Origin of the sequence: Anoxybacillus sp. UARK-01 (assembly GCF_002075365.1) — a bacterium.
GTDB classification, from domain to species: domain Bacteria; phylum Bacillota; class Bacilli; order Bacillales; family Anoxybacillaceae; genus Anoxybacteroides; species Anoxybacteroides rupiense.
In genome coordinates this window covers 1-57671 of record NZ_NASY01000057.1, presented here as the reverse complement: position 1 = coordinate 57671, position 57671 = coordinate 1, and the positions used below count along the sequence as shown (strand labels likewise).

Annotated in this window: 54 protein-coding genes, 2 pseudogenes and 4 riboswitches (1 of these 60 running past the window's edge); of the genes and pseudogenes, 17 read left to right on the top strand and 39 right to left on the bottom strand. The window is 42.5% G+C overall.

Annotated features, from left to right (window positions below):
* Together B6A27_RS17990 and B6A27_RS17985 are read right to left on the bottom strand one after the other, a co-directional pair.
* Positions 1–1237, bottom strand: partial view of an ATP-binding protein gene (locus B6A27_RS17990; protein WP_139788170.1) — the 5' portion only. Its footprint begins 41 nt before the window's first position; the window shows 1237 of its 1278 coding nt (coding positions 1–1237); the start codon lies at positions 1235–1237; its stop codon lies off the left edge, out of view.
* Between the two features lie 96 nt (positions 1238–1333).
* A complete protein-coding gene (locus B6A27_RS17985) occupies positions 1334–1579 on the bottom strand; it encodes a YueH family protein (RefSeq protein WP_066146982.1) in 246 nt (81 codons plus the stop codon).
* A gap of 167 nt (positions 1580–1746) precedes the next feature.
* Here B6A27_RS17985 and B6A27_RS18910 point away from each other — a divergent pair, with 167 nt between their 5' ends.
* Positions 1747–1887 carry a hypothetical protein gene (locus B6A27_RS18910; RefSeq protein WP_172798643.1) on the top strand — a complete coding sequence of 47 codons (141 nt, stop codon included), beginning with the start codon at positions 1747–1749 and terminating at the stop codon, positions 1885–1887.
* A gap of 44 nt (positions 1888–1931) precedes the next feature.
* On the opposite strand, the gene B6A27_RS17980 is transcribed toward B6A27_RS18910, so the two are convergent.
* Positions 1932–2402 carry a hypothetical protein gene (locus tag B6A27_RS17980; RefSeq protein WP_080862857.1) on the bottom strand — a complete coding sequence of 157 codons (471 nt, stop codon included), beginning with the start codon at positions 2400–2402 and terminating at the stop codon, positions 1932–1934.
* A gap of 166 nt (positions 2403–2568) precedes the next feature.
* Between B6A27_RS17980 and B6A27_RS17975 the strand changes: the two genes are divergently transcribed.
* Positions 2569–2763: a hypothetical protein gene (locus B6A27_RS17975; RefSeq protein ID WP_044746695.1), complete on the top strand. Its 195-nt coding sequence runs from the start codon at positions 2569–2571 to the stop codon at positions 2761–2763.
* A gap of 36 nt (positions 2764–2799) precedes the next feature.
* On the opposite strand, the gene B6A27_RS17970 is transcribed toward B6A27_RS17975, so the two are convergent.
* On the bottom strand, positions 2800–3276 hold the full coding sequence (locus tag B6A27_RS17970; RefSeq protein ID WP_080862856.1) for a sigma-70 family RNA polymerase sigma factor: 477 nt from the start codon (positions 3274–3276) through the stop codon (positions 2800–2802).
* Between the two features lie 615 nt (positions 3277–3891).
* Here B6A27_RS17970 and B6A27_RS17965 point away from each other — a divergent pair.
* Entirely contained in the window at positions 3892–4479 is a 588-nt protein-coding gene (locus tag B6A27_RS17965; RefSeq protein ID WP_080862855.1) for a cell wall hydrolase, read from the top strand.
* 103 nt (positions 4480–4582) lie between these two features.
* Entirely contained in the window at positions 4583–4762 is a 180-nt protein-coding gene (locus B6A27_RS17960; protein ID WP_044746698.1) for a YkvS family protein, read from the top strand.
* A gap of 27 nt (positions 4763–4789) precedes the next feature.
* On the opposite strand, the gene B6A27_RS17955 is transcribed toward B6A27_RS17960, so the two are convergent.
* The 9 genes and pseudogenes from B6A27_RS17955 to B6A27_RS17915 all read right to left on the bottom strand — a co-directional run bounded on the left by B6A27_RS17955 (position 4790) and on the right by B6A27_RS17915 (position 12710).
* Positions 4790–5449, bottom strand: a complete 660-nt coding sequence (locus B6A27_RS17955; RefSeq protein WP_139788169.1) for an oxidoreductase — start codon at positions 5447–5449, stop codon at positions 4790–4792.
* A 377-nt stretch (positions 5450–5826) separates the two neighbouring features.
* A pseudogene (queF, locus tag B6A27_RS17950) lies at positions 5827–6156 on the bottom strand (preQ(1) synthase); the annotation flags it as partial.
* A 597-nt stretch (positions 6157–6753) separates the two neighbouring features.
* Positions 6754–6921: pseudogene (locus B6A27_RS17945) on the bottom strand (preQ(1) synthase); the annotation flags it as partial.
* Positions 6922–6946: 25 nt separating this feature from the next.
* On the bottom strand, positions 6947–7678 hold the full coding sequence (gene queE / locus B6A27_RS17940) for a 7-carboxy-7-deazaguanine synthase QueE (protein ID WP_080862854.1): 732 nt from the start codon (positions 7676–7678) through the stop codon (positions 6947–6949).
* A complete protein-coding gene (gene queD / locus B6A27_RS17935; RefSeq protein WP_080862853.1) occupies positions 7678–8115 on the bottom strand; it encodes a 6-carboxytetrahydropterin synthase QueD in 438 nt (145 codons plus the stop codon). Before queD ends, queE begins: the two co-directional genes overlap by 1 nt.
* Entirely contained in the window at positions 8112–8777 is a 666-nt protein-coding gene (gene queC, locus B6A27_RS17930) for a 7-cyano-7-deazaguanine synthase QueC (protein ID WP_080862862.1), read from the bottom strand. The genes queD and queC overlap by 4 nt, the downstream gene beginning before the upstream one ends.
* Positions 8778–8855: 78 nt before the next feature.
* A riboswitch (PreQ1 riboswitch) is annotated at positions 8856–8900 on the bottom strand.
* A gap of 68 nt (positions 8901–8968) precedes the next feature.
* Positions 8969–10078, bottom strand: a complete 1110-nt coding sequence (locus tag B6A27_RS17925) for a GerAB/ArcD/ProY family transporter (RefSeq protein ID WP_080862852.1) — start codon at positions 10076–10078, stop codon at positions 8969–8971.
* Between the two features lie 23 nt (positions 10079–10101).
* A complete protein-coding gene (locus B6A27_RS17920; RefSeq protein WP_080862851.1) occupies positions 10102–11181 on the bottom strand; it encodes a Ger(x)C family spore germination protein in 1080 nt (359 codons plus the stop codon).
* Positions 11182–11195: 14 nt separating this feature from the next.
* Positions 11196–12710 carry a spore germination protein gene (locus tag B6A27_RS17915; RefSeq protein ID WP_066146968.1) on the bottom strand — a complete coding sequence of 505 codons (1515 nt, stop codon included), beginning with the start codon at positions 12708–12710 and terminating at the stop codon, positions 11196–11198.
* Between the two features lie 152 nt (positions 12711–12862).
* On the opposite strand from B6A27_RS17915, the gene B6A27_RS17910 reads away from it, so the two are divergent.
* The gene (locus tag B6A27_RS17910; RefSeq protein ID WP_080862850.1) at positions 12863–14479 is read left to right on the top strand and encodes a methyl-accepting chemotaxis protein; all 1617 of its coding nucleotides are present in this window, start codon (positions 12863–12865) and stop codon (positions 14477–14479) included.
* Between the two features lie 154 nt (positions 14480–14633).
* Here the strand turns inward: B6A27_RS17910 and B6A27_RS17905 are convergent, their stop codons facing one another.
* Together B6A27_RS17905 and B6A27_RS17900 are read right to left on the bottom strand one after the other, a co-directional pair.
* Positions 14634–15662 (bottom strand): YkvI family membrane protein, encoded by a 1029-nt coding sequence (locus B6A27_RS17905; RefSeq protein WP_080862849.1) that lies wholly within the window; start codon positions 15660–15662, stop codon positions 14634–14636.
* Positions 15663–15988: 326 nt separating this feature from the next.
* Positions 15989–16723, bottom strand: a complete 735-nt coding sequence (locus B6A27_RS17900; protein ID WP_080862848.1) for a FixH family protein — start codon at positions 16721–16723, stop codon at positions 15989–15991.
* Between the two features lie 202 nt (positions 16724–16925).
* Here B6A27_RS17900 and B6A27_RS17895 point away from each other — a divergent pair, with 202 nt between their 5' ends.
* Entirely contained in the window at positions 16926–19070 is a 2145-nt protein-coding gene (locus tag B6A27_RS17895; protein WP_080862847.1) for an ATP-dependent Clp protease ATP-binding subunit, read from the top strand.
* A gap of 422 nt (positions 19071–19492) precedes the next feature.
* On the opposite strand, the gene B6A27_RS17890 is transcribed toward B6A27_RS17895, so the two are convergent.
* The 4 genes from B6A27_RS17890 to B6A27_RS17875 all read right to left on the bottom strand — a co-directional run bounded on the left by B6A27_RS17890 (position 19493) and on the right by B6A27_RS17875 (position 24101).
* Positions 19493–20152 carry a TetR/AcrR family transcriptional regulator gene (locus B6A27_RS17890; RefSeq protein WP_080862846.1) on the bottom strand — a complete coding sequence of 220 codons (660 nt, stop codon included), beginning with the start codon at positions 20150–20152 and terminating at the stop codon, positions 19493–19495.
* 13 nt (positions 20153–20165) lie between these two features.
* Positions 20166–21194, bottom strand: a complete 1029-nt coding sequence (locus B6A27_RS17885) for an ABC transporter permease (RefSeq protein WP_080862845.1) — start codon at positions 21192–21194, stop codon at positions 20166–20168.
* Positions 21191–21919 carry an ABC transporter ATP-binding protein gene (locus B6A27_RS17880; RefSeq protein ID WP_080862844.1) on the bottom strand — a complete coding sequence of 243 codons (729 nt, stop codon included), beginning with the start codon at positions 21917–21919 and terminating at the stop codon, positions 21191–21193. Before B6A27_RS17880 ends, B6A27_RS17885 begins: the two co-directional genes overlap by 4 nt.
* A 487-nt stretch (positions 21920–22406) precedes the next feature.
* Positions 22407–24101 carry a M3 family oligoendopeptidase gene (locus tag B6A27_RS17875; RefSeq protein WP_080862861.1) on the bottom strand — a complete coding sequence of 565 codons (1695 nt, stop codon included), beginning with the start codon at positions 24099–24101 and terminating at the stop codon, positions 22407–22409.
* A 160-nt stretch (positions 24102–24261) separates the two neighbouring features.
* Positions 24262–24445, top strand: a riboswitch (Lysine riboswitch).
* A gap of 94 nt (positions 24446–24539) precedes the next feature.
* On the opposite strand from B6A27_RS17875, the gene B6A27_RS17870 reads away from it, so the two are divergent.
* Entirely contained in the window at positions 24540–25967 is a 1428-nt protein-coding gene (locus tag B6A27_RS17870; protein WP_080862860.1) for an amino acid permease, read from the top strand.
* A gap of 142 nt (positions 25968–26109) precedes the next feature.
* Here B6A27_RS17870 and B6A27_RS17865 read toward each other — a convergent pair whose 3' ends face one another.
* From B6A27_RS17865 to B6A27_RS17840, 6 genes are all read right to left on the bottom strand, one after another.
* Positions 26110–26553 carry a MarR family winged helix-turn-helix transcriptional regulator gene (locus B6A27_RS17865; RefSeq protein WP_066146946.1) on the bottom strand — a complete coding sequence of 148 codons (444 nt, stop codon included), beginning with the start codon at positions 26551–26553 and terminating at the stop codon, positions 26110–26112.
* 203 nt (positions 26554–26756) lie between these two features.
* A complete protein-coding gene (locus tag B6A27_RS17860; RefSeq protein ID WP_080862843.1) occupies positions 26757–27299 on the bottom strand; it encodes a 1,2-dihydroxy-3-keto-5-methylthiopentene dioxygenase in 543 nt (180 codons plus the stop codon).
* Positions 27300–27328: 29 nt separating this feature from the next.
* Positions 27329–27961, bottom strand: a complete 633-nt coding sequence (locus B6A27_RS17855; protein ID WP_080862842.1) for a methylthioribulose 1-phosphate dehydratase — start codon at positions 27959–27961, stop codon at positions 27329–27331.
* Positions 27958–28617, bottom strand: coding sequence for a 2-hydroxy-3-keto-5-methylthiopentenyl-1-phosphate phosphatase (locus tag B6A27_RS17850; protein WP_080862841.1), 660 nt, complete (start codon positions 28615–28617; stop codon positions 27958–27960). Before B6A27_RS17850 ends, B6A27_RS17855 begins: the two co-directional genes overlap by 4 nt.
* Positions 28618–28628: 11 nt before the next feature.
* On the bottom strand, positions 28629–29852 hold the full coding sequence (gene mtnW / locus B6A27_RS17845) for a 2,3-diketo-5-methylthiopentyl-1-phosphate enolase (protein ID WP_080862840.1): 1224 nt from the start codon (positions 29850–29852) through the stop codon (positions 28629–28631).
* A 62-nt stretch (positions 29853–29914) separates the two neighbouring features.
* Positions 29915–30022: riboswitch (SAM riboswitch) on the bottom strand.
* An 81-nt stretch (positions 30023–30103) separates the two neighbouring features.
* Positions 30104–31294, bottom strand: a complete 1191-nt coding sequence (locus B6A27_RS17840; RefSeq protein WP_066146936.1) for a pyridoxal phosphate-dependent aminotransferase — start codon at positions 31292–31294, stop codon at positions 30104–30106.
* A gap of 95 nt (positions 31295–31389) precedes the next feature.
* Here B6A27_RS17840 and B6A27_RS17835 point away from each other — a divergent pair, with 95 nt between their 5' ends.
* The 7 genes from B6A27_RS17835 to B6A27_RS17805 all read left to right on the top strand — a co-directional run bounded on the left by B6A27_RS17835 (position 31390) and on the right by B6A27_RS17805 (position 38954).
* Complete coding sequence (locus B6A27_RS17835) at positions 31390–32205, top strand: carbon-nitrogen family hydrolase (protein WP_080862839.1); 816 nt, start codon at positions 31390–31392, stop codon at positions 32203–32205.
* 89 nt (positions 32206–32294) lie between these two features.
* A riboswitch (SAM riboswitch) is annotated at positions 32295–32402 on the top strand.
* A gap of 91 nt (positions 32403–32493) precedes the next feature.
* Positions 32494–33687: an S-methyl-5-thioribose kinase gene (gene mtnK, locus B6A27_RS17830; RefSeq protein ID WP_066147682.1), complete on the top strand. Its 1194-nt coding sequence runs from the start codon at positions 32494–32496 to the stop codon at positions 33685–33687.
* Between the two features lie 17 nt (positions 33688–33704).
* Positions 33705–34766, top strand: a complete 1062-nt coding sequence (mtnA, locus tag B6A27_RS17825) for an S-methyl-5-thioribose-1-phosphate isomerase (RefSeq protein ID WP_080862838.1) — start codon at positions 33705–33707, stop codon at positions 34764–34766.
* Entirely contained in the window at positions 34763–35914 is a 1152-nt protein-coding gene (locus B6A27_RS17820; RefSeq protein ID WP_080862837.1) for a sugar ABC transporter substrate-binding protein, read from the top strand. Before mtnA ends, B6A27_RS17820 begins: the two co-directional genes overlap by 4 nt.
* Entirely contained in the window at positions 35911–37458 is a 1548-nt protein-coding gene (locus tag B6A27_RS17815) for a sugar ABC transporter ATP-binding protein (RefSeq protein ID WP_080862836.1), read from the top strand. The genes B6A27_RS17820 and B6A27_RS17815 overlap by 4 nt, the downstream gene beginning before the upstream one ends.
* On the top strand, positions 37406–38413 hold the full coding sequence (locus B6A27_RS17810) for an ABC transporter permease (protein WP_066146926.1): 1008 nt from the start codon (positions 37406–37408) through the stop codon (positions 38411–38413). The genes B6A27_RS17815 and B6A27_RS17810 overlap by 53 nt, the downstream gene beginning before the upstream one ends.
* A gap of 85 nt (positions 38414–38498) precedes the next feature.
* On the top strand, positions 38499–38954 hold the full coding sequence (locus B6A27_RS17805; RefSeq protein WP_066146924.1) for a chemotaxis protein CheX: 456 nt from the start codon (positions 38499–38501) through the stop codon (positions 38952–38954).
* 34 nt (positions 38955–38988) lie between these two features.
* Here the strand turns inward: B6A27_RS17805 and B6A27_RS17800 are convergent, their stop codons facing one another.
* On the bottom strand, positions 38989–39486 hold the full coding sequence (locus tag B6A27_RS17800; RefSeq protein ID WP_080862835.1) for a methylated-DNA--[protein]-cysteine S-methyltransferase: 498 nt from the start codon (positions 39484–39486) through the stop codon (positions 38989–38991).
* Complete coding sequence (locus B6A27_RS17795) at positions 39461–41698, bottom strand: PAS domain-containing sensor histidine kinase (RefSeq protein ID WP_139788172.1); 2238 nt, start codon at positions 41696–41698, stop codon at positions 39461–39463. Before B6A27_RS17795 ends, B6A27_RS17800 begins: the two co-directional genes overlap by 26 nt.
* Positions 41699–42043: 345 nt before the next feature.
* Here B6A27_RS17795 and B6A27_RS17790 point away from each other — a divergent pair, with 345 nt between their 5' ends.
* Complete coding sequence (locus B6A27_RS17790; protein WP_080862833.1) at positions 42044–43813, top strand: B12-binding domain-containing radical SAM protein; 1770 nt, start codon at positions 42044–42046, stop codon at positions 43811–43813.
* A gap of 10 nt (positions 43814–43823) precedes the next feature.
* Here the strand turns inward: B6A27_RS17790 and B6A27_RS18905 are convergent, their stop codons facing one another.
* Genes B6A27_RS18905 through B6A27_RS19285 form a run of 3 tightly spaced genes read right to left on the bottom strand, consistent with a single transcriptional unit; the run spans position 43824 to position 44261 of the window.
* Positions 43824–43961: a hypothetical protein gene (locus B6A27_RS18905; RefSeq protein WP_201722584.1), complete on the bottom strand. Its 138-nt coding sequence runs from the start codon at positions 43959–43961 to the stop codon at positions 43824–43826.
* Complete coding sequence (locus B6A27_RS18900) at positions 43958–44113, bottom strand: hypothetical protein (protein ID WP_197430996.1); 156 nt, start codon at positions 44111–44113, stop codon at positions 43958–43960. Before B6A27_RS18900 ends, B6A27_RS18905 begins: the two co-directional genes overlap by 4 nt.
* Before the next feature lie 13 nt (positions 44114–44126).
* Positions 44127–44261 carry a hypothetical protein gene (locus B6A27_RS19285; RefSeq protein ID WP_255357493.1) on the bottom strand — a complete coding sequence of 45 codons (135 nt, stop codon included), beginning with the start codon at positions 44259–44261 and terminating at the stop codon, positions 44127–44129.
* Positions 44262–44356: 95 nt separating this feature from the next.
* Here B6A27_RS19285 and B6A27_RS17785 point away from each other — a divergent pair, with 95 nt between their 5' ends.
* On the top strand, positions 44357–44701 hold the full coding sequence (locus B6A27_RS17785) for a DUF3905 domain-containing protein (protein ID WP_044746731.1): 345 nt from the start codon (positions 44357–44359) through the stop codon (positions 44699–44701).
* 272 nt (positions 44702–44973) lie between these two features.
* Here the strand turns inward: B6A27_RS17785 and B6A27_RS17780 are convergent, their stop codons facing one another.
* From B6A27_RS17780 to B6A27_RS17745, 7 genes are all read right to left on the bottom strand, one after another.
* The gene (locus B6A27_RS17780) at positions 44974–46110 is read right to left on the bottom strand and encodes a zinc-dependent alcohol dehydrogenase (RefSeq protein WP_080862859.1); all 1137 of its coding nucleotides are present in this window, start codon (positions 46108–46110) and stop codon (positions 44974–44976) included.
* A complete protein-coding gene (gene bcbE / locus B6A27_RS17775) occupies positions 46110–47372 on the bottom strand; it encodes a bacillibactin exporter BcbE (RefSeq protein ID WP_044746732.1) in 1263 nt (420 codons plus the stop codon). Before bcbE ends, B6A27_RS17780 begins: the two co-directional genes overlap by 1 nt.
* Positions 47373–48208: 836 nt before the next feature.
* Positions 48209–49036: a carbohydrate ABC transporter permease gene (locus B6A27_RS17765; protein WP_044746734.1), complete on the bottom strand. Its 828-nt coding sequence runs from the start codon at positions 49034–49036 to the stop codon at positions 48209–48211.
* Positions 49037–49050: 14 nt separating this feature from the next.
* A complete protein-coding gene (locus tag B6A27_RS17760) occupies positions 49051–49938 on the bottom strand; it encodes a carbohydrate ABC transporter permease (protein WP_231734591.1) in 888 nt (295 codons plus the stop codon).
* A gap of 124 nt (positions 49939–50062) precedes the next feature.
* Positions 50063–51334, bottom strand: a complete 1272-nt coding sequence (locus B6A27_RS17755) for an ABC transporter substrate-binding protein (RefSeq protein ID WP_066146910.1) — start codon at positions 51332–51334, stop codon at positions 50063–50065.
* A gap of 60 nt (positions 51335–51394) precedes the next feature.
* The gene (locus B6A27_RS17750; RefSeq protein ID WP_080862832.1) at positions 51395–53497 is read right to left on the bottom strand and encodes an amylo-alpha-1,6-glucosidase; all 2103 of its coding nucleotides are present in this window, start codon (positions 53495–53497) and stop codon (positions 51395–51397) included.
* Positions 53498–53652: 155 nt separating this feature from the next.
* On the bottom strand, positions 53653–54669 hold the full coding sequence (locus B6A27_RS17745; protein WP_066147676.1) for a LacI family DNA-binding transcriptional regulator: 1017 nt from the start codon (positions 54667–54669) through the stop codon (positions 53653–53655).
* A 305-nt stretch (positions 54670–54974) separates the two neighbouring features.
* On the opposite strand from B6A27_RS17745, the gene B6A27_RS17740 reads away from it, so the two are divergent.
* The gene (locus B6A27_RS17740; protein ID WP_080862831.1) at positions 54975–55181 is read left to right on the top strand and encodes an alpha/beta-type small acid-soluble spore protein; all 207 of its coding nucleotides are present in this window, start codon (positions 54975–54977) and stop codon (positions 55179–55181) included.
* 245 nt (positions 55182–55426) lie between these two features.
* On the opposite strand, the gene B6A27_RS17735 is transcribed toward B6A27_RS17740, so the two are convergent.
* Positions 55427–55933, bottom strand: a complete 507-nt coding sequence (locus tag B6A27_RS17735) for a ferritin (RefSeq protein WP_044746739.1) — start codon at positions 55931–55933, stop codon at positions 55427–55429.
* 121 nt (positions 55934–56054) lie between these two features.
* Positions 56055–57470, bottom strand: a complete 1416-nt coding sequence (gene bcaP, locus B6A27_RS17730; protein ID WP_080862830.1) for a branched-chain amino acid transporter BcaP — start codon at positions 57468–57470, stop codon at positions 56055–56057.
* Positions 57471–57671 lie beyond the last annotated feature (201 nt).

Genomic DNA, 57671 nt, shown 5'->3' with positions numbered 1-57671 from the left:
GCAAATGGACCGTCGTTCCTTTTCCAAGTTCGCTCTCGATTCGCAGCGTTCCTTTGTGCTCTTGAACGATTTTCATGCTTGTTGTCAAGCCAAGTCCCATTCCTTTTTCCTTTAATGTAAAAAATGGTTCGCCGATTTTTTTCAGACGATCTTTCGCAATGCCCACACCCGTATCAGCAATGGTGACGTGTACATTCTCGCCTTCTTCCTGTATATGCAAACGCAGCCTTCCTCCTTGAGGCATTGCTTCAATTGCATTTTTCACAATATTAATTAAAACTTGAATCATTTGGTTTTTATCACCGTGAATTTGTGCATGCGGTGCTGTATTTTCGATGGAAATATCCACATTGTTTAACACCGCTTCATGGCTAATTAAATGAATAACGTAACCGGTCGCGTCGCTCAGCAAAAAGGGCTTATAGCAGTGGCTTTGCGGCTTTGCAAGCACAAGCAACTCGCTTACAATTTGATCGATTCTCTCAAGTTCATTAAGTACAATTTCTATATACCATTCATTCGTTTTCTTCGCCTCTTTCATCATCTGCATAAACCCTTTGATAGAAGTGAGCGGATTGCGAATTTCATGGGCGATTCCCGCCGCCAATTCGCCAACAACCGATAGCTTTTCTTTTTTCAGCAATAACGTTTCTGCTAATTTTTGCTGTGTAATATCACGCCCGATCGTCAGTAACCCTTTCCGTTCTCCATTTTCGTGAAAGAGCGGCACTTTAATGACATCAAAAGTCTTAAATTCCCCATTTGTGGTCATGAACGACTCTTCCGTCCTCGTCATCATTCCCTTTTTCCATGTTTCTTCATCCGTCTGCGCACAATATCGAAACGTTTCTTTAAAAAATGGCACCATTTCGCCAAGATCAAGATCTGTTTTTCCTATATAATCCACATTTTCTAAATTATATAATTTTCTTCCAAAATCATTCACACGCAGCCAGCGGCCCTTACTGTCTTTAAAGCAAACAAAGTCAGGCATCGAATTAATCAATGTCGACAATTGCTGCTCTTCTTCTACTGTTTTCTTCAATTGTTCGGCCTTTTTAATCATTTGATGAAGAAATACGGCAGATAAAACGACGAAAAGCCCGCCTTTTCCAATATTCACGATCATTTGCATGGAGTGATCGAAACGAAGAAGCTGCATGAACAAGTCCGTTACAATAATCCAAACGATACTAAATATTAAATAAATAACCACGGCTTTTTGCTTTGTAAACACTTTTGCATCGAACCCCTAACTTATAATCATAACGTAAAAGCGGCGAAGCTATGAAGCTCCACCGCCCTGTCTGGTTCTGCGGTACAACTGTATTATTTACATTTCACGGACCCAATATAAAAGCTTGTCCACTAATGGTTCTGCTTGTGCTCCCTCCACTTTCTTCGAAAGCGATGAAAGCAGTTTACTTCGCAACAATTCTGTTTCCTCTTCATAGCGAATCAAAAACGACCATTCCATATGAGGAATCGCAACAACAATGTGCTCTTCTTTTTTATTTTCATAAATGTAAACATTGGTCGTTTCCCGTTCATTTAGTATATTGGCCTTCCTTATTTTCACGCTGCCACCTCTTCAACAGCTGTTGATGATATTTTTATTTTATCAAAATGTTTCCAAACGTTCAAATATAAAATTGCCGAACACGAAATATATAGAATTTTCAGAAATAGTTGACTAATACTATTAAAAATGTGAAAATAGAAAAAAGCAATAAGGAAGTGATCTGAATGGCAATTAGTAAAATTATCAAAAATGCACTTATGTCTTATATTACGGTGCTATTTATTCTCGCCTTGCTTCCTGCTTATTTAGTAACAAACGATATTAGCTTAATCAGTGGAATCATCGAATCCATGAACACACGATAAATAGTTAAAAGACCGCCACAATTGTGCAGCGGTCTTTTTTTGCTTTATCGATATGGATAGTATGGTGCTCCGCAGCAGCCTGAACTTGAAGGAAAGCCACCCATTGGTCCGGTCGTTCCCCCCATCGGATACGGCATTCCCATCATCGGCGCACTTTGCATGCCTGGCATTGGCTGCATATTAGGTATTGGCGCCGCATTCGGAGATACGACTGATCCCACTTCGACATGTCCAGGATTAACAAATGGATAAGATCCTCCCATCCATTGATCTGTTCCGCACCATGTCGGCATTGGTTGACAACCGCATGAAGGAATGTATGCATGTTCGACTGGCATCGGCATTTGGGATACAGGCATTACTTGTGTTGGAGGCATCGTTGGCAAAGCCGGCGCGTTATTGGTTGGCATCATCGGAAAAGCTGGCGCGTTATTATCATGACGAAATGCATCCTCGACATCATAATCATTATCATAAAAACCAGAATAATTCGCATATGGGTTCCAATTACTCATTTCTCTCTTCCTTCCTTTTATTCATTTAGTATGGGTACGTTCTATGATACATACCCATCATATTGTATGAATGAACAAGTAAAGGGTGTTTGCCTGAAAGGAAAATGGGTATTTACCCTACCAAAACCTCTCCAGCTGCGTTACAATATCCTTCGGAGGTGGAGGTATGGACGAAAAGCTTGCAGCAAAATTGCTGGATGATTTGCGAGATCGAAACATTTCCGAGCTGCTTGTCAAAAAAGAGGACTTTTTACTATTTCGCAAAATCCTTGTCAATCGCAGCGATTTTAAGCATTTCCGCGGCATTGCCCAGCATGGTGGAGACGTTATCTACCATTACCTAGAACATCCGCGTAGTTAATCGCCCTCCGGCTATGGATTACCGGAGGGCGACTGACTATTCCCATCGCTGCTTGCGCAATTTTTTAAGCGCCTCAACCCGCCACTGCTTAACCGTTCCAACTGTCACTCCTTCCTCTTCAGCAATTGCTTTTAATGATTTCCCTTCGATAATGTAACCAATCAGCCATTTTTTTTGCCGTTCTGTCAATGATTTGAGCGCCTGCTCCACTATTCCCTCCTTATAAATTGTTCGATCGTCAAACAGTATATGGATCAATCCATCCGTCAAGGCACATTCCCATTTTTTTCGATGGCACTGTCGACGCAAATGGGAAACCATGGCCCAATATACTTTTTTGTACACAAAGGATGAAAAGCTGCCCTTCTCCTTCTCAAATTGGCACGAAGCTTCCCATAACGCAATTAAGCCAATTTGATAATATTCATCCCATTCTTTTGTGACATGCAGTTTTTTTATCATACTAATAATCATTGGACGATATGTTTTTTCTAATTTTGCAAAGGACGACATCCTCTTCTACAAAACCCTTTCCCAAAAGCGCGCTTTCGTAAATTCCGCGGTACTATAACAATAAAAAGCTTCGTCCCTTTCGTCGAACCGATAAATTCGGAAAAAAGGAAACAAACCATATAGAAAATACCCGCATCAATGTAAGAAATCGAACATTTAGCTTGGCGTTGATCAGAAAATAAGGCATTTCTCCAAATTCATATGATGGCAGATGATGAACAGACGGTATTTGTCAAAACTCACAGACGGAAGGCAAGTCGGTAACTTGCCTCAGGCTAAAGCGTGACTGAGAACCGCACAACCGCCCCTTTTAGACAAACGAATTGATCGGTCGTCCGATCGTCATACCCGCCCACTAAAAAAGGAAAATGTTGATACATTCCATCCTCTTTATATCGCTACACGAGATTACACCACTAAATTGAAAAGGCGGAATGACGCACTCATTTCTATGCAGAGAGAACAGATCAACTGAACTTGACCGTGAAAATATTTCCAAAGTTGCTATTTCAGCTGTTATATCAACAAAAAACGGATGTTTCCAACATTTAGATAATGACCAGAATAAAAATCCTTGTTAGTCTAGTAGCGAGCGAACAACAAGGAGGTAATTTTATGAAAAAGCTTAAACATTTCACTTTAGCAGCTGCATGCTTTTCTGCATTGTTGTTTGCGAAAGATGCTCAGGCTCAAACCGTTTATACCGTTCAAACCGGGGATACTCTTTGGAAAATCTCAAAGCAACATAGTGTTTCACTTGTCCAGTTGAAAAATATAAATAAAAAACAAAACGACTGGCTGTTCCCAGGAGAAAGGCTGCTCATTCCTCCAACCATTTCAGCCAGCGACAAAGATTTATTAGCGCGCCTTGTCCATGCTGAAGCAAAAGGCGAACCATTCGCAGGAAAAGTAGCGGTAGCCACAGTCGTATTAAATCGAGTGGACCATCCTGATTTCCCGAATACCATTAAGGATGTCATTTATGAGCGCTCAGGCGGCTATTATGCATTTACTCCTGTACAAAACGGAACGATTCGTGAACCAGCAGATCGCGAATCCTACCTTGCCGTTGAAGAAGCCCTGGCTTTTCGCGGTTTAGGATCTGGATCCTTATTTTTCTATAATCCAAAAACGGCGAAAAGCAGTTGGCTACGCTCGAAACAAGTAACCGTTGTCATTGGCAATCACGTATTTGCCAAGTAAGATGGCCTAAGGCCATCTTTTTTCAAAATTAGGAACAAAGGGTCTTTACTTATAAAAGAAAATGAGGCAAACTATAACAAATACATGAAAAAGGAGAATGTATATGGTGCAAAAAGCAGAGATAGGCAATATTATCGAGTTTAAAAACGGCTTGCGCGGTATTGTCGAAAAGGTGAATGAAAACTCTGTCATCGTTGATTTAACATACATGGAAAACTATAAAGAATTAGACTTACAAGAACGGACGGTTGTAAACCATAAAAACTATAAAATCATCGAATAAAAAAGCCGGCCGCAGATGGCCGGTTTTTTACGAAATATGGGCGACTTGATCCGATTCATAAATATGCGTTCCTTTCGGGCAAGATCTTGCTGCCTGGAACATTGCCAAAGCCATTTTCTTGGCCTCAACGGGCTTGTATTTGCGCCATTTTCCAATAAACAGAAATGGCATGTGGCTTAAAAGCCACTCCGCTGCCTTTTCTGACAACCGAAATTCCTGACGATCGCCAAGCAGCAAAGACGGGCGAAAGATGTGCAATGATTGAATCGCGAGCCGTTGCAAAGCTTCTTCCGTTTCCCCTTTAACACGATTATAAAAAAACGGAGATTGCGGATCAGCGCCGACAGATGAAATAGTCAGAAAGCTCTTGACGTGGCATTTTTCCGCTAACGCCGCAGCCCGCAGCGTATATTCATAATCCACTTGAATAAAATTCTGCTTCGTTTTGGCTTTTTTCATCGTTGTTCCGAGACAACTAAACACATCATCCACACAAAAATAGCGTTCGTACTTCTCCAAGCTTTTAAAATCAATGACCACTTGTTCCAGCTTGTGATGCTCAATCGGTAATTCTCGACGCACTAGAATCGTCACATGCTGATAATCATCGGATTGGAGAAGCAGCATTAAAAGCTCGCTTCCGATTAACCCGCTCGCTCCGATTAATAGAGCCGTCCTGTCTCCCAAGACTAAACCCCCCAAATAAAAAAATCAATTGTCATTATATATAAGTTTCCGAAAAAAAACTACTACTTTTTTTAAAACCAACCTATAATTTGGTCTATAGCGATTGGAATGGAACAATCGACATAATGAAAAGCAAAAACGGTTTAAGTTGGGCAATGAATATTCGGGCGCCACGATCGCCAGCTATCCAAACGAGGATCAGGCCCATATTTGACATGTTGATTATCCAATGAAAACGAATGAACAGGACTGGGGCTCTCTCGTTTCTAGCATAGTTGACAAGCAAATAGTATGGCAAATGGATGCTGGCAGTACGCTCTTAGGCATTTCGCTGCGCAAAATAAAGCCTCCTCGTTTGGAGGCGAGGAGGCTTTCGCTTAGCGATTGTCTATTTTCTCTGGATACAAATCATGATTCATTAAGCGATACTCGGCCATTTTTTCATATTTTGTTCCGGGACGTCCCCAATTGCAGTACGGATCAATCGAAATGCCGCCGCGCGGCGTAAACTTTCCCCATACTTCAATATAACGTGGATCCATAGCTTCGATTAAATCATTCATAATAATGTTCACACAATCCTCATGGAAATCCCCATGGTTGCGAAAACTAAATAAATAAAGCTTCAACGACTTACTTTCCACACATTTTTTATCAGGGATATAACTAATGTAGATAGTGGCGAAGTCTGGTTGCCCAGTTTTCGGCAACTACTTAAAAAAGTAGGTGGACTATATCTTATTCTTATCCGACTGCGATATCCGATAAGAACCCTTGCGCTTCCACCGTGATCGTCAAACTCACGATGTACTCTACTCTCTTCCTTCATCACTACTCTTCAGTCGCTTCATGATGAAGTGATTTCGATAGTCTCTGCACCTTCCCTAAAAAGAATATGGTTTAACCCGTGGTGCTTGTTGAGCATAGCGCACAACTAACTATCTGGCTGCTTCAGCATTGTCCCCGTTGTGGATAGGTGATGCGTCAGTCACGCTTTGGCGTGACTGGGGCAAGTCACTAGCTTGCTTTCCTGCATGTCCATTTGCTTATCATTGATACAGCACAGGGACAACCAATCAATCGATGGGATCTGAAACCACGAGTAAGCATGGTTTGCTTTTTAGGGCTTGGCTCAGGATTGGAGAAACAGGGAGAAACTTCACATACAAGTGACGTTTTTTCATCAACTATAAAAGTCTTTTATCGGCTGATGATATTGCCTGCAAAATCGTTTTCCCCTATTCTCTTCCCCTGAATTCACAAGGTTTAATCGACAGTGTCACCACTGAAGTGTGCCCTCATTGACACAAGCTTGTAAATTCTGGGCAATTAAACTTCACAAAATAGTCGCGGTCTGGATGTTTGTTATCAAATACTTCTAATATTTCTGGACTATATTCAAATAAATATTTGGTTCCTTGATTGCCAAGGAGAGTGACACCTTGTAATTCTTCTTCTTTTCTTCCTGACATCATTCATGCTCCTTTCGTTTGTTCATTAAACTCCTCGCTTATTGCCCCAAAGAAGCGTATGCAGCTGCGGCAGCACGCGGACATCGTTCATTTCTGGATCATAAGCAACTCTTTCTACTAGCCATCGCAGCTGATTGAGCAATTTTGTGCGCAGCATCGCCTCGTCCATTCCTGCTACATCGTCGTTGCCCACTTGCAAATAAAAAGGAATGTGGCGATAACGCTGGTGCACATGTTTCGCATAAGCAAAATCCCGTTCATCAAAAACGACGACTTTTAAACTCATATGAACGGTACGCCCGTTGGCCGTTAGCTTATCCATTATTTCATCCAATATCGCAAAATTGGTTTCCATTCCTGAGCTTGGCGGTTTTGGCGATATCGTTAAATCATCGATTTCATAAAACCAATCTTGCCAACGGCTTCCTTGTGTTTCCAATGCTACACGGATCCCTTTTGCTTTTAATAGCCGAACGAGCCCGCCAAGCGATTTAAGTAAAGCGGGATTCCCTCCAGAAATCGTCACATGGCTAAAACAGTCACGCCCTATTTCTGCAAGCCTCTGCCAAATTTCTTCAGCTGTCATTTGTTGAATTTCTTCCTTTGCTGTTCCGTCCCATGTAAAAGCGGAATCACACCAGCGGCATGAATAATCGCAGCCAGCGGTTCGGACAAACATTGTCTTTTGGCCAATGACCATTCCTTCTCCTTGAATCGTTGGCCCAAAAATTTCAAGTACGGGAATCGTCTTTCCCATTATCGGTCACCCGCTTTCGGGCGGTACACAACATAGCTTGTCGGAGTCTCACGCACAAATACTTGCAAACATTTTGGCTTGTGAGGCAATGCATCCAAATAATCTTGTACCACTTCGTATATTTTTCGTGCGACAATTTCTGTCGTTGGGAAATGTTCACTATTTTTAGAATCGAACCAATCTTGATGATCATTTAAAAGCGTATGATCGAGCTTACCGTGAACAAGCTGTTTCAATTTTTGAAAATTCACTAAAAAGCCCGTCTCATCAAGTGCATCCCCAGCTACCGTAATGTTCACGACGTACGTGTGACCATGAATATGGGCACATTTTCCCGCCAGCTGATGCGGAATAAAATGAGCAGCAGCGATATGCATATCCTTATTAAGTTCATAACAATAATCATGAAATACTTGTGGATAAAGCTGATGCATCATCGCTGCTCCACCCCGGCTTTTGCTTGCAAATATTGCTCCAATCCTCTCCTGCGCAGCACACAAGCTGGACATTCTCCGCATCCATCAGCCATGATCCCGTTATAGCATGTGAGTGTTTTGGTTTGTACGAATTCCAACGCTCCTAATTCATCAGCAAGCTGCCATGTTTCTGCTTTATTAAGCCACATAAGCGGCGTATGAATAACAAATTGGTAATCCATCGCCAAATTTAATGTCACGTTAAGTGATTTGATAAAAACATCTCGGCAATCTGGATATCCGCTAAAATCCGTTTCACACACACCCGTTACTAAGTGACGCGCGCCTTTTTGTTTGGCGAGCACGGCCGCGAACGACAAAAATAATAAATTCCGGCCATCAACAAAAGTAGAGGGAAGCTCTCCTTCTTGATGTTCAATCGCCATATCGCTTCGCGTCAGCGCGTTCGGCGCCAATTGGTTCAACAAAGACATACTAAGCACCGTATGCTGGATACCAAGATCCCGTGCAATGTCAGAAGCGACTTCAATTTCCAGGCGATGTCGCTGACGATAATCAAAGGTAACCGCCTCTACTTCAGCAAACTGCCGTAAGGCCCAAAACAGGCAAGTTGTACTGTCTTGCCCCCCGCTAAATACAACGACAGCTTTTTCCTTCTTCATTTCGTTTCGCTCTCCTTTCTTTATTTCAAGAAGAAAGAGCATTCTAAAACAAAAAAGCCATACCCCCTAAGGATATAGCCTTCCCTAGTTTTTTATAGAGGGTTGTTCTAGAACCTCTCCCGCACCGATACGACATTCGGGCGGATTTCTTCTATCCATCATTTTTTCCTTTCATACTATACCACATTTCTTTATTTTTCACTAGCTTTAGATTTAAACAACTTGGCTATTGACACATAGATCCACAAAAATGGAATATAGGCCATCAACACATAAAAACCAGCGGTTGAGACTAAATTGCTAAATTGATCGATCTGAGCCCGCTTAGTGAAAAAAAACGAGGAAATAAATAGCAAAAGTAAAATAATCGGCAATGAGATGCGTTGCTTTAACGAAATAATTTGTTTTAATCCGCGTGTGACCGACCAAACAGCTAAGCAAATAATCGGAAAAATAACCATGACATAAGTTGAAATGACAATATACTCCATCCGTTCAATAAATGGAATTTCCGGGATTTTTGCTAGTGTCAATGTTGGCCATATAATATGCCGAATTTGCTCTTCATTATAAAAAACGATAGCAATACAAACCACTATTAAATAAAGAAAGGTGGTGAATGCGTTGCCCCATTGCGCCCATTTATGTGATTGAGGAGCATTTTTTACAAACGAATAATACATCAGGATCATTTCAAAGCCGAGATAATCAAGCGTCGACGCTTTGGCCCCCTTGATCACTTCAAGCACAGAATGGTCAAAGATCGGCAAAAAATTGCGATAATGAGCATATTCAAGCGGAAATACTAGCATAGGAACAATGATAAGAAGAGGGATCATAACTCCCCAAAAGCATAAGCCGACTACCACTCTGAATCCACCGGAAACCGTATAATACGTTAGCACTAAAATGATGAGACAGAACTGCCATGCTCCCATCAACGGAAATACCCACACCTGAATAATTTCCGTATAGATCCGCATCACAATTAAAGCGAACGAAAAAAAGTAAACGAGCAGGACTACATTTACCATATTTCCGATCCATTTGCCAAAGTATTGTACATTCACTTGAATGACATCTTTATTCTCCCCGGCCGATTTAAAAATTTTATAAATCATCCATATCAAAATATGAATGATCGTTCCAGCGATGATGACGCTCATCCATCCGTCATGTCCCGTCTCTTCATTGAGAAGATTGGGAAGGCTCAAAATTCCTACTCCTATTTGCGAGCAATGAATCGTAAAAAATACAAAAAACGGAGAAATATGAAAGCGTTCATGCTCTGTCTGCTGCATGACACTCCCCCTTTCCAATGCAATCACTCACCAATGCCTGTTTGAACAATGTCAACTTTTACATGCGGGCGAATTTGCAAGTGTCGATATTGCTTATAAAAGGCTTCTTCATCCCAATGTCTCGTCTTGCTCCGCACAAAATCACCAATTCCGAGCGGATCGACACCTTTCTTTTGGAAAAATGAAAGCAAATTCTTAATATCTTGGTTAAGCTTCTTTTCCATCTGCTCGCTCACTTTCTGGAAGGAACGCTGTCTAGAAAGGTCAAGCCACATTGGATAATCGCGAATAGAAGCACGAATGCGAAGATGAATATCGATCACTGGAGAGCTGCCTTTTTTCAGTGAATAATGACTATGGGCAAACAAATTTTCTAATAAAACTCGCCCCTTTTTTTCATTTTGTGAAATTGGCAGCTGATAAACACCATTTTTGGTTTCATCCAATAACAGCTTAACAAGAAACGATTTCCGTAAATCAATTCTCCCAACATAATGGCCATATTTGAATAAAGCCAGCCCCTCCAGCTTTACGGTATCTCCCTTTTTTTCTAAATAGGGCAAAAATGGATCGCGTCCTTTGCCGAAGTAATTGTATAAAAAAATGTGCAAATTCGTCTTCGGCAAATTCATTTCACGAATATTTTGTTCAATGAGATTGGATAAATAGAGCGTATCGCTCAATGTCGTTTCAGCGGTGATGCGCAGCAGTTCTTCCGCATCGCCTTTGGCGACCGCCAGCTGCAAATGACTCCCCACCTTGTTGTTCCTTGCTAAGCTATGAACGATTTCGGCAATGCCTTGCTTAGCAAACTGTTGTCCAAAAAGCACAAGCCGTATTTGCCCTTCTTCAATCGGCAAGGCTGATTTCGACGAAAGCCGCGGAATTAAATCATACGTCGTCGATGATTCCGTCGTTAAAATGTCCGGCTTCGTCATCGGTCCTTGCTTAAATGTCGGATAGATGGCTGTCCCTGTGTATTTGCCATTTTTCACATCATACCCCATCGCATGAATAATTTGAATTTGGTCAACGATGCGGGAGCTTTTACATCCAGAAAGCACTAAGAGAGCGACCAACATGAAATAGAGAGCTCGTTTCATCAGCATCTCCTCTTCTACTCATCAATATCTTTTTTCTTCTTCGCTTTTTTTGGATCATATCTCCATAATGTCAAAGGCCGTAAATAACTTGGACGTTTTACGGTCAAATGATAAGGAGAACGAATAAAGCTGTCTGCAAAATCTTTAACCCGAAACGGATATAGAGGAACGAGATAAGGACTTCCGAACGACTGTAGCTTGCCTAAATGAATCAGAAGCAAACAGGCGGCGAAAACAATGCCGATTCCTCCCCAGCAGGCAGCAAATAAAATAATCGGAAACCGAATAAACCGAATCGTATTCGACATTTTATAAATTGGCGTCGTGAACGAAGCAAGGGCGCCTAATGCGACGATAATCAGCAAAATATTACTTGTAAGCGCCGCTTCCACGGACGCCTGCCCAATGACAATACCGCCGACAATCCCCAGGGTCTGGGCTACTTTTGTAGGCAGGCGCGCCCCAGCTTCACGCAAAAGCTCAATCGTAATTTCCAGAAACAACACTTCTAATATCGGCGGAAAAGGAACGTTGGAACGAGAAAAAATAATCGGACCCAGCAGATCCTTCGGAAGCATTTCATAATGATAGGTTAAAACCGCCACATAAATGGGGGATGCCAAAATCGAAAACATGACTCCGATCATTCGAATCAAGCGAAAAAATGAACCAAGAAGCCACGGCAAATAATAATCTTCCGGAGAGGTAAAAAAATCAAATAACGTCGAAGGCCCTGTGATGACATATGGAGAGCCATCGGAAAAAATCGCAACCCTTCCTTCAATTAACGCATATACGATTTTGTCCACCCGTTCACTTGATACAAATGAAGGAAAAGGAGATGAAGAATTGTCTGATAATATTTGTTCAAATAGCGATGTGTCAAACATAATATCAAACTCGATTTCACTTACTCTCTGCACAACAGTCTGTAATGTTTGTTCATTAACAATTCCATCAATATAAGCAATAACGACTTTCGTTTGTGACATCGAACCGATCGTTAATTCCCGAAAGACAAGATGAGGAGTCACAATTTGGCGGCGCAATAAATGTAAATTAGTTCCAATATTCTCGACAAATCCTACTTTTGGACCGACCACGCTAAACTCATTTTCCGAATCATTATTTGGCCGTAATCCTAGATTTTCGCTGGCCAAATTAACAAGGGCGCAGTGGTCCGCGACTCCTTTCAGCTGAATCATCGCAAATCCCTTTAGCAGCTTTGCTTCAATCATCTCAACATCTGCCGTCACCTCGATTCGCTGTACAGGGATAATTTGCTGCAAGTCTTCGAGAGCAAGAGAAGCATAAGACGATAAATCCCGCTGCAACCGGCAAATCACCTGCTGTTGCAAGAGCTTTGGATCAATCAATGAATCAAAATAAGAAATGCAAAAATGATATCCGTTTGTCTGGAATTCAACCGTAGCAAAGTCGCTCGATTGCTTAAAAATTTGCAATAATTGCGGCAGCGTTTTTACTTGTTGCTGCTTACCGTTTTTAAACATAAATGAAAAAATAGACATGGTCATCCCCTCAAGCCTTCATTAATCAAACAAGCATTTATTTGCTAGTCTCCCTTGATTTTGTTGTTTTATGCATAGACATCCTTTTTCCTAGGTTGATAAATCTAAATTTTCAGTATATATTGAAAGAAATAAGAACGGAGGGGGACATAATGAATCGACTATTCAAAAAGAAAGAGGCACAAGATGCACTGAAAAAAGTTGTTCAAGTGTCTGAACAAATTCGGCAAAAAATAGACAAAGCCAAGCCTCTTGAACAGCAAATGGATCGCATTCGCTCATTTCTTGATGAACAGCTGCAGCATGATGAATATTTTGTTATCGTTGATGAAAGAGGCTATGCCATTGTCCACACGAATCGGCTGCGCGAAGGCCGAACGTTTTCTGATGAAGTTGGTCAAAAAGCTGCTCAAACAACCGAACCGCTTCTGCAAGCGTACAAGCGTGATACCGGTGAGCTGCTCATCGATGCAAGTTGCCCTCTATACATAGACAGCACAGGCAAGCGATTAAATTTGCGAATGGGCAGATTATCTTATCAGCCTACTTTGCAAATTCAATTAGCATGTCTATCGGCCATTCCGGCCACCATCAGCTTTTTTATCGCTCAACTGCTCTCTTTATCGCCATTATTCATTTGTAGCTTAACGATCGTAATCAGCCTTATTCTCCATACCTTCCTTTATCGAGCGATCATCAAAGAATGCCGCCACTGGTACTATGTCACTCGCACCGTTTCGTCAGGAAATCTTGACGCGCAAGTACAGACAGTTCAAAAACGAACGATATTTCATCAAATTGGGTATGAGCTTAACAAAATGATTCTAGGTATGCGCACGATTTTAGCAGAATTAGCCAAAGCTACCCAAACCGTAAGCAAAGTAGGCGAGCAGCAAACAAATGAAACGAGACGCCTTTCAGAGTCGTTTGACGAAATTGCCGCTGCGATGGAAACATTCCGCGAAGGGGCAAAGCAGCAAACCGCATCAGTAGAACATGCCAATCAATTTGTCACTAAAATGCTTGAAGAAGTATGGGATATGCAAAAAGAGTTTGAAAGCGTTGTTAACCATGCGAGAGAAGTAACGGAATCGATGCTCCAAGGAAGCCGCTTGCTTGAATTGACAAAAGAGCAAATGGATGGGATGCAGCATGATATGCAAGAGACGGCTTCGCTCATCTACTCCGCTTCTCAAGAAGCCAATCAAGCCGTGGGAATTGTTTCGGCCATTACAGCGATTGCCAAGCAAACAAATTTGCTTGCGCTAAATGCTTCGATTGAAGCATCAAGAGCTGGAGAAGCTGGAAAAGGATTTGCCATTGTCGCTCAAGAAGTCAGAAAGCTGGCGGAAAACACTAACACCTTTTCCGCACAAATTTTATCTTCGTTGCAAGAGATGAGGCATTTGCTGGATCGTGCAGTGGAAGCGGTTCAGCAAAACGGGCAAACCGCTGCCACCACTATGCATTCCTTTTTAAAAACAAATGAAGCGATGAAATCATTTTTGCAAGTTTTTTCACAAATGAATGACCTGCTGCTGCGTAGCCGAAATCATGTGGAGCAGATTACGAACCATGGTGATGAATTAAAACAAACGATCGAAGAAGTGCATAGCATTGCTAAAGATTTTACCAATATGGTTCATGAAACAACTTCAGGATTGGAACAGCAAACCATTGCCATTCATGAACTGGCCAAGGATGCCGCTGTTTTATCCACCTCTGTTCAACAGCTGCAACAAATCGTCACCCGCTTCCAGCATTCCTAGTTTATACTAACCGTTTGTCGAACGCTTCACGGCTAAAAACGCCCATTATCTGAGCTGAGCGAATCGCACAAATGCCCTATCTTTTTTAAAACCAAAAGGCTTGGCTGCACCGCCAAGCCTTTCATTTTTTTGAAAAGCAGATTTTTGCCGCATCCTATTTTGACGTCTGAGGAATTTTGCGAAACAAAAGCAAAACAAGAAACAAAAGACTGATATATCCAAACAAAGGATATAAGAATGAGAGCAAAGATCCGTAGCGAAATGAACTGATCGTATACAAAATCAAAAACAACATCGCCAAAAACAACGTCGAGGAGAATGCCTGAAACTGTCGCTGCAGCCCAAATACTCCACCAATGATGGACGTAAAAATCTCGCCATAAATAATGAATAAATACAACCAATAAAAATACGTAAAAAACGTGCGAACAATTTCAGCCATAGGAATTTCATAACGCAATACATGCGGAAAAGACAGCAAAACAAAGTGGCTGCTCAATAAAATGCTCGTTAGCAATATCCCGCCAAGCAACGCTCCCCACTTGACCACTCGATCGTCCTCTGCTTCAGAGGCGAGCGGAACAAGAACCGGCTGCGCCATCGCTAAATTAAAGGCCGCATAGGAAAGAGGCGAGAAAAAAGCACTCCAAGAGGAAGGAGAGGAGCTAGAAGGACCGCACCATTCTCCCCCAAGCAGTAATTTCCCTAAAAGCACAAAGCTAAATAGGATCATCATCGGAACAACGAACACATTCACGGCAAATAAGCCTTTTGCATCATAAAGCATCACGGCAAACACAAGAACGATCGTCGCCAGCATCCCTAGAGGCTTCGGCAATCCGAGCTGCTCCTCAAATAACGCTCCTGCTCCTGATAGCATCACAGAAGTCACGCCAACAATCATGATCGTCATAATGAACGTAACGAATGTGCTGGCCGTTTTGCCAAACAAATAATCATTCAATTGCTTGTACGAGGAAGCCCGGAGCGCTCTCGCCATCATCATCATCCGCATTCCTAGCCATGCAAACAGCCAACCGCTAATCAAAACTCCCATCGTTCCAATTTTTCCGTATTGTGTAAAAAAAGCAATAATCTCTTTTCCTGTCGCAAATCCCGCTCCAACGACAGTTCCTACGTATACAGCAGCAATCTGCCAAGCTGCCAGCCATCTTTTAATCATTTTCTTCCCCCTGTCTCTCTTTTCCCTAAAGCTTATCGTGGCAATCCATTATTTATTGAAAATACAAGCTCACGAGGCTGAGCACCGAGCTTTTCTCCCCTCTCCTCAATCAAAGCTTCGAGCCCAGCAATCCAGCCGTTAGCCATCGCCCTAAACGCTATCTCCATTTCGATTGCAGGCTGCTTATAAGCAATGGCAGAACAGTGTGGAATGAGCCGTGGATTTGGTTTGATCAGTTCGCTAATATGTTTGGTTATATATATGAAAAAAAGGACAAAGAAAGACGAAAAGAAAATAGAAAAAAGGAAGCCTTTGGGGCTTCCTTTCTATTGAACCATCACTTGCTTTACTTGATGTTCATGCAATTCGTTCGTTTCGACATGCACTTTAACTGAAAACGTTCCCTTTTCTTTAAATACCGTTTTCGCCTGGTACTTTCCACTGCCTTGTTCATTCGCATCGATAAACTCATGCTTCATCTGGTCCTTCCAGATTTCAAAACGAACTTTTGCCGCCGTAAGTGGCTGGCCATTATACGCAATATCGGCTACAATTGGTTCCTCCTTGTTGACTGTAAACATCTGTGGATGCAACGTTACAGCCACACCAGCAGCATCGTCATGGTGCGAATGGTCAGAACCGCTTTCTTCATGCTCCGATGCGGAACCAGCATTGTCACCTACAATCACATCTGTTTTGGGCATATTATGCATATTGCGAGCTGTAACATGGGCTACAACGGAATATGTCCCTGCGTCGGTAAATGTTTTTTCAATAGCGTATTTTCCATTTCCTTTGCTCTTGGCTGAAATCATTTCATGCTGGTCGTTTCCCTGCTTCCAAATTTCGAACTTCACCTCATCCGCGTCGTTCACTTTTTCCTTTCCATATGTAACAATACAAGCGATTTCTGTTTTTTTCTGAAGCTCAATTGGCGACTTCACATCTATTTTTACATCTAAAATGGCAGGTTCATCAGCCGATTGATCTTTCGTTTGGCCACATGCCGAAATCAATAACACCACCATCATGGCAAGCATCAAGCGAATATAAACTTTCATCTTCACGTTCCCCCTCTTTCTTCTCTCATTGTCCACTATATCACACCTCTTTCTAGCTACAAATCATTGTTCACATTTTTTTCAAAAACATTTCACCAATCGCACAAAAAATTTATAAAAACCTCTTGAAAGTCAAAAAAGGTCAAATTATAATAAAGTTAAAGTCAAATATAGTCAAAGTCAAAAAAGGAGGTTATGCCTCATGCTTTGCCAATTATGTCAGCAACATAAAGCAACCGTATTCGTTCAGATGCAAATTAATCATGAAAAAAAGCAGCTGCAGCTTTGTCATGAGTGCTATACAAAACAAAAACAAGAATTGACCATTCCAATGAATTTTGAATTCGGAACATTTCCATCCATTCCTCTAGATTCGTTCTTTTCAGGAAATCTGGCGGCCGATTCAGCATTCTCTTCTTCGGCAAATCCAATACTAATGACGCCATCACACAGAGGCGGCGGCTTTTTAGATCAATTTGGTCGCAATTTAACCCAGCTAGCAAAGGCCGGATTGATCGATCCAGTCATTGGCCGCGACCAAGAAATTGAACGAGTCATTGAAATTTTGAACCGGCGCAATAAAAACAATCCTGTGCTGATTGGAGAGCCGGGTGTCGGAAAAACAGCGATCGTCGAAGGATTAGCCTTAAAAATTGCGGAAGGACGCGTTCCAGAAAAACTGTTAAACAAAGAAGTATATTTGCTTGATGTCGCTTCTCTCGTAGCCAATACTGGCATTCGCGGACAATTTGAGGAGCGAATGAAGCAGCTCATTGCCGAATTGCAACGGCGAAAAAATATTATTCTTTTTATCGATGAGATTCATTTGCTAGTCGGAGCCGGCTCTGCTGAAGGCTCCATGGATGCAGGCAATATTCTGAAGCCGGCTCTTGCCCGCGGCGAACTTCAAGTTGTTGGAGCAACGACATTAAAAGAATATCGACAAATTGAAAAAGATGCTGCTCTTGAACGTCGCTTCCAGCCTGTTATTGTTCATGAGCCAACAGTGGACGAAGCCATCCATATTTTAAAAGGAATCCAAGAAAAATATGAACAATTCCATCGCGTAAAATATACGGATGAAGCGATTCAAGCGTGTGCAGCTTTATCGCACCGCTACATTCAAGACCGCTTTTTGCCGGATAAAGCCATTGATTTATTAGATGAGGCTGGCTCAAAAGCCAATTTACGCATTGCTGCAACAGATGAAAAAAATATTCAACAACGATTGGCCTTTTTAGCGAAGGAAAAAGAAAAAGCAGCGGCGGAAGAAAATTATGAACGCGCCGCTCAATTGCGGGCTGAAGAGCTCCGATTAGAAAAACAGCTGCAAAACCAGCAAGCTGATGAAACACCGATTGTTGATGTTGCTGATATTCAGCAATTAATCGAAGAAAAAACGGGCATCCCTGTCGGCAAGCTCCAAGCTGATGAAAAAACAAAAATGAAGCAGTTGGAAGAAAACTTAGCGAAAAAGATCATTGGACAAGAAGAAGCGGTGAAAAAAGTGGCTAAAGCGATCCGCCGCAGCCGGGCTGGACTAAAAGCGAAAAACCGGCCAATTGGCTCCTTCCTCTTCGTCGGCCCAACAGGAGTCGGTAAAACAGAACTGACAAAGACGCTGGCAGAGGAGCTATTTGGTTCAAAAGACGCCATGATTCGTTTAGATATGAGCGAATATATGGAAAAGCATTCTGTATCGAAATTAATCGGTTCACCTCCTGGCTACGTTGGACACGAAGAAGCGGGACAGCTAACAGAAAAGGTGCGCCGCAATCCTTATAGCATGATCTTGCTTGATGAAATTGAAAAAGCCCATCCTGATGTGCAACACATCTTTTTGCAAATCTTAGAGGACGGGCGTTTAACAGATAGCCAAGGCCGCACAGTTAGCTTCAAGGATACCGTTATTATTATGACAAGCAACGCCGGTGTTACCGATAAAAAAATTACAGTCGGCTTTGAAAAAGAAAATCGCGTTGGCCAAACAAGCATTCTCGACTCTCTAAGCGCGTACTTCAAACCGGAGTTTTTAAATCGCTTGGATGCCATTATTGAATTTAAAGCGCTGCAAAAAGAGCACATGCTACAAATTGTTGAGTTAATGCTTGCTGAGCTGCAAACAACCTTAAAAGATGAGGGCATTCAGCTTGAAGTATCGCAGGAAGCGAAGGAAAAGCTTGCTGAAATCGGCTACCATCCTTCATTCGGAGCTCGTCCGTTACGCCGGGCCATTCAAGAGCATATCGAAGATCAAGTGGCTGACTTACTTCTTGATCAGGATGAAGTGAAAAAAATTCAAATTACAGTTGAAAACGAGCGCATCGTCGCCCGATCAATAAATTAAAGAAGAGGCTGGCTCAAAAGATCACAAATATGATCTTTTATGAGACAGCCTCTTTCATATACCAACCTTTTATTCCTTTCCAGTGCGTTTAATTATGAACAAGCTTAAAAATTGAACGCTTTGGTTTTTTATCATCATTAATTGTTCATATCCATCCACCATTCCATTGGTCCAGCATAAATATCCATTATTCCCTAAAATATTCTAATGAATTTCATCTTTTTTCGTCGCCTTCCCCATTCTCTTATATCCACAAGTGTTGATGGTGCAGTATTTTTCACAAAAAATATAGGAATCCTCGTGGCGTTTGATCCGCTCTATTCACTTCATGGTCCTGTGCTGTACCCCGATGGCAAACGGGAACCTTTCCTTTGAGACAAGCAGGTAACCAAATGCACAGATAAAAGGTGATGCCAACACCATCAGCCTTCCTTCTTTAATCCATGCATAAGCATTTGGATGGTGCGCTCCATTTCCTGCTCATCATCCCATTGGAGGTTCGGTAGCAGGATGAAGCGAGTGAGCAAAAAGCCGACGATCGTTGTAATCGTCATCCGAATAATCGTATTCGTCGGCAAATCAGCAAGCTCTCCCTTCTGCTGAAAATGATCAATAACTCGCTTAAATTTCCCATAGATATTTTCCATAAATACCGTTTGAATTTGCTCTTTAATATCTGAATGAAATGCAGTTTCCTGCCAAAAAATCCGAATCATCGGCAAATATTTTTTCACGAATTCATAACGGTTGTTCATCAGCGCTCTAATAAAGTCTTCATAGCTTGAATATTGGCTTTCAAATACTTCTTTAACAAATTCTTTCGCTAAAAACGGGGCCGCAATTTTCATAATGGTTGGCGTCACAATCGCCATCAGCAGTTCTTTTTTCGTTTTATAATGGCGGAAAATCGTTCCTTCCGCAACGCCCGCTCGCTTGGCGATTTCGCTTGTTGACGTTGCAGCATACCCTTTTTCTGCAAACATTTCAATCGCCGCTTCTAAAATTTTTGCTTGCTTATCACTTAGCTTTACTTCCTCATCATTTATTTTCAAGAGCTCCTGCAGCCATTGCTCATCATTCATGTTCATTTGCTCCTTACAATTTTCGATATTTCTTTAACGCTATTACATTTAATATCATAAATAACAAAGAAAATCCAAGCAAAGCATATACGTCTATGGCAATCTCGTTCCAACCATTGCCGCGAATCATAATCTCCCTTAATGCGTCCGCTCCGTATGTCAATGGCATGATCACACTGAATGAGCGGAGCCACTGTGCCATTGTTTCCAAATTAAACAATCCAGAGAAGAAAATTTGCGGCACAACGATAAGCGGAATAAATTGAATCATTTGCAGCTCATTGTTCGCAAACGCTGATAATAATGTCCCAAGCGTTAGCGCCGTCATCGATAGCAAAAAAGTAATCAGCAGCACATACAAAAACGACCCTTCCATCATCATATCAAGCACATGAATCGCAAACCACGAAATCAAGCTGGCTTGAAAGGTGGTGAAAATGCCAAAACCGATCACATAACCAATCACAATCTCCCATCGTTTTAACGGTGTTGCCAACAGACGCTCTAATGTTCCTCTCGTCCGTTCTCGTAAAAAAGAAACGCCAGCGATTAAAAAGACAAAAAAGAAAATAAAAAAGCCAATCAGCACAGGGCCAACGTTATCAAATAACGCCATCTCTTCCGATCCGTGCAAATAGATGGTGTCAAGCTTCATCGTTTTTGTCTGCGGAGTTAGCTGTTGAAGCGTTTTTTGCACAGACATCAGAACGGCTTTGTTAGCCGTCGGATCGCTTCCCTCCAATGTCATTTGCGGCATTCCTTCTTTCATTTCAATAAAAGCGTCAATTTGTTGCTTGTTTAACTGAGCTTTCGCTGTCTGTTTGCCCATCCACTTGATATGGGCATCATTTTTTTGCAGCTTTTCAGCAAGCGCCACAGGGACGGCTTGATCCACTGCAATCGTTGGTTTATATTCTTCACCATTAAAGACTAAATTCATTAAAAATAGGACAAACATCGGCGCTAAAATCATGAGTCCAAGCGTCCGCTTATCACGAAAAAATTGACGGATAATCCGAATCACAATCGCGCGTACTCTCATTGATGCGCACCTCCAAAATATAAAAATGCCTGTTCAATCGTCTCAGAATGGGTCTTTTCTTTTAATTCATTCGGACTTCCTACAGCAATCAAGCGTCCGTCACGAATCATCGCCAGCCTTTGACATTTCTCCGCTTCATCCATGACGTGAGTCGTTACCACAATCGTTGTTCCTTGCTGGCGAATGCGCTCAAGTTCTGCCCAAATCGATTGGCGAAGCACAGGATCGATTCCTACTGTCGGCTCATCTAAAATTAACACTTCTGGTTCGTGCAACAAAGAAGCAGCCAAAGACAACCGTCGTTTCATTCCTCCTGAATAATGGTGCACCGTTTTTTTCAAATGCTCTGTTAAATGGACAAGCTCCGCCACTTCTTCAATGCGCTCCTTTTGCCTTTTTCCCCTCAATCCATAAATAGCAGAAAAAAATTGCAGGTTTTCAAGCGCTGTCAATTCTTCGTATAATGCATCTGATTGCGCCATAAATCCGATGCGCTTCATCGCTTGTAAATGAGGCATTTTGACATCAAACACATGAATCGTGCCTTCCGTTGCTTGATCAATTCCCGCGATTAATTTCACTAAAGTCGTTTTCCCCGCTCCTGATGGACCTAGCATTCCAAAAATTTCTCCCCTCTCCACAGCAAGGGCAATGTCATCAAGAACTTTCTTTTTTCCAAATACTCTCGACACATGCTCAACACAAATGCACGGTTTCGCTACCATCTTTATTCCTCCATCTCACCAAAAATGAGTGATTACTCACTTCATTATAACTTGCTCTCGAATGAAAATGAAGTGAGTACTCACTCATCAAATAAAAAATTTTTAGAGACTTTATTCTCAACCGTTCAACCTCATGGCCGAAAACAGCCACTTTCTCCGCTACAATAACGATTCAAGTCCCTCTATCCGCAACAGATTTCTTTAAGAACTTTGCCACCAATGTTGAGCGTCTCTTCTCCGACCATCGTTCCGCCTAAACGTTCGTGGCTTTGCGAATGTTCCTTATCTTTCTCTCCTTTTCTTCATATCCTATTCCCTTTGCATTTCTACATGAGCTCGACAAAAAAAGGAAGAAATCCTACAACAGTTGCTTCCTATCCTCTTATAGAAAAAAGCTGACCAAAAAAGTATGGTCAGCCTTCAAACGAAAACAACCGATCATTTGGGCATATATAAACCGCTTCCTTTTAGGACATCCTCCCATTTTTCACAGCTGTTTGTCGTCCACGCTGTTCAACCACTGCTCAATTTCTTCCATAACCGACTGAACGCAACCATCTTCAAATGGCGATATTAAATGAGCGACTTGTACAAGTTTGGTAAATGACTTGCTTCCTCCCTCACGGCAAAGCGTTAAATAATCGCGCCACGCTTCCTGATAATTTTCTCTTGAACGCTTCCAAAACTGAAACGCACACATTTGCGCAAGGGTATAGTCAATATAATAAAAAGCCGTTGTATAAATATGGCTTTGCCGTTGCCAAAAACCGCCGCGCTCCAAATAATCATGGCCATCGTAATCCCTTGTTGGCATGTATTTTCGTTCGATTTCCCGCCATTTTCTCTTCCGTTCCGCTGGTGTTGCCTCCGGATTTTCATAAACGAAGTGCTGGAATTCATCAACCGCCACCCCGTATGGCAGAAACAGCACAGCCGAGCTTAAATGATGAAATTGATATTTTTTCGTATCTTCTTTAAAGAACAGCTCCATCCATGGCCATGTGAAAAACTCCATGCTCATGGAATGGATTTCACACGCCTCTAACGTCGGCCAATTATACTCTGGAATTTCGTAATGGCGGCTTTCATACACTTGAAAAGCGTGGCCCGCTTCATGGGTGAGAACATCAATATCGCCGGACGTACCAGTAAAATTCGAAAAAATAAATGGCGCTTGATATTCTTCTATATATGTGCAGTAACCACCGCTTGCTTTCCCTTTTTTGGCCAAAAGATCCATCAATTCATTTTTAATCATAAACCGGAAAAACTCGCCTGTTTCTGGTGACAGCTCTTCATACATTTTTCGGCCGTTTTCGATAATCCACTTTGCATCCCCTTTTGGAGTCGGATTGCCCGTCGGGAATGAAAATGCTTCATCGTAATATTTCAACTTCTCGACGCCAATTCTTTTCCTCTGGCGTTCATACAGCTTTTCTGCGAACGGCACAATATAAGCTTTCACCTGCCCACGGAATCGCGCAACCATTTCAGCATCATAATCGGTCCGTCCCAACCTTGCATATCCAAGTTCAATAAAGTTGTTAAACCCTAGTTTTTTTGCAATGCTTGTCCGCACGTTGACAAGCTGATCGTAAATATCGTCAAATTGTTCCTCATGCGTTTCAAAAAAGGCAAATCGCGCTTCATTTGCCCGCTTCCGCATTTGCCGATCAGGCGACTCCACAAACGGCTGCAGCTGTGCCAACGTGTATTCTTGTCCTTCAAATAAAATTTTTGCGGAGGCTACCAATTTCGTATACTCGCTTGCTAGCTTATTTTCTAACTGTAAATCCGCGACAATCTCAGGAGAAAACGTTTTAAGCTCTGTTTCCGCAAGTGCAAATAACTGTTTTCCCCAGCGTTTTTCGAGCTCCGAACGAAATCGGGAGGCGACGAGCGCCTCATAATATTCGTTGACAAGGCCTTTGACAATCGGATCCACCTCATCGAAAAAATCTTGCTCCTGCTTATAAAAATCATCATTTGTATCAACCGTATGGCGAATATAGCAAATTTGCGCCATCGTGCTAAATTCGTTGCGCAGTTTATTGATTTGCTTCATCGCTTCATCCTGCTCTTCCGCATGCAGGGCCTGCTGAAACGCCTGCAATGCCGCTTGAAATTCTGTCTTTAGTTTTTCCATGTCAGGGCGTTTATATAGAAACTCGGAAAACTTCAAATCCATCCCTTCCTTTTCCTCAAAAATTTCTAACCTTAGTTATATTCCACTTGTTTGCTAAAAATTCCTGTTCATGCTTCAGATAAAAGCATATTGACGAATATTGTCGAATCGTGTATGATTATCAAGGTAATTGAATATTTTTTCTTCTCGTCAACTTAGATGAGATAGAGGTTGCAATGGATAAAAGTAGTTTGAATGAGGGACAGAGGAACCGATGACTTCAAACGAAAGGATTCATTGCCGAAGTTTGCAGCGTACTCTGGCGCCGCAAGCTGGGCCTGCATTCGAATAGAGTCAGGACTGCCATCGCTTAATGGAAGCGATGGAGCGCTATCTACATTAAGTTCGATGCGGATGTCACATGCACCCGTTGAAAACTTAAGGGTGTATTTTTTTTTTGATAAATGCGCAAATCAGAAAGGAGTAGGGGTTATCTTGCAGCAAAATAAACTAGGTCTCTGGGTATTAACGGCGCTTGTCGTTGGGAATATGGTTGGATCAGGAATTTTTATGCTTCCTCGTTCACTTTCAGAAGCCGCGAGCCCTTTAGGGGTCATTTTAGCTTGGCTATTAACAGGTGGCGGAGTGCTAATGACCGCTCTTGTCTTTGGCAATTTAGCGATTCGCAAGCCTGAGTTAAATGGCGGGCCGCAAATTTACGCGAAGGAATTGTTTCCAAAGAGATCAAACGCCTCGGTTTTATCGGGATTTATGTCTTCCTGGGGCTATTGGATTGGAAATTTTGCTGGAAACGTAGCTATTATTACGACATTTACGAGTTATTTATCCACATTCTTTCCGATTTTAACAAGCAAACAAACCGTATTTATGGTAGGCGCTACACCGATCAAACTCGGCAACCTCCTTACATTTATGGTTTGTACCGCTCTATTATGGGGAATGCACTTTATTATTTTGCGCGGCATCGAGGGAGCTGGAAAACTAAATTTCATAGCCACTTCGGCAAAGGTGCTCGGCTTCTTTTTATTTATTGCCATTAGCTTATTTGCATTTGATAAAAACAACATCGGCTCTGTTGTCGCTCCGCGTTACGATGAAGCAGGCCATGCCGTTAGCCTGTTCGGACAAGTGAACAGCGCGGCTATTGCGACATTATGGGCATTTGTCGGAGTGGAATCTGCGATTGTGTTCGCTTCACGTGCACGCAAGCAAACAGATGTCAAACGGGCAACCATTCTTGGTTTGCTGATTGCTCTCATCATTTACATTGGCATAAGTGTGCTTGTAATGGGCTTGCTGCCGCAAAAACAGTTGATTCATTCAGAGAAGCCTTTAGTGGATGCGATTCAAACCATTTTAGGGCCAAGCGGCGCATACATCTTAGCTGGACTTGGCCTTATCAGCCTTCTTGGCTCGACGCTCGGCTGGGTGCTGCTAAGCGCGGAGGTTCCGTATCAAGCCGCGAAGCAAGGTTTGTTTATCCCTTCTTTCTTAAAAGAAAACAAAAAAGGAATGCCGAAATTCGCTTTAATTTTATCAAATGGATTAGCGCAAATTTTCATTTTCTCAACGATCTCTCATTCGATGTCAGCTGCCTTTGATTTTGTCATTTATATTGCGACACTCGCTTATCTTGTTCCTTACTTTATCGCTTCTGTCTTTCAGCTCAAACTCACATGGACAGGAGAGACATATAAAACCAATACAAAGCAGCGAATCACGGATGGAGTCATTGCAGCACTGGCCACTATTTATTCCATCTGGGTCATTATCGCGGGAACATCTGACATCAAAACCTTCATGCTTGGCATTGTGTTGCTCGCAAGCGGCATCATTTTTTATCCGCTTGTGAAAAAAGCAGCAGAAAAAGAAGAAAACGCGAAAAAAAGACTGTCAGCTTGATCCAAAAGAGAGGGGGTTCTCCCTCTCTTTCTTTTATCTATAGTCTCTCCTCTCTCTTTATCAAAAAAGAACGCGCGCCCGCCACCCATTATAAAAAAGCGCCAGCGAACCTTTGATCCGCTGGCGCTTTCACCATCTGTACTTATTGCTGTTTCGCACCGTATCCCATTTTTTTCAATAACTCAATAACCTGTTCTTTCTCTTCAATCGTTAATCCGGAAAGTGTTTCATGGATCGTTTGTTCATGCTCCGGAAATACCTTTTCAATAAAAGCTTTTCCCTTATCCGTAATCGAAGCATAAGTTACACGGCGGTCCTTTTCACATGCTTTGCGCATAATCAGCCCTTTTTGCTCTAATTTATCGACAACATATGTGATGCTGCCGCTTGCCAGTAAAATTTTCCCGCCAATTTGCTGCAATGGCTGATCCCCCTTATGATATAGCAATTCCAACACAGCGAACTCCGTAGGGTTCACGCCGAACGACTGAATGGATTTATTTACTTGATCATTAACAGCACGGTACGCTCTTGACAGCACAATAAATAGCTTTAATGATTGCAAAATTTCCTCTCTATCCGCCACTTGTCATCAAATCCTTTATCGGTCGAATTCGAAGCCATTGTAGCGAAAAATCCTCTCTTTGTCAATGAAACGCCCCGATCTACACCGTCCATTTCGCACGTTCTTCTGCCATTCGTTTCAGTGCTAGAAAGCTGCTCGACGAATAGATTCGATTACATCCATCAAAAAGCGCAAGAATCGCTTAAGATTCCTGCGCTTGTTGGTTATTGAACAGCTTCTTCTTTTTCCTCATAAGGATGGGCAACCCAGCCAGATGGATCAATAAACAAACGAACAGCTACCACTTGGCGGTCTTCCATTAATGTGAAGAAATGCGGATTTCCTTCTGGCACGGAAATGACATCGCCAGCTTCCAGCTGCACTTCAAAATATCCTGTTTGTTCGTCGCCTTTAATAATGAAAATGCCGTGACCCGCGACGATGGCGCGCACTTCATCCTCCGTATGAATATGCACTTGTTCAAATTTCTTCAATAACTCCTCTAAATTCGGAGTCGCATCTGATAAAGCGACAACATCCCACGCTTTATAGCCTCTTCTTGTTGCTAAATCCTCAATATCATCTTTAAAAACCCCTAAAATTTCCTCTTTTTCTTCGTCACTCAAAACAAACTTTTCTTTTAAGTGATTTGGCAGCTTGCTAATCTCCCAATGTTCATACAGAACGCCTTGCTTTTCTAGAAAGCTCCCTACATTCTCATGACCTTTGATCCATTCACCTGTGTTTCTAATTTTAATAACTGCCATTTTTCATCCCTCCATTATCATTTTAAAATCTATGAAGTGAATACTTTGTGACCTTTTAGCATAAGCAGCTTAACATGATAGCTAAACAAAAACTCGCACGCTTCTAAAAACTTTTTCGCTTCAAAGGAGCTTTTTCCCCATACGGTAATACCGTGGTTGCGAATCAGCACCGCTCCGCTATCTGCCGAGACGTGCTGCGAAAACTCAGAGGCAAGCGTCGGAATGTGCGCATGATTCCGAATAATCGGAATGCGGAAAACCGCATCTTCCTCCCAAAGACCAAACGCTTTAATCATTTCTTGGCCGGTAAAAATGACTTCCCCATCATCCCCGTACAGTTCAGAGACGACATTATTATCAATCGTATGAACATGAAGCACGCAGCCAGCGTTCGTTTTATTATAAATTTCCACATGCAGCAAGGTTTCAGCCGATGGCTTTAAATGGGTCGACTCAGCCGGATTGCCCAAAGCGTCGACAAGAAGAAAATCATCATTTGTTTGTTTTCGTTTATCTTTTCCGCTGGCCGTAACGAAAAAGGTTAGCGGCTGATCAGCCACCTTGATCGATAGATTCCCGCTTGTTCCCAAAAACCAATCGCGGGAAGCCAGTTCTGCTTTGACATCAGCAAGCTCTTCCCATTTCTTCAATAAATCGCTCATGCGCTCACCTCCATCCTTTTCAAAGATTCAATGACATCAAAGAACGTCGTAAACGGCGTATGGGTCAGGTCCAGCTCCGCACATTTTTGCAACAGAAAATCACGGGCAATCACGTGATCGGCAAGCTGGGCGACCGCTAAATCTGTCACGGAATCACCAATGACGATCTTCGTTGCCTCTGGTGTTGCTAGCTTTCTTAACAACGACGGCTTGCAGCAGCCGCAGCCATTACGGCAATGGTCATCACACGCATACGGCCATGTAATGCGAATCGTTTCCCCGCTAAAGTCCGAACCATTGCAAAAAATCGCGTCTTTTTCAATAAGTCCCTCTAAAAGCGGATAAACGAAAAAATCGATTCCGCCGCTAACGACATAGAGCGGAATGCCTCGCTCCTTTGTAAAGGAGACAAATTCACGAAAACCATCGCGAATTTGGGCAGTGCCTAAAATAAAACTCGTAATCTCTTCTTTTAGCCGGGAAGGAAGAAGCGAAAACATCGCTCCGACGCCAGCTTGAACAGAGCAGCGCTGCGCGAGCACATCCTCTTTGATGCTTTCCCATTGCGGCGGAGCAAATTGCTTCATAATCGCTATAATGTTGTCATTATTTGTAATCGTGCCATCGAAATCGCAAAAAATTATCGGTTTCGTCATACTTTCACCTCTTAAGTGCCCCATAAAGCAATGGCTTTTTGCAATGAATGGTTTTCTTTTGCCGCCTCACTTAAAGGCTTTCCAGCTAATACTGCCGCGATTGCGGCGCTAAATGCCTTTCCTCCTCCTGCCGCTCCCTCTGGATGTCCATGCACCCCGCCTCCTGCATTAATGACGCTGTCGATGCCAAAATCGCGGATAAGGAGCGGAACCAGTCCTGGATGAATGCCGGCAGACGGAACAGGAAACGTTTGTACAAATACATCTTCCTTCGTTAATTCATGGGCAATGCCACTTGCGTCTTCCTTGGCCAGAGCAACGTTTCCATATGGAGACGGGAACAAGGAAAAATCCGCCCCTGCCATGCGAACGAGCTTGCCAAGCAACAAAGGATGGCTTACACCGTAAAATTCCGACGGAGTCAACGCCCCGCTAAACGCCGGATGCGCCATAATCGGAATGGAAATCTCCTCATCCTCCCGCAATCCTTGCAATACGTCCAGTCCATACGCGAACACGTTGAACAGCAGCAAATCAGCGCCAAGCTCCACCGCTCGCTTCGCTTTCTCTTTTAACTCAAACGTTTTTCCCGAAAGATTCACCGCATAAAGCGTTCTATGCCCTGTCTCTTCATATACGTGCTGCAAGACTTTTTTTCCTGCCGCAATTCGCTTTTCGAATGGCGCCTGTTCATTTTCAAATAAAATTTCATCATCCTTGACAAGATCTACGCCTCCAAGCGCCTGCTGTCTCAGTTGCTCGGATAAATAGGACAAATCGCGCCCGATCACACCTTTAAAAATGCTCATTAACAGCGGGCGGTCATAAACATCCAGCTTTGCGCGAATTCCCTTAATGCCAAAGCGAGGACCAGGAAATGCTTTCTTTAGATCATCAGAAAACTCTAAATCTATCAGCTTAATCGTGCCATCTAATGACAATTTCCCAAACACCGTCGTCAAAACAGCGGGCAAATCGACGCTGAAGTTGGCGCTTGGGTAAGCGATCTTGACCATTCCCCGCTTCAAGCGTTTTCCGAAATATTGATTGGCACGTTCGCTTTCTTCAAGCGGTTGCACATGCACAACCGTTCCTTTATGTTTACGCAGTTGTTCTTTTTCCAAAAACGGCAATTCGGTCCATGAACCGATCGTTAAGCCAAGCGCGATTTTCTCCGCCTTTTTCTCCAAATCAGCCTCATCATAAAGCAGATACGTGGCGATGACTTGGCTCATTCTCATCCCTCCAATTCCAATAAAAAAACCTCTTCCATAAGAAGAGGCTTTGGTTTCAACTCTTCTTATCTCTCAGCGTAATGCTGCAAGAATTAGCACCGTGCTTAACGTTGGTTAAGTCGGTTGCCGGGCTTCATTGGGCTCGTCCCTCCACCTGCTCTTGATAAGAATGACAGCTTCTATTCATTTTTTTGAAATTTTCATTTTGCAAATTTAATTCGAATTATGACAGGGATCATGCAGATTGTCAATTATTTTTTTACCGCTTGCTGAAAAAGATTGAGCTTAGCGATGCGCCGTGCCGCTTCTGTCAAGCGTTCTTCGCTTGTCAACAGCCCGACGCGCACATATCCTTCCCCGTGCTCGCCAAATCCAATCCCAGGCGCCACCACAACATGCGCTTGCTCAAGCAATAAATCAGCAAAGCGCTCCGAAGTCCAGCCCTTTGGTACCGGCAGCCAAGCAAAAAAGGAGCCGGCTGGAGCACTTACGTTCCAACCAATTTCCTGTAAAGCTCCAATGAACGCATTGCGCCGTGATTCATACAACGCTACCAACTCCGTCACGCATTGCTGTGACTCAAGCAGCGCAACCGCTGCCGCTTCCTGAATCGCACCAAACAAGCTGACATATAAATGGTCTTGCAAAAGATTGATCGCAGCAATCACACTTTCATTGCCAATCGCAAAACCTACGCGCCAGCCAGCCATATTATACGTTTTGGAAAATGTATAAATTTCAATACCGACATCCTTGGCTCCTTCCGCCTGCAAAAAGCTGATCGGTTTTTGCCCGTCAAATCCAATCGCACCATAAGCAAAGTCATGGACAACGCAAATTCCATGCTTTTGTGCAAACGAAACGGTCTCTTGAAAAAACGAGTCTGTCGCTACAGCTCCCGTCGGGTTATTTGGATAATTTAAAAACATCAGCTTGGCTTTCTCAACCACCTTTTCATCCAATTGACGATAATCAGGCAAAAAGCCGTTTTCGCTATAAAGCGGCATCATTTCCATTTTTGCACGCGCTAATGCCACTCCCGACCAATAATCAGGGTATCCGGGATCCGGCACAAGCACAACATCGCCCGGATTTAATAAGCACTGCGGAATTTCCACAAGCCCTGCCTTTCCACCGAATAAGACAGCTACCTCTCTCTCAGGATCAACCGTAACGCCATATTCGCGCTGATAGAAAGCAGCCACCGCCTCTTTTAAAAACGAATAGCCACGAAACGGAGAATACTTATGGTATTTTGGATTAGCCGCCGCTTTTTGCAGCGCTTCTACGATATGCGGAGGCGTCGGTTGATCAGGATTTCCTTGACCAAGATTAATTACATCATGTCCTTGAGCCACCACTTTTCCTACTTTGTCGACAAGCGAAGCAAAAAACTGCTTCGGAAGACTTTGCAACAACTCGGATTGGACAAATGATTTCAATTGCTTCACCTACTCAAAAAATTCTTGAAATTCTAGTCAAACATCATATATCGTAAAAATTAAATTGTAAAGACATTTTTTTGGGGTGAATGATTATGACATTAAAAATTGCTTGTCTTCAGCTCGATATTGCTTTCGGAAATCCTGCGGAAAATAAACGCCGCGTTCAACAAGAGATCGAAAAAGTTTGTCAAAGCTCTGTTGACGTCATCGTCCTTCCTGAACTATGGACAACCGGATACGATCTCGCACGCCTTGACGACATTGCTGATGAGAATGGCGCTGATACCAAATCGTTTATTAGCAAGCTCGCACGCCTGCACAACGTCTGTATTGTTGCTGGCTCCATTGCCAAAAAAACCGCTGCCGGCATCACCAATACCATGTACATTGTCAATCGAGACGGCGACATTGTAGGAGAATACAGCAAACTCCATCTCTTTCAGCTCATGGATGAGCATTTGTATTTACAATCCGGTGAATCGAGCGGCTTATTTACCTTGGAGCAAACGTTGTGCGCGGGAGTCATTTGCTATGACATTCGCTTCCCTGAATGGATTCGCGCCCATACAATCCAAGGCGCAGAGTTATTGTTTGTGGTCGCCGAATGGCCACAGCCCCGCCTTGAACATTGGCGAACCCTTTTGCAAGCGCGCGCGATTGAAAATCAATGCTATGTAATCGCCTGCAATCGTGCTGGAAAAGATCCGAACAATCAATTTGCCGGCCATTCACTTGTCATTGATCCATGGGGAGTCATCCTCGCCGAAGCCGATGAAAATCCATGCTCTCTTATGGCCGAAATCCAGCTGTCAAAAGTGAAAGAAGTTCGCAAGCAAATTCCTATTTTCCAAGACCGCCGACCTGAGCACTATATTTCGGCCGAAAAAAATTTTCAAAAAAACAGTTGACAAAACTGGCAAATCGAATGTATGATTCGAATCAAGCGAATTGAAAAAAGTTTTGCATTGTTAAAAACATTCGAATAAAACCGAACAAACTCTTATCAAGAGCAGGTGGAGGGACGAGCCCGATGAAGCCCGGCAACCGACTTAACCAACGTTAAGCACGGTGCTAATTCTTGCAGCAACACGCTGAGAGATAAGAGGGGAGAAGCCGACTTCAAACCTCTTTCGAAAAGCGAAAGAGGTTTTTTCATTGTTTCATTGATTGAGTGAATGATAAGGAGGGTACAAATGATGACACATTCTAAACAATCCGTCTACGAGCCTTTAACGGAATCAGGAGCGGTTGCACTCGCTGCTCGATTAGGCTTATTTCCGGAAGGAACACCATTCATTTGCCAAGAAATTGGCGATGGTAACTTAAATCTTGTGTTCCATGTATTTGATCCCCAAACAAAGAAAGGAGTCATTATTAAACAAGCGCTACCATATGCAAAAGTCGTCGGTGAAAGCTGGCCGCTTACGCTTAAGCGGGCTGTCATTGAAAGCCATGCGTTGCGCACGTTTGCCGACTACGTTCCGCAATACGTGCCAAAGGTATACTATTCGGATGAGTCGTTGGCGATTACCGTGATGGAGGATTTATCGCATCTGCAAATTGCTCGAAAAGGATTCATTGCTGGAAAAACATATCCGCTTCTTTCCCAGCACATTGGAGAGTTTATCGCTAAAACGTTATTTTACACATCGGACTTTGGCATGAACCAGCAGCAGAAAAAACAGCTGCAACAAAATTTCATCAATCCAGAGTTATGTAAAATTACCGAAGATCTCGTCTTTACTGATCCGTTTTTCGACCATGAAACGAATAATTTTGAAGAGGAGTTGCGCCGTGACGTAGAGGCTCTTTGGAATGACGATGCGCTTCATCTTGAAGTAGCAAAACTCAAGCGGAAATTTTTAACGGAAGCCGATGCGCTCATTCATGGGGATTTACATACTGGAAGCATTTTTGCAAGCGACACAGAAACAAAAGTCATTGATCCTGAGTTTGCGTTTTACGGCCCATTCGGGTTTGATATCGGCCAATTTTTTGCCAATTTACTCCTAAATGCGTTGTCCCGTTCAGAACATGAGCCACTATTGGCTCACATCGAAAAAACATGGAATGTATTTACGCACACGTTTGCTGCCCTTTGGGAACAGCATAATGTAGAACCGTATGCAAAAACTGAAGGATTGTTGCAAGACGTGTTGCAGCAAACGCTCATCGATGCGGTCGGTTTTGCTGGTTGTGAAATCATCCGGCGCACGATCGGCTTAGCCCATGTCGCCGATCTTGACGGAATCGAAGATCAACCTACGCGCATCCATGCCAAGCAGCTTGCCCTTCAGCTCGGGCGACAACTGATTTTACATCGCCAGACGATCCATGAAGTGCAACAAATACGCTCTTTGTTCTTTCAAACATTTGCTGCCACTCATTAAACGAAAGGAAGAAGAATATGGATTCATTGCTCTCCATTCCGCGTTCTGTTGAATGGAATCACACACATTTGACCATTTTAAATCAGCAAAAGCTTCCGAATGAGACTGAATATTTAGAATTAAAAGATATTCAATCTGTGTGGGATGCAATTGCCACATTGAAGGTTCGCGGTGCTCCAGCGATTGGCATCACAGCTGCATACGGTCTTGCTTTAGCGGCACACAGCTATCAAACGAATTCTCCCGAAGATTTTCGCAACCTTCTGAAAAAGGATCGTGATTATTTGGCAAGTGCCAGACCGACAGCCGTCAATTTATTTTGGGCGCTCGACCGCTTGATGGCCAGCATTGCGAACGTTTCGTCTGTCGCCGATGCCAAAAAAGCATTGGTTCATGAGGCAATCCGTATTCAAAGCGAGGATGAGAACACATGCCGCTCCATCGGTGAACATGCCCTTTCTCTTTTTCAAGAGGGAGATCGCATTTTAACCATCTGCAACGCTGGATCAATCGCTACTGCTCGATATGGTACCGCGCTTGCTCCCTTTTATTTGGCAAAAGAACGCGGAATTCGTCTGCATGTCTATGCTTGCGAAACAAGACCCATTTTGCAAGGCGCGCGGCTGACGACATGGGAGCTCATGCAAGCAGGCGTTGATGTAACGCTGATCACTGATAATATGGCAGCACAAACTATAAAGACAAAAGACATCACAGCTGTCATCGTCGGTGCTGACCGCATTGCCGCAAACGGAGATACCGCCAATAAAATCGGTACATTTGGCTTGGCATTGCTCGCTAAAGCATTCAACATTCCTTTTTATGTAGCGGCTCCCCTGTCCACTATTGATTTATCGACTAAGACAGGGGCAGATATTCCGATTGAAGAGCGTCCGTCTGAAGAAATAACCGAGCTGGCAGGAACACGAATCGCTCCTCTTGGAGTAAAAGTATACAATCCTGCTTTTGATGTGACGCCTCACGAGCTGATTACAGCCATTATTACTGAAAAAGGAATCATAAGCGGCCATTATGAAAGCGTGCTGACAGCTTTGTTTAAGGAGGAAATCAAGCGATGAAAAAACGACACACATTTTTGTTGGCAATCCTATTGTTATTCGGCATCATGCTCGGAGGCTGCACCAATGAACAAGATGCTGTAAGCTCTAAACCAGCGGCTAAACAAGAAAACACGGAACAGAAGGCGACGAACAATACAGCCAATGAATCCGCTTCCGCTGAGCAGGCCGCTATTCCAAATCAATTAAAAAAACCCATTAAAATTGCGGCCATTATGCAATTTTCGATCGGTACCTTCTCCTCTCAATATATTGCTGGCGTAAAAGATCAAGTGCAGAAATTTGGCGGAGAAGTACAAGTTTACAATGCTGATAACGATTTAACGAAAATGGCTTCATATGTAGAAACCGCGATCACGCAAAATGTCGATGCCATCCTTTTGGACCACGGACGAGCCGACGCATTAAAAGGGCCGGTTGAAAAAGCGGTGGCCAAAGGCATTCCTGTCGTCGCTTTTGACAACGACTTAAATATTCCCGGCGTAACCGTCATTGACCAAGATGACTATAGCCTTGCTTGGAAAACATTAAAAACATTAGCAGAAGATTTAAATGGCGAAGGAAAAATTGTTACCATCTGGGTCGGTGGTTTTACACCAATGGAACGGCGTTATGTCATTTATGACGCATTTAAAAAACGGTATCCAAGCATTAAAGAAATTGCTAAATTCGGCAATGCCAGCTCTAATACAGCATTAGACACACAAACGCAAATGGAAGCGATTTTGAAAAAATATCCGAACAAAGGCGATATCGATGCTGTATTCGCTACATGGGACGAATTTGCGAAAGGAGCCACACGAGCCATTCAACAGGCGGGCCGTACCGAAATCAAAGTATACGGCATTGATTTAAGCGATGAAGATTTGCAAATGATTCAGCAGCCAGACAGCCCATGGGTAGCAACAACCGCGACTGACCCTGCCGAAGTCGGCCGAGTCCAAGTACGGTTTGCTTATCAAAAAATTGCAGGTGAGAAAACGCCAAGTATTTATTCTCTCGAGCCACATCTGGTGAAAAAGACAGACTTGCCTAATCAGCAAGTAACAATGGGAGATCTGCATCAATACATTACTGGCTGGGGTCAATCCAACGTCGCTCTCTCTCCATGGATGAAAACATTAGAAGAACAGGGGAAAACAAAATGAGCGGGCTTTTCATGAACAATATTTATAAATCGTTCGATCGCGTGACCGTATTAAATGGCGTGAATTTCCATGTAAAGAAAGGGGAAGTTCACGCCCTTTTAGGAATGAATGGAGCCGGAAAAAGTACATTAATGAAAATTTTAGCTGGAGATCTTCAACCCAATGAGGGAACTATCACGATCGACGGCACAGACGTCAACTTTCCAAATCCGGCGGCCGCCAAGAAGGCCGGCATTGGCTTAGTGGTTCAAGAAGTCGACACAGCGCTATTCCCCTTTTTAACAGTCTATGAAAATATTGTGGCTGATGATTTGGTCCATGCCGCCCGCCATCCATTCCTTTCATGGAAAAAGCAAAAGCAGCGGGCAGCCCAAGTACTGCAGCAAATCGGGCTATCGCTTCCGCTTGATAAACGGATTCACGAGTGTACGCTGCATGAAAAACAGCTTATTGTACTAGCGAAAGTGCTTTTCTCTTCTGCCCGTTACATTATTCTGGATGAACCGACAGCCGCCTTAAGCGAGGTAGAAACAAAACGCCTTTTTTCGATTATGAAACAATTAAAAAATCAAGGCGTTTCCTTTATCTATATTTCTCATAAGCTCAAAGAGGTGAAGGAAATTTGCGATCAGGTAACCATCCTGCGCGATGGTTCCGTCGTCCATCAAGGTGATGCTGCCCAGCTGTCAATCGAAGAGATGATTTATCATATGGTTGGACGGACTCAGCAACGAAAAGAAAGAGAGCGACGCACATACGGCGAGGACATCCTTTTTGAAGTCAAGCAATTGCAAATTCCGAAAACAAACACGATGATTGATCTGCAAATTCGCAAAGGGGAAATTGTCGGAATTGCCGGATTGGTGGGGGCAGGAAAAACAGAGCTAGCCGAAAGCCTATTTGCCCATACGAAAACAACCGGGGAATGGTTGATTCATGGAAAGCGTCATACGTTTTCTTCACCAAAAGAAGCGATTGCTGCCGGCATGTGCTTTATTCCTGAAGAACGGCGAAAGCAAGGACTCTTTATGAGCGAAACGACTCGCACCAATTTAACTGTCCGTTTACTATCATCACTAGCAAAATGGCAATGGATTTCTAGAAAACAGGAGAAAGAAAGGGCTCAGCAGCTCATCGATACACTCCATATCCAGCCTTCCTCCCAGCAAGCCATCGTCAAGCAACTAAGCGGCGGCAATCAGCAAAAAATTGTCATTGGCAAATGGCTACAAACAGGCGGCGAGGTTTTTATTTTTGATGAACCAACAAAAGGCATTGATGTGAGCGCAAAAGCAGAGGTATTTGCGATTATTCGCTCCCTGGCCGAGCAAGGGAAAGCCGTTCTATATTTAACAAATGAATTTCAAGAGCTGCTCGATATCGCTGATACAATCTATGTCATGGTTGATGGACAGCTTGTACAGCGTTTTACAGCAGAGGAAGCAACATATGAACAACTGATCTATTACAGCAGCGGAGGTGGCGAAGAAAATGGCACAAGTACAAACAACAACGCTTTCAACCGTAAAGCGATCTCCTCTTAATTTTCTATATAAACACGGAACATTGCTTGCCATTCTAGTTGTCATTGCTTATTTCAGCATTACGCTTGATCGTTTTTTGACGTATGAAAATTTTAGTGATATTTTGCGGTCCATTTCGATTGTAACACTCGTAGCCATTGGCATTACATTTTCTCTTATTGTCGACGGCTTTGATTTATCCGTCGGTTCAACGGTCAGTCTCGCCACAATCGCGAGTGCAGCTTCTCTCGTTTTATATCGACAAGAAATTTTGGTCACTCTTCTCGTTCCGCTTTTATTAGGAATAGCAGTGGGCCTATTAAATTCGTTGCTCATTGTCAAACTAAAGCTCCCTGATCTTCTGGCAACACTGGCAACCATGTATGCCATCAATGGGGTGCATCTCACTTATACAAAAGGGTTTTCCATCTACAATGACATGCCCCTTCCAGACGGAGGAACGGCGCCGGGAAAGTTTATTCCATCCTTTTTATTTATCGGCCAAGGAGAAGTAGGCGGCATTCCATTCTCTGTATTACTCATGTTATTCATTGTTGCCGCTTCCCATTTCTTTCTGACCTATACAAAGCCTGGCCGTTTATTCTACATGACAGGGGAAAATCGGGAAGCTGCCCGACTTTCGGGAATTCCAGTCAATCGCTATCGAACATATGCATATGTCATTAGCGGATTTTTCGCAGCACTTGGCGGTATCGTCCTTGCCTCGCGAATCGGAACCGGACAAGTTTCTGCCGGAGCCTCCTTTTTAATGGACGGAGTGGCCGCTGCCTATATCGGCTTTTCCGTATTCGGCGCAGGGAAACCAAACGTTATCGGCACTTTATTCGGATCCATTTTAATTGGTGTACTTTTAAACGGTTTAACCATGATGAATGTCCCATACTATGCCCAAGATATTATTAAGGGAGCGATTTTAGTAGGGGCGTTAGCGCTCTCACATCTCCAAAAGAAATAGGAATGTTTCCCCATCGGCTTATATGAAATTTTGTGATATGATAAAATTACTAGCGCATTTGTCTTATGAACGGGGGAACAAGCGGATGACGACAGCAACAACTCTTACTCATTTATTAAACAGTGCCATTCATTCGATCAAAACGGTAATTCCAGCGGGGATTGAGATTGAAAAACCGGCTTTATACCATGCTAGTTCAATCCGCTCATCTTTATCCGTGCTGATTGGAATGACTGGACAAATTCATGGGCAGTTAGTCATCGCAGGAACGAATGATCTTTTTGCGCAAATCAGTCAACTTATGTATGGAATGATGCTAGAGGGAGAAATGCTCGAATCATTTACATGCGAGTTAGGAAACATGATCGCTGGTCAATTGGCGACACATGCATCGAGCCAGCAAATGATGATGGACATCACTCCTCCCACTTTGCTTGTAGGAGAAGCGAATGTAAAAGGGTTTCAAAAAGCGATTGTTGTTCCTGTCAATATTGTAGAAAAAGGAACATTAAATATGATTGTCACTCTCCATCATGAATAAAAAAAACTAGAAGCGATTTTTGCTTCTAGTTTTTTTATTCTCTAGCATAGCTTTGCTCTAAGTTTAACAGCTTTTCTTTTATATCTGTTCGACTTCCCGCATAGCCGGTTAATGAGCGATTCTTGCCAATGACGCGGTGACACGGAACCACAATGGCAAGCTCATTAGAACGGTTCGCCTGGCCGACCGCCCTTACCGCTTTCGGATTTCCAATTTTCTCAGCAATCTCGCTATAGCTTACCGTTTCGCCATATGGAATCTCGCAAAGCGCTTGCCATACCTTTTCTTGAAACGGTGTACCCTTCCATTTCAATGGAAGCTGAAATCTTTTCCGCTTTCCTCGGAAATATTCATCCATTTGTTCAAGTGCCGTTTGCAGCAACTCAGAATCACTTTTCACCATTTCATAGTTGCTGCTCAATTCTTCCCAGTCGTCAGCAAATAGCTCGATTTTCACAATGGCTTCCCCGTCTGAAACAATATACAAATCTCCTAGCTCTTTGGAGCTATAAACATTGTATTCTAGCTTCATGATCTCCCTCTTTTTCTGTTCTTTCAATCGGCAACGTAATATGGAAAGTCGTGCCTGTCCCCACTTCGCTTTCCACATCAATTTTTCCTTGATGCTCCTCAATAATTTTATAGCTAACCATCAGCCCGAGTCCAGTTCCACGTTCTTTAGTCGTATAAAACGGTTCACCCAGCTTTTTTATTTTGTCCTGAGGAATACCGCAGCCTTGATCCTTGACGGAAACGCGAATCGATTGGCGATCCACTCTTTGAATGCCCACCTGTATTTCTCCGCCTTTTGGCATCACTTCAATGGCATTTTTTAAGATATTGATAAATACTTGCTTAAGCTGATTCGGCTCGCAGTAAATATACGGCAAATCTTCGGCAAAGTCAGGGATAATTTGCACATTATGCATCATCGCCTGAGCGCTAATTAAATCAATTGTATCTTTCATAATTTTGCAAACATCATTTTGCTGGTATTGAATGGCTTGCGGTTTTGCGAGCACAAGAAACTCGGTAATAATGGACTCAATTCTCTTTAACTCAGACATAATCACATCAAAGTACATGGAGTAATCTTCGCTAATGCTGCCTTGCAACAACTGAATAAATCCTTTTAATGCTGTCATCGGATTACGAATCTCATGAGCAATTCCTGCTGCCAGCTCACCCACCACATTAAGCGTATCTGATTTACGAAGCTGCCACTCCAGTTCTTTTCTCTCAGTCACATCCCGCAGCATCATCATACCAACATTAGGAATAATTTCCCTTTTTAATGAAATTTCAACTGTTCGTTGCTCTCCCTTATTTGTTAACAGCGTCATTTCCGCATAAGCTTTGCCAAATTGCTCGCACTGCTTAATCAATTTATAAAACACCTTCTGCTCTTTTTCCGGGACCCAGTGGACAAACGGCTCATGAATTAATTGCTGCTTTGTTGCTTGAAAAATTTCGCAAGCGATTGGGTTCGCATCCAAAATACGATACCCCTCTCCCCAAAGCAGAATGCCATTCATCGAGTGATCAAAAATGCTGCGAAATTTTTGTTCGCTCTCCTGCAGTTCTTTTTCCATTTTGCGTCTTTCGGTGACGTTGCGGAAAATAGCCAAATGGAAGCCGTCAATAACTCCCTGCTTCATCGTAAACTCAAGCTGCTTATCCTCTCCATTCGGCATATGAAAGGTTAGTTCATCACGAATTTCGCCCGTTTTTCGGAAAAGCTCAAACACATGGTGTGCCTTTTCGTCGCGATAGTCAATAAAATCAAGCAAATTTCTTCTTGTGAGCAAATTGAGCGGCAGCTCGAACGTTCGGCTTGCAGCAGGATTGGCATTGACAATGTGTCCATAGTCATTCCAAATTAAAATCGCCTCATGCGCTTGTTCAAACATCGCACGGAATCGCTCTTCGCTTTTTTGGAGCTTAATCTCCATATTTTTCTTTTCCGTGACATCGCGCATAATCGCCATATAAAATCCGCTATATACATTTGATGTCATGGTTAATTCAAACATTTTGACCGTTCCGTCAAACCGGATAAACGACAGTTCTCCCTTCGCCGTTCCTTTTTCTTTTAGTTCAACTAAAAGCTGAACAAAATCGTCTTTGCATTCTGGTGCAACGAATTGCTGGAAGGACAAATTCAGCAGCTTGGCTTTTTCTAAATTTAAGCTCATGCAAAAAGCGGGGTTTACATCAATAAACCGCCCGAATTCATCGAAAATGATAATGCTGTCTACTGCGCGATTAAATACATCCTTAAATAAAAACTCGTTGATGATTCGTTCTCGTTCCAGCGCTTTTCGCGCCGAAATATCACGCATAATGGCTAAATCAAAGTGGTTGAATGCATCTTTTTTCATCGAAAATTCAATGTGCTTGATCTTCCCGTTCGCTAGCTTAATCAGCAATTCATCGCTAAAGGAGCCAAACTTATGTAACATGGATTGCTGAAATGCTAAAATGTCTGGGGGAACCAAATCAAGAAACAAGGTAAACGATTTCCCCACCAGTTCTCCCTTGTCCATTTCAAACAGCTGACACGCTGCCTCATTCACCTCTACAAACTCACCGTTTTTATTAAAAATCACGATCGCATCTAGTGATCTTTCAAAAATAATGGAATATCCGCATAGCTGTTCTCTCAGGCGTCTATTTTCTTCTTCTAACGACCTGACGTTAATCATTAAATCTTCTTCTTCCCGATGAGAAAGGCTGTTATTCACCATTAGCACCTCTCCTTCTCCCATAACGGCATAATATTCAATTATATTCGCTATAAAAAAGGGTACTCCTTCCATTGTTTTCGAAAAAATTCCTATTAATATTCAATAAAAGGGATATTTTGTTTTTAACTGTCAAGTTGCGCTGATATTTGCTTTTTTCTTTTATCACCAATATATGCTGCTTTTGTTTTTTTCATTTATCTTTTGACAAAACTGTGGTATATTAGAGTGTTGTTTTGAGACTTAAACGCTGATCTATTGAAATTCTTATTGATTAATGAACAGTCGCGATAGGCTAAGCTGTAAGCATTGCTTAGAATGTTGTGAATAAAGGAGTTTTTGCCTATGAATATCATCTGTGCGACATTAAATGCTAAGTATATCCATACAAATTTAGCGATTCGCTACTTAAAAGCATATGCTGAACCAGAGTTTACCATCCAGCTTGCGGAATATACCATTAAAGATCCGGCGATGAATATTGTGACAGATCTTTATCGAAAAAAACCGGATATTATCGGTTTTAGCTGTTATATTTGGAATATTGAAGAAACCATTAAAGTCGTGAAAATGCTGAAAAAAATTGATCCTACCATTACGATTGTCGTCGGCGGACCTGAAGTATCGTATGATGTCCGCGAGTGGCTCGAAACCGTTCCCGAATTTGATTTTATCGTCATCGGGGAAGGGGAAGAAACGTTTAAACAATTTCTGGCGCAAATGAATGGAGAGCGCAATTTTAATCAGGTACACGGACTCGCCTTTCGTCAAGAAGGACGAATCGTCATCAATCCTCAACGAAACAAAATCCGTTTAGCGGAAATGCCTTCTCCTTTCCGTTTTCCGGAGGACATTCCGCATTTATCCAAGCGCATTACTTATATTGAGACAAGCAGAGGCTGTCCATTCAGCTGTCAGTTTTGTTTATCGTCCATTGAAGTAGGTGTTCGCTATTTTGACAAGGAAAAAGTGAAAGAAGATATTCGCTATTTAATGAAGCATGGGGCGCGCACGATTAAATTTGTCGATCGGACCTTTAATATAAGCCGCAGCTATGCGATGGACATGTTTCAATTTCTTATTGAGGAGCATGTTCCCGGAACCGTGTTTCAATTTGAAATTACAGCTGACATTATGCGCCCAGAAGTCATTGAGTTTTTAAATCAACATGCGCCGCCGGGTCTTTTTCGATTTGAAATCGGCGTTCAGTCAACCAATGACGAAGTAAATAAGCTCGTGATGAGAAAACAAAATTTCGCCAAGCTCACTCGCACAGTAACGATGGTAAAAGAGGGAGGAAAAATTGCCCAGCATCTCGATTTAATCGCTGGATTGCCTGAGGAAGATTACACCTCCTTCCGAAATACATTTAATGATGTGTTTGCGCTTCGTCCAGAAGAGCTGCAGTTAGGATTTTTAAAAATGCTGCGCGGCACCGGATTGCGCCTGCGCGCTGCTGAATACGGATATGTATTTATGGATCACGCACCATATGAAGTATTAAAAAATCATGTTTTGTCATTTGCTGAAATCATCCGCATCAAGCAAGTAGAAGATGTATTAGAAAAATATTGGAATGCCCATCGGATGGATGAAACAATCGAATACTTAGTCACCCATACGTTTTCTACACCTTTTGATTTCTTTCAAGAGTTTGGGACCTATTGGGATGAACAAGGCTGGGGACGCATCGGCCATCAGCTCGAAGATTTATTCCGTCGTCTTCATCAATTTTTGCAGGAAAAAGCCTGTGAAGATCTTTCGGTGGTTGAAGCATTGATGAAGTATGATTATTTGCGCAACCAGAAGCATAAGCCGCGGAAGCCTTGGTGGGAGGAAAAAACAGACAAAGAACGGCGCGCTGCTCTTTATCGCCCTCTTCTTGAACAGCCGTCCATTTTAGGAGAAGCTTTTATGTCTCTCCATTTAGACGAAAAAGATTTATTTAAGCATACGATTATGGAATTGGTTTCAATCGATATTGGACATTACTTGGAAACAAAAGAAATCCATTACACTCCGACCGTGATGATTGCTTATTTTGACCCAATTCAGCTGCAAACGAGGATTTTCTCCGCTCCATTGTCATTATTTTCATCGACATTAAAAAAGTAGGGAACTTTCCCTACTTTTTCTTTTTCGACTTCTTCATTTCTGCCATTAGCGCCAGTATTTGCTGTGCATTGAAATCTCCTGTTTCAAAGGCAAACTCCTCTTGATTGCGATTGTCCATACGGCTATGTTCTTGGTTTTTCTTGTTCATTCGCCTTGCATTCCTTTTTTCGAATTGCGGTTAGCCCCGCGAATCATCGGTTCATCGCTTGCGTATTGCGCAATACCTTCCGATTCGGGCAAGCTTTCCGTTGGGGTTTTGTTATTGTTTTTGGCTGCATTTTCCTTGACTTTTCGTTTCATCCTTAGGCCTCCATTATTTTTTCTTATGCTTGTATGCAATAAGGACAATCTCTTCTCCTGTTTCCTCCCGCAGCGATTTTTCAAGCTGCTGTAATTTCTTCAATGAATCGTCCCGCAAATGGGCTACTGGAAAGGCAGTATTGTTCATGACACATCCCCTTTTTTTCTTTACTTTTCGTAAAAGCTGTTTGTTTTATTCATAATATTTTGCGACGGGTTCAAACTATAATAGAGGTGAAAAATATGGACAAAGACAGCAAATTAGAATCACCCATTTTAGATGAAACGCTTCCTCATCAAATTCATGCCCCTTCTTTTAAAGGAACAGGCATTCAAATGAAACCGCCATTTGTGAATCAATATGGAGTCATTATCGGCGACAGCAAATACAATTCCCCTCATTCTCCATTGAATCAATGGAGCGATGAAGTGGATCCAAGCGTCATGTCCGGAGAGGAATGGGTGCATCCAACCAATGATATCGGTTGGAATACACCGGAAAACCGCGAGCTACTGGAAGCAAAAAAGCGGCCGCAATCCGTTCCGTTCATGCATCCAAGCATTGACACAAGCTATGGACAAGATTGACCTTTTCTTTAATTAAGTAGGAGCTCCTTATCATTGATTGGAGATCTTTCTAAGTGGTAGACAAAGTTAAAATAGACTTTGTCTACTCCCATTTTAAAGATCGTGAATTCATTGCCATTTTCCCTTATGAGGCAAGGAACGAAGCCGAATGCGAACCAAGAAAAGTGCTTGCCAACACCCACCTCCACTCCGTTAAGAGGTCGGAGACTTGTCGGTGGATCATGTAAAAAGGATCTCCTCTATTGCTTGGAGATCCTTTTTTATTTTAGTCATCATGGTTTGAGTACGACTTTAATGCAGCCATCCTTCTTTTCATCAAAAATTTCATACGCGTGCGCCGCATCCTTTAAAGGCAAGCGGTGGGTAATAATGTCGGTAGGGTCGAATTTTTCTTCCACAATCCACTGATATAAAGTCGGAAGATAGTGAATCACAGGTGCTTGTCCCATCTTTAAAGTAACATTGCGGGCAAATAAATCCCCAAGCGGAAACTGATTATAGCGCGAGCCATAGACCCCTACTAGCTGAATGGTGCCGCCTTTGCGAACCGCTTGTGTAGCAATGACAATGGCTCCCATCGCTCCCCCTTGCAGCTTTAATGCAGATTCAACCATCTCAAGCGCCGTCTTTTTGCCATCTAAACCGACACAGTCAATCACGATATCCGCTCCGCCGCCTGTGATTTCTCTTATATATTCTCCCACATTTTCATATTCAGTAAAATTAATGGTCTCCACCCGATTCACATTTCGTGCATGCTCCAATCGATAGCCGATGTAATCAACCGCAATCACTCGTTTGGCTCCTTTTAGCCAAGCAAATTTTTGCGTCAACAGTCCGACAGGGCCGCAGCCGAGAACAACTACCGTATCCCCGTCCTTTACTCCGGCTTCATCAACACCCCAAAAGGCTGTAGGAATAATATCGGATAAAAATAACAGCTTTTCATCCTCAAGTTCACAATCTTGCGGGACAACAAAAGAGGTAAAATTAGCGAATGGAACGCGCAAATATTCCGCTTGTCCCCCTGCGTAACCGCCGAACGTTTCAGAATAGCCAAAATAAGCGCCAGCATCTCCATGTTGATTCGATGTATCGCATTGGCTTTCTAATCCATGACGGCAATACCAGCATTGGCCGCAGGCAATCGTAAATGGCACAATGACTCGATCCCCTTTTTTTACCTTCGTTACTCCTGGACCGACTTCCTCTACAATGCCCATCGGTTCATGACCGATGACAAAATCATGCGCCATATTCGGAATCATTCCATGGATAAGATGCAGATCAGAGCCGCAAATAGCCGTGCTTGTAATTCGTACGATCATATCATCATCCTTGACAATAGACGGATCAGGTACATTTTTCACTTGTACGTTTTTAATGCCTTGATAAGTAACCGCTTGCATCATGCGTTTTCTCCTTTCTTTGATGGTTTTATTCCTGCCACAATCACCACACTGGCCAGCACGCATAAACCAGCTAATACGTAAAACATCATATCCGTTGATTTCTTCATTAATAGGGCAACGACTGGCGGGCCTGAAGCCACGCCGATAAAGCGCATCGAGCTATAAATCGAAGTGATGGTTCCTCGTTCTTTTTTCTCAATTCCTTCGGTAATGAGCGCATCTAGACAAGGTAAGGCAACACCAATCCCAATGCCGCTTAAAAAGAAAATGGTCAATTGAAGCCAAATATTTTCAAAAAAACTTAATAAAAATGTAGCGATGGCTAGGAGCGATACCCCAGCAAAGGTAAGCCACTTCATCAATAGTTTGTTCTTTTCAATTTTCTTTCCGGTAAGAAATGAAGCGATGCAAAGCGCCCCAAGCGGCAAAGCAAGCGCAAATCCTTTTTTTACCCCGTCCATATGATGACGGCTCTCAAGCATACTCGATAAAAAGAATAAGACGCCAAATAAAGCAAACATTAAAATTCCGCCGATCATAAAAATGGCATAAAGCCAACGCCCTTCCCTCTGAAAAATTCCTTTCATCTCATGTAAAAATTGTTTGAACGGCATAGGTTCTTGAGACTTGCGCGGAGTTTTAATAAAAAATAGCATAAGCGCAATAGAAATCGCACAAAAAATCGGAAATGAAAAAAAAGGGAAAAACCAACTAAACCCAGCAAGAAAAGCACCTAATATCGGGCTCAATACTTTCCCAAATGTATTCGCTGTCTCAATCGTCCCTAAACAGCTGCTCATTTCGCTTTCATTTTTATACAGATCGCCAACAAGGGGCAAAACGATCGGAGCTGCTCCAGCTGCCCCTGCACCTTGAAGCATTCGACCGATTAAAATAAACATATACGAATGATCCATTTTCCAGGCGGCCCACCCGGAAACAAGGCCACCAATCGCCGCTAAAATTAAACTTGGAATGATGACTTTCTTCCGTCCAATACGATCGCTTAAATATCCAGCAATCGGTATTAAAATAATAGCCACGATGGAGTACACGGTAATAATCATGCTTGATTGAAAGGATGAAATCGCCAATTCTCGCTCCATAGTCGGCAAAACAGGAATTAACATCGAATTCCCTAATGTCATGACTAAGGGAATCGATGACAAGGATATAATAGCCAGTTTTTTTCCTTTTGACTCTTCTCCTTCTCTTTTCACATTTTTATCTTGTTGAGACAACTGCTCTATCCATTCCATATAACATTCCTACCTTACGTTAATATATAAATGATTAGCTCATATGAACGCGTTTTTTGCATTTTTATTCGTTCGAGTTCGATGATTGGAAATGCTGTATATAAACTTAGGCACTCCCGTCATCCTCTCCACCTCTTTTCAGCATGATGGAGCAAAGATTATCCACTTCTTTTCTCATGGTGAATATCCTTATTGTGTGGCAAAACCTCGTAGTTCTGTTATAAAAACAGCGGACAATAACAATGAGAAGCATTTCTTTCTATAGCCTGCCTTTTAGGAAATGTACCAGCTTAATGATGGATATAGATGCCCCTAAGGCGATCCTGTTGATCCTTCCCCGTTCTAGGCATGACAAAAAGCCAAACAAGGCTGCCCCCACTCATAGATCTGTACAGCGATTCGTTAGTTCATCATTCAATAGCCGGAAAAACACCAGATACATACCAATGCTAAACGGCATCTATGGTGAAGCTATAGTAAAGGAAGAAGTTGATTTTCTCAAAGCTTTCATCATTCGTACGTCCTTTATTCCCCCTTTACGCGCTAAATGGATTCATACACGTTTAGCATCTCCTTCAATTATCATGACATTCTGTAAATTTTTTCAAAACAAAAAAGCTGATCTTATTAAAGAAGATTTTTCGATACATGTATAGAATGGAACATCTGTGAAGCTTTCTATACACGTCATCGATGACATTTCTTCTTTCTTAAGATCAGCATTTCAATCTATGCGCTCAGGCGGGTTAATTATCCAATATTCCTCGCTTTTCTGTTGAAGTTTAGCGATATCATTCTGTTTTTTAAGTAAAATAATGGAAAATCAATGGTGTGCGCTATTTTCCACCTGTGAATGATATTCCTTTGATGAAATAACGATTAAAAAAGATATAAATGAGAAGCACGGGCAAGGTGAACACCATGGATGCTGACATAATATAGTTCCAATAGCTAATATACTGTCCTTTAAAGCTGTTTAAGCCAAGCGGCAAGGTAAACATTGCTGGATCAGAAAGAATAATAAGCGGACGCATAAAATCATTCCATGACCCCATAAACACAAAAATGGCTTGTGCCGCTAAAGCGGGCCTCGCTAACGGAAGCACGATCCGAAAAAAGGTTCCAATCCGGCTAAGGCCGTCCAATGCCGCCGCTTCTTCCAATTCTTTTGGGAAATTAATAAAAAACTGGCGCATCATAAAAATAAAGGTAGCATTCATCATCGTCGGTACGATCATCCCTTGATACGAGTTGAGCCATCCAAACCACTTTAAGATAAGGTAATTGGGAATCAGCGTCACCTGTGCAGGAATCATTAATACGGCTAAAATAATCACAAAAAGAGGCTTTTTGCCCGGAAATCGCAACCGCGCGAGCGCATAGCCCGCCATTGAATTAAACAACAAATTCAAAACGGTAACGGCTGCCGCAACAATCACGCTGTTAAGCAGCCATCGCGGAAACATTTCCTGTTCAACAAAAATTTGCCGGTAATTCTCAAGCGTAAACTGTTTAGGAATAAAAGAAACCGTTCCACTTACAATTTCCTCAAGTGTTTTAAACGAAGAAGAAAGCGCCCATAAAAACGGAAGCATCGTCGCTACAGCATAAAGCACAAGAATAATGTATAACAATCCTTTGGCTATCCCGATTTTTTTCTTCATCGCACCCATCTCCTTTAGTAAAGAGACTCCTCTTTTGAAAATTTTCGCTGCAACCATGTCGCCATCAAAATAATGAGCGCTAAAATAAAGGCGAGCGCTGCAGCATATCCCATCGTCCCTAATGTTTTAAACGCATATTGATAAATGAGAAGCACAATGGTGAGTGTCGAATTATCTGGACCTCCTGAACCCGCTGAAAAAATATAGGATTGATCGAACAATTGAAACGTGCCAATAAGTCCCATAATAACGACAAACGAGGTCACCGGACGCAAATAGGGCACCGTCACATACCAAAATTTTTGCAAAGCGTTAGCTCCATCCAACTCAGCTGCTTCATAAAGCGAATCAGGAATATCTTGCAGCGCTGCCAAATAAATGACCATAAAATACGGAGCGGTCGACCAAATATTCATCGCCATAATGGCGCTCAGTGCCACTTTCGGATCTCCAAGCCAATTGTAGGTTGGAAGCCCGATCGCTGCCAACACATGATTAATTAAGCCGTTTTGATTATACATCCACATAAAAATGAGCGTTAAAACCGCCGAAGAAGTTAGTGTCGGCAAAAAATAAATAATGCGAAACCACTTTTGTCCTTTTAACCCTGCGTTTAACGTAGCTGCTAATATAAGAGCAAGCACGGTTTGACAAGGCACTACAATGATGACGTACTTAATGGTATTCCATAGGGCAATTTTCGCACGCAAATCCCCACCCATTCTTTTAAAGTTGTCAATCCCGACAAATTCAAAGGAAGTGGCACCAAGCAACTGCACTTTATGGAATGAGAGAAAAACGATAAACAAAATCGGGCCGATAATAAATAACAGCAGTACAAACAGTGTTGGTGAAAGCAGGGCATAGGCGGCGCCCGCTTCTCGCCACGCTTTTTTTCTCATATTCATTCCTCTCCTTAAATGAAGGAAATTCCGTTGACTTTTCCCCTAAACGCTATTCTTTTTATCACGATCTTATATAACGCAGGTAGCTGATAGAAGAAAGTTCTTCTATCAGCTACCTCCTTTATTCGTTTCCTTTAATTTCTTTATTAGCGGTTTCTTGAGCTTCTTTTAAAGCCTCTTTCAAAGAGCGGTCGCCTAAAAATGCACTGACAAATTGGTTATTAAAGTTGTTCATAATAATTGGCAGGTTCGTCCCGTTTTGCCATACGGTTGCATAAGAAGCTCCTGCCACTATTGGCGCGCGCAATGGATCTTTGTCAAATCCAAGCTCAGCAGCGACAGATTTGCGTGATGGAAGCTCTAATCCTTTACTTGTCCATATTTTCATTCCTTCTTTTCCGGTTAAAAAGGAAAGTAATTCCCATGCTGCTTCTTTATTCTTCGCGTCTTTGTTCATAACATAGGCTACTGTATATGCCATCGTCGCTTTCTTTCCATCCAATGTTGGCACTTCAGCTGTTCCGTACTCTAAGTTCGGGAAGGTTTCATCTAAAAATGGGATAGCCCAGTTTCCTTCAATCACCATTGCTGCTTTTCCTTGTCCAAACATTTCACTGCCTGAACTCGCTCCCACTTCTTTAGGCTCTGCTGTCGACCGGTCTTTAAGATGCATATCCACAATTGGTTGAAGCGCTTCCACTACTTTTGAATCGGCAAAGCTTGCTTTATTATCAGTGACTACCTTTCCGCCTTTTGATTCTGCGAGGTAGTAAAGGCGAGCTAATTCCGGCATCACTCCAAATCCATATACGTCCTTCCCCTTTGTTAATTTTTTCGCAGCTTCCCTTAATTCATCCCATGTTTGTGGTACTTCCACACCAGCTTCATCTAGCATTTTTTTGTTATAAAATAAGGCGAGTGTTGAATATCCTTTTGGAAACCCATAAATTTTTCCATCCTTTCCTTTGAACGCATCAAGCAACGGCTTTTCAAAATCGTTTATATCAAAATCATTGGTTACATAAGAATCAAGTGGCTCTAGCACTCCCGTTTCAATTAAAGCAGGGGCTTCAAAAGCATCAAGATAAAAAACATCCGGCCCTTCTCCACCCACAAGACGTGTTTTAATCACATCCATATATTGATCTGAAATCACTTCATATTTCACCTTAATATTTGGATGGGTTTTTTCAAATTCATCTAGCGTCTGCTGAAGCAGCTTTTGCTCTGTCGGATTTCCTCCCCATCCAGCAAGCGTTACTTCCACTTTCCCATTGTTGTTTGTGCTTTCTTTGCCGCTTCCGGCCTTTTCATTGCCGCTGCTGCATCCTGATAAAGCGCTTCCAACTAATAATGAAGTCATCGCAATGGTGGCTAATTTTTTCCCCTTCATGTTTAAAAACCCCTTTCTTAAATAAAATGATCATATATACAAGGAAGAGAAGACTCTTCCTTATGTAGAAACAAAAACAAGATCGTAGCCGGTTGTATTTTCATGAACGTGAACGTTCATTTTTCCTTGCTCCCGCACAACCGTTAAGGACAGTTGTCCATCGCCAATCGCCATATTGCTTATTTTTAAAAAATTCATCGAATCCAGCAAAGTTGGTGATAGTCGAATTTCTTTTGTTAAGCTATTTGGAAACAAGCCAAGCAATGCTTGAATAAAGACAAGCGGAGTTCCTGCCGCCCAAGCTTGCGGCGAACAAGCCACGGGGTATTTCACAGGCTTGCCAAATGACTTGTCATAACCGCAAAACAATTCCGGCAAACGATCATATTCAAAATGTTCAGCCGCCTCAATGAGTCCGCTCATAATCAATGTTGCTGCGTCTCGCCGCCCCAATTTGCTCAATCCGAGTAAAATGATACTGTTATCATGAGGCCAGATGCTTCCATCATGGTAGCTCATCGGATTATATCCCGTTTCTCCTTTCCCCATTGTGCGAATTCCGTAACCAGAAAACATTTTCGGAGACAGGAGCATGCGGACGACGGCGTCTGCCCGATCTTGATTAAGCATATCGGCAAACAAAACGTGTCCCGGATTCGAAGTAATGGTGCCAACCTGCCGTTTCTGCTCATCTAACGCAATAGCATAAAACTCGACATCCTCCATCCAAAACTGCTCGTCAAATTGGTCTTTTAATGCCTTCGCCTGTTGGCGAAGTTTTTCGGCACGTTCTCCCTCATTCAATTTTTCAAAAATATCAGCAAGCCCTTTTTTCGCTTGATAAACATATCCTTGTACTTCTGCGAGAGCAATAGGAGATTTTGCGTATTCGCCGTTGCGATGCACAATAGAGTCACCGGAGTCTTTCCATCCCTGGTTGGCAATTCCTTTGCTTGATTCTTGATGATATTCAACAAACAAGTCGCCATCGCGATCGCCGTATTGATCGATCCAAGCGAGGGCAGCATCAACATTTTCTTTTAATTGGTCAACAATGGCCAAATCTCCCGTCCATTTCACATATTCTGTTAATAACACAAGAAATAACGGGGTGGCATCAATCGTTCCATAATACGGCGTAAACGGAATTTGATTGGTGTTGGCCAACTCGCCAAACCGAATCTCATGCATAATTTTTCCCGGTTGTTCATCACGCCATGGATCAAGCTTTGTTCCTTGATAATGAGCCATAGTCAAAAGAGTGCCTTTGGCAATTTCCGGATTAAAAGCAAGCAACTGTAGCGCCGCAATTAAACTATCGCGTCCAAAAGGAACCCCGAACCAAGGCAATCCTGCCACCGGAAACGGTCCGTATCCTAAATCGGTCAACAACACCCGCACATCGTTAATACCACGATGAACAAGACGTTGCAGCGGTTCGTAATCGGTCTCTATTTCTGTAATTTTTTCCTGCCATTGTTGATAAGACCACTTTAAGCGCCGCAGCGCCTCATCTGGATGAAGGACCTCGTTGGCCGCTTCTTGACCGATTTGCGGCTGCACAATAAATGTTACGGTTTCTTCAGCCGCAGGCTGGAGAGAAAAACGAAATGCGATTTCTCCATGCTCAAAAGCGGCCTTTTCTTGACGATCCCAACTAATTTTGGTGGTTCGTGTAAGCTCGTCTTCCCCCTTATAGTGGAACATAAGCGAGCGTTCTCCGACTGTTTGGCCTGTACGTGTCCCCACTTTTCCTGTTTGGAATCCGCGCACTAGAAACATGTCAGCAAAATCAACATCAACCTGGATGTTCAAATCGAAGGTCACTGGCTTTGGATAGTAATTTTTTAATTTCACGACTTCATAAAGAACATTTTCATAAATAAATCGTTTCCTTTCTATTTCGATCGACTCGCGCCATAAAATCAATTCTCCACCTTTCTCCATATGCGGATTTGTGAGCAGAATCGTCGCTGCATAGTTTTCCGCTGCATCGGACGAAAGCAGCACAGGCTCTTCGCCATTGATTCGCAAATCCCATTTGCTCAAAAAACGAGTATCTTTTATGTACAATCCTAGACCGTACGGATGATTTTCTGGGATATTCCCTTTTTGATCCGTTAACAGAAATAGCTCATTCTCTTTAATCACTCGATATTCCATTCACTGATGCCTCCTCTTGCTTGAAAGCGTTTTGGAGATCCATACGCCAAATCCGAAACGTTTTGATTTTCGTTTCCAAAACGTTTCGGATCATCAACTAAAAAAAAGCAACCTATTCCAAAACGTTTTCAATTTTCACCTTTTAAAAACCACTCCTACTCGTGGTTTTTAAAAGTCGATTCGCGTACTTTTAATTCTGTCTCTAACACTTTAATATGGGAGGTTGCTTTTCCCTCCAGCATCTCAATCAACAGCTTAGCTGCTTCATATCCCATCGCAAATTGATTTTGAGCCACCGTCGATAACGGCGGGGTCGTATAGGACGCCAAAATAATATCATCATATCCTACTACCGCTACATCTTCAGGAATGCGCTTTCCAAGTTTTTTAATCGCCTTCATGGCTCCCAGCGCCATTAAGTCACTTGCACAAAAAAACGCTGTAATTTCCGGATAGCCAGTCAATAGCCGCAACGCTTCCTGCTCCGCTTTTTCTTCCTTGAAGGCTCCATCCGCCACTAGCTGCTCGCGAAAAGGCACTTCTGCTTCCAGCAACGCTTCACAAAATCCTCTCAGCCTTTGTTCGCTAACAAATGCGTATTCATAGCCATTAATCATCGCAATGTCGCGATGACCGAGCGCAAGCAAATGGCGAACGGCTTTTTTTGCCCCAAGAACATTATCGGTTGTCACATATCCAACCGTCTCCGATTCGATCGGAATATCAATAAGCACGCAAGGAATGTCGCTCTCTACGACTTCCTGCAAATACGGATCATCAATGCGGATTCCTTGCAAAATCGCTCCGTCTACACGCCGCTCGCGGCAAAGCTGCGTATACGTTTTTTCGCGCTGCTTCGTCGATGTCGTGCTGAATAAAACCATATCATAATCTACTTCGCTTACGTATTGATTGACACCTGATAAAATTTCAAATGTAAAGTTGTCCTTTGCGCTTTCGCGCGTCAATCCTGAAACGAGCAAACCAATCGTTTTGGATTTATTCATCACGAGACCCCGGGCAAGCGTATTCGGACTGTAGTTGAGCTGTTTAGCAATTTCAATAATTTTTTGTCGTGTCTTTTCATTTACGTCAGAGTAGCCGTTCAGGGCTCTTGAGACAGTCGTAATCGAAACCCCGGCCGCTTTGGCAATATCTTTAATCGTCGTCACCATTCTTCCTCCAAAACGTTTCGGATTGCTTTCTGATTGCATTTTATCTTAACTTCTAACGGATTGCAATAAAAAAATAAACGAAGCAAACAAAATATCTGAATTTTGCTTCCTCTCCTTGACTCATCATCTTTGTATCACCATTGGCGTAATGCTCAAACGAACATACAAAGCATCAACCGAGTCATTGAACAATGGCTCATTGCCAAAAAATTGCCGCTGCCTCTGTAATTGCCATTATAAATTATTTCTCACGCCACATACTAACATTGCAAGACCATTTATCACATTAGGAGGAGAAAAAGATGGCTCGAAACAGCAACAAACTACTCGTACCTGGAATTGAACAAGCACTTGATCAGATAAAATATGAAATCGCTCAGGAATTTGGCGTACAGCTTGGCTCAGACACAGCATCTCGCGCAAACGGTTCTGTCGGCGGAGAAATTACAAAACGTTTAATAGCACAGGCTCAAAGCCAACTTGCTGGATCTTTCCAACCAACTGAATAAAAATGGCTGATTATAAATGAAGAGGCTATTCCTTTTGAATAGCCTCTCAGTCTGTTCAGACACACTTCCCGTCACCGACCTCGCCCGTCCGCCCACGAACGGCTTTCGCTCCGATTCGTATCTTCGCTTGGCTGCAGTCCTTGACAACCAAACGTTTTCATTTTGAAATGAAAAAATCAAAAAATAGGTGCTTAAAATGGCGATAGACAAAGTCCATTTTGACTTTGTCTATCGCCTCTTTTGGTTTACTGTTGTTCTGGGGTAAATGTCCGCTTCGCTAACTCACTATCGAGCATAAACATGGCATTGTCGTCGTTTTGAATGCGAACAAGTTTTTGAATCATCGTATCAAACATCGATTCTTCTTCCACTTGCTCATCAATAAACCATTTTAAAAAGTTAATGGTCGCATGCTCCCGTTCATCCCACGCGATATCCGACAAGCGGTAAATTCGTTTCGTCACTTCTTTTTCATGAGCAAGCGCCTTTTCAAAGCAATCCAACACAGAGGCAAACTCATTATTTGGCGAATCGAATCCTGTTATCGTTGCACGTAAGCCTAACGCATTAATAAAGTTGTAAAATTTCATGGCATGGAACCGCTCTTCCTCGGCTTGAACAAGAAAGAAGTGAGCAAATCCATCCAAGCTTTCTGACGAACAGTATGCTGCCATCGCCATATAAGCATGTGCAGAAAAGAACTCAAAGTTCATCTGCTCATTTAACCCTTGCAAAAGCTCTTCACTAAGCATCTGTTTTCACCCCGCTTCATTCATAGTATGTCCATTATAGCAAAAAACAGAAAAGGAATGCACCTTTGCTCAAAAAAAGACCTTTGCGTTTTTTAGCAAAGGTCTTTCCAACATCATAACATTAGCTTACTTTTTCATTTGCCTCAGCTGGTCCGTTCAATGTGCTATGTCTGCGGCCATATGCAAAATAAATAACAAGACCGATGATTAACCACGATCCAAAACCAATCCATGTAGTGGCTGGAAGCTGAAGCACTAAATATCCGCAGAAAGCAACAGCCAACAACGGAATCCAAGGAACTAATGGAGTTTTAAACGCACGTTTTAAATCAGGCTGTGTTCTACGCAATACGAGCACTCCGATTGAAACGGTAATGAAAGCAAAAAGCGTTCCGATGTTTGTTAGCTCTGCTAATTTATTTAAAGGTACTACTCCTGCAAAGAAAGCAACGATTAATCCTGTCAACCATGTATTCACATATGGTACTTGTTTTTGTTGGCTAACACGTGAAAATACTTTTGGTAACAAACCGTCACGGCTAATCGCATAGAACAAACGTGTTTGTCCATACATCATAACGAGCAATACTGTGGTAATACCAGTAATCGCTCCAAGTGAGATGAAACCGGCTACCCAATCTTGATGAATGTAATTTAACGCAAAGGCAACTGGGTTTTTCACGTTCAATTGGTCATAAGGAACAATACCTGTTAATACGAGTGACACAACGATGTATAAAGCCGTACATATTAGCAATGAAGCAATAATTCCGATCGGCATATCGCGCTGCGGATTTCTTACTTCCTCCGCCGCTGTTGAAACCGCATCAAAACCGATGTAAGCAAAGAATACAGTTGCCGCACCCGTCGCTACGCCTGAAAATCCATATGGCATAAATGGAGTCCAGTTATCTGGCTTAACATACCATGCACCCACAGCAAGGAATAAAAGAACAACGGCAACTTTAATGATAACCATAACAGCATTAAAGCGAGCAGACTCTTTCACACCGCGTGTGAGCAATAATACAATTAAAAGAACAATCAAAATCGCTGGCAAATCAATAAAGGTCCCTTTTGCTGGATCGTATGCGCTTGTTAGCGCTTTCGGAAGTTCAATTCCAAAACCGGCAAGCAATCCTTGGAAATACCCTGACCAACCAGCTGCTACTGCTGAAGAAGCGACCCCATATTCCAAAATGAGATCCCAACCTAAAATCCAAGCAATCAACTCACCAAAGGCCGCATAACTGTAAGTGTACGCACTTCCCGATACAGGAACAGTTGAGGCGAACTCTGCATAACAAAGAGCTGCAAATACGCAAGCAAGACCCGAAAGAATAAAGGAAATGACAAGTGCAGGACCCGCGTGTTCAGCAGCTGCAACCCCAGTCAATACGAAAATCCCTGTGCCGATGATGGCTCCGACTCCAAGCATCGTTAAATCGAAGGCGCTTAAAGATTTTTTTAAGGACGCCCCTTTCCCTCCTGCTTCTTTCAGAAGGACATCAATCGATTTCTTTCTGAATAAACTCATTGTTTGTCTCCCCTTGTCGTTTTCTGTAGAATTTTGCAGAAGTACACGTGAAACATTGTATACTATTCAATATTTTTTGTAAAGTTGAAAAATGAAAAAAGAGTGAGATTATTTTTGGAATTAAGACAAAAAATTTAGAATTTTCCAACTTATTATTGTTACTAAACATTCTTTTGAGGTGTTATTGTTATTGTTCAATAG

Coding starts and splice junctions, on each gene's coding strand:
- mtnA (WP_080862838.1), top strand. CDS start 33,705: ATGGATTCATTGCTCTCCATTCCGCGTTCTGTTGAATGGAATCACACA.
- B6A27_RS17925 (WP_080862852.1), bottom strand. CDS start 10,078: ATGCAGCAGACAGAGCATGAACGCTTTCATATTTCTCCGTTTTTTGTA.
- B6A27_RS17760 (WP_231734591.1), bottom strand. CDS start 49,938: ATGAGAAAAAAAGCGTGGCGAGAAGCGGGCGCCGCCTATGCCCTGCTT.
- B6A27_RS17785 (WP_044746731.1), top strand. CDS start 44,357: ATGGACAAAGACAGCAAATTAGAATCACCCATTTTAGATGAAACGCTT.
- queD (WP_080862853.1), bottom strand. CDS start 8,115: ATGATGCATCAGCTTTATCCACAAGTATTTCATGATTATTGTTATGAA.
- B6A27_RS17965 (WP_080862855.1), top strand. CDS start 3,892: ATGAAAAAGCTTAAACATTTCACTTTAGCAGCTGCATGCTTTTCTGCA.
- B6A27_RS17960 (WP_044746698.1), top strand. CDS start 4,583: ATGGTGCAAAAAGCAGAGATAGGCAATATTATCGAGTTTAAAAACGGC.
- queC (WP_080862862.1), bottom strand. CDS start 8,777: ATGAAGAAGGAAAAAGCTGTCGTTGTATTTAGCGGGGGGCAAGACAGT.
- B6A27_RS17750 (WP_080862832.1), bottom strand. CDS start 53,497: ATGGAATATCGAGTGATTAAAGAGAATGAGCTATTTCTGTTAACGGAT.
- B6A27_RS17810 (WP_066146926.1), top strand. CDS start 37,406: ATGGCACAAGTACAAACAACAACGCTTTCAACCGTAAAGCGATCTCCT.
- B6A27_RS17765 (WP_044746734.1), bottom strand. CDS start 49,036: ATGAAGAAAAAAATCGGGATAGCCAAAGGATTGTTATACATTATTCTT.
- B6A27_RS17860 (WP_080862843.1), bottom strand. CDS start 27,299: ATGGCAGTTATTAAAATTAGAAACACAGGTGAATGGATCAAAGGTCAT.
- B6A27_RS17920 (WP_080862851.1), bottom strand. CDS start 11,181: ATGAAACGAGCTCTCTATTTCATGTTGGTCGCTCTCTTAGTGCTTTCT.
- B6A27_RS17800 (WP_080862835.1), bottom strand. CDS start 39,486: ATGAAGCTAGAATACAATGTTTATAGCTCCAAAGAGCTAGGAGATTTG.
- B6A27_RS17910 (WP_080862850.1), top strand. CDS start 12,863: ATGAATCGACTATTCAAAAAGAAAGAGGCACAAGATGCACTGAAAAAA.
- B6A27_RS17820 (WP_080862837.1), top strand. CDS start 34,763: ATGAAAAAACGACACACATTTTTGTTGGCAATCCTATTGTTATTCGGC.
- B6A27_RS17740 (WP_080862831.1), top strand. CDS start 54,975: ATGGCTCGAAACAGCAACAAACTACTCGTACCTGGAATTGAACAAGCA.
- B6A27_RS17835 (WP_080862839.1), top strand. CDS start 31,390: ATGACATTAAAAATTGCTTGTCTTCAGCTCGATATTGCTTTCGGAAAT.
- mtnW (WP_080862840.1), bottom strand. CDS start 29,852: ATGAGCCAAGTCATCGCCACGTATCTGCTTTATGATGAGGCTGATTTG.
- B6A27_RS17850 (WP_080862841.1), bottom strand. CDS start 28,617: ATGACGAAACCGATAATTTTTTGCGATTTCGATGGCACGATTACAAAT.
- mtnK (WP_066147682.1), top strand. CDS start 32,494: ATGACACATTCTAAACAATCCGTCTACGAGCCTTTAACGGAATCAGGA.
- B6A27_RS17780 (WP_080862859.1), bottom strand. CDS start 46,110: ATGCAAGCGGTTACTTATCAAGGCATTAAAAACGTACAAGTGAAAAAT.
- B6A27_RS18910 (WP_172798643.1), top strand. CDS start 1,747: ATGGCAATTAGTAAAATTATCAAAAATGCACTTATGTCTTATATTACG.
- B6A27_RS18900 (WP_197430996.1), bottom strand. CDS start 44,113: ATGAAACGAAAAGTCAAGGAAAATGCAGCCAAAAACAATAACAAAACC.
- B6A27_RS17880 (WP_080862844.1), bottom strand. CDS start 21,919: ATGGTAGCGAAACCGTGCATTTGTGTTGAGCATGTGTCGAGAGTATTT.
- B6A27_RS17975 (WP_044746695.1), top strand. CDS start 2,569: ATGGACGAAAAGCTTGCAGCAAAATTGCTGGATGATTTGCGAGATCGA.
- B6A27_RS17855 (WP_080862842.1), bottom strand. CDS start 27,961: ATGAGCGATTTATTGAAGAAATGGGAAGAGCTTGCTGATGTCAAAGCA.
- B6A27_RS17970 (WP_080862856.1), bottom strand. CDS start 3,276: ATGTCGTCCTTTGCAAAATTAGAAAAAACATATCGTCCAATGATTATT.
- B6A27_RS17895 (WP_080862847.1), top strand. CDS start 16,926: ATGCTTTGCCAATTATGTCAGCAACATAAAGCAACCGTATTCGTTCAG.
- queE (WP_080862854.1), bottom strand. CDS start 7,678: ATGGGAAAGACGATTCCCGTACTTGAAATTTTTGGGCCAACGATTCAA.
- B6A27_RS17755 (WP_066146910.1), bottom strand. CDS start 51,334: ATGAAGGGGAAAAAATTAGCCACCATTGCGATGACTTCATTATTAGTT.
- B6A27_RS17915 (WP_066146968.1), bottom strand. CDS start 12,710: ATGTCTATTTTTTCATTTATGTTTAAAAACGGTAAGCAGCAACAAGTA.
- B6A27_RS19285 (WP_255357493.1), bottom strand. CDS start 44,261: ATGAACAATACTGCCTTTCCAGTAGCCCATTTGCGGGACGATTCATTG.
- B6A27_RS17980 (WP_080862857.1), bottom strand. CDS start 2,402: ATGAGTAATTGGAACCCATATGCGAATTATTCTGGTTTTTATGATAAT.
- bcaP (WP_080862830.1), bottom strand. CDS start 57,470: ATGAGTTTATTCAGAAAGAAATCGATTGATGTCCTTCTGAAAGAAGCA.
- B6A27_RS17885 (WP_080862845.1), bottom strand. CDS start 21,194: ATGAGAGTACGCGCGATTGTGATTCGGATTATCCGTCAATTTTTTCGT.
- B6A27_RS17790 (WP_080862833.1), top strand. CDS start 42,044: ATGAATATCATCTGTGCGACATTAAATGCTAAGTATATCCATACAAAT.
- B6A27_RS17805 (WP_066146924.1), top strand. CDS start 38,499: ATGACGACAGCAACAACTCTTACTCATTTATTAAACAGTGCCATTCAT.
- B6A27_RS17900 (WP_080862848.1), bottom strand. CDS start 16,723: ATGAAAGTTTATATTCGCTTGATGCTTGCCATGATGGTGGTGTTATTG.
- B6A27_RS17905 (WP_080862849.1), bottom strand. CDS start 15,662: ATGATTAAAAGATGGCTGGCAGCTTGGCAGATTGCTGCTGTATACGTA.
- B6A27_RS18905 (WP_201722584.1), bottom strand. CDS start 43,961: ATGAACAAGAAAAACCAAGAACATAGCCGTATGGACAATCGCAATCAA.
- bcbE (WP_044746732.1), bottom strand. CDS start 47,372: ATGGAATGGATAGAGCAGTTGTCTCAACAAGATAAAAATGTGAAAAGA.
- B6A27_RS17815 (WP_080862836.1), top strand. CDS start 35,911: ATGAGCGGGCTTTTCATGAACAATATTTATAAATCGTTCGATCGCGTG.
- B6A27_RS17890 (WP_080862846.1), bottom strand. CDS start 20,152: ATGAATGATGAGCAATGGCTGCAGGAGCTCTTGAAAATAAATGATGAG.
- B6A27_RS17735 (WP_044746739.1), bottom strand. CDS start 55,933: ATGCTTAGTGAAGAGCTTTTGCAAGGGTTAAATGAGCAGATGAACTTT.